General features: G+C 72.4%; 53 protein-coding genes (2 of these 53 cut by a window edge). 24 read left to right on the top strand and 29 right to left on the bottom strand.

What is annotated here, in order from left to right; translation table 11 throughout:
- A protein-coding gene (ppdK, locus tag IG64_RS10275; RefSeq protein ID WP_037854285.1) for a pyruvate, phosphate dikinase crosses the window boundary here: on the bottom strand, nt 1-1173 show its beginning. 1575 nt of this gene lie to the left of the window's left edge; only the first 1173 of its 2748 coding nucleotides appear in the window; its start codon is at nt 1171-1173; the stop codon falls past the left edge of the window.
- A gap of 738 nt (nt 1174-1911) precedes the next feature.
- The gene (dusB, locus tag IG64_RS10280; protein ID WP_037854286.1) at nt 1912-3054 is read right to left on the bottom strand and encodes a tRNA dihydrouridine synthase DusB; all 1143 of its coding nucleotides are present in this window, start codon (nt 3052-3054) and stop codon (nt 1912-1914) included.
- Between the two features lie 81 nt (nt 3055-3135).
- Here dusB and IG64_RS10285 point away from each other — a divergent pair, with 81 nt between their 5' ends.
- Complete coding sequence (locus IG64_RS10285; protein ID WP_037854287.1) at nt 3136-4581, top strand: MFS transporter; 1446 nt, start codon at nt 3136-3138, stop codon at nt 4579-4581.
- 28 nt (nt 4582-4609) lie between these two features.
- Here the strand turns inward: IG64_RS10285 and IG64_RS10290 are convergent, their stop codons facing one another.
- Nucleotides 4610-5683 (bottom strand): helix-turn-helix transcriptional regulator, encoded by a 1074-nt coding sequence (locus IG64_RS10290; RefSeq protein ID WP_234438463.1) that lies wholly within the window; start codon nt 5681-5683, stop codon nt 4610-4612.
- A 101-nt stretch (nt 5684-5784) separates the two neighbouring features.
- Between IG64_RS10290 and IG64_RS10295 the strand changes: the two genes are divergently transcribed.
- Both IG64_RS10295 and IG64_RS10300 read left to right on the top strand, forming a co-directional pair.
- Nucleotides 5785-7215, top strand: a complete 1431-nt coding sequence (locus IG64_RS10295) for an MFS transporter (protein ID WP_037854288.1) — start codon at nt 5785-5787, stop codon at nt 7213-7215.
- A gap of 236 nt (nt 7216-7451) precedes the next feature.
- Nucleotides 7452-7883 carry a hypothetical protein gene (locus IG64_RS10300; protein WP_037854289.1) on the top strand — a complete coding sequence of 144 codons (432 nt, stop codon included), beginning with the start codon at nt 7452-7454 and terminating at the stop codon, nt 7881-7883.
- Between the two features lie 33 nt (nt 7884-7916).
- Here IG64_RS10300 and IG64_RS10305 read toward each other — a convergent pair whose 3' ends face one another.
- On the bottom strand, nt 7917-8507 hold the full coding sequence (locus IG64_RS10305; protein WP_037854291.1) for a TetR/AcrR family transcriptional regulator: 591 nt from the start codon (nt 8505-8507) through the stop codon (nt 7917-7919).
- A 37-nt stretch (nt 8508-8544) separates the two neighbouring features.
- Complete coding sequence (locus IG64_RS10310) at nt 8545-9555, bottom strand: aldo/keto reductase (protein ID WP_037854292.1); 1011 nt, start codon at nt 9553-9555, stop codon at nt 8545-8547.
- Between the two features lie 263 nt (nt 9556-9818).
- Here IG64_RS10310 and IG64_RS10315 point away from each other — a divergent pair, with 263 nt between their 5' ends.
- A complete protein-coding gene (locus IG64_RS10315; protein ID WP_037854293.1) occupies nt 9819-10901 on the top strand; it encodes a chitinase in 1083 nt (360 codons plus the stop codon).
- 85 nt (nt 10902-10986) lie between these two features.
- On the opposite strand, the gene IG64_RS10320 is transcribed toward IG64_RS10315, so the two are convergent.
- A complete protein-coding gene (locus tag IG64_RS10320) occupies nt 10987-12369 on the bottom strand; it encodes a glycine--tRNA ligase (RefSeq protein WP_037854295.1) in 1383 nt (460 codons plus the stop codon).
- A 205-nt stretch (nt 12370-12574) separates the two neighbouring features.
- Between IG64_RS10320 and IG64_RS10325 the strand changes: the two genes are divergently transcribed.
- Genes IG64_RS10325 through IG64_RS10340 form a run of 4 tightly spaced genes read left to right on the top strand, consistent with a single transcriptional unit; the run spans nt 12575 to nt 15755 of the window.
- Nucleotides 12575-13531, top strand: a complete 957-nt coding sequence (locus IG64_RS10325; protein ID WP_037854297.1) for a metal ABC transporter substrate-binding protein — start codon at nt 12575-12577, stop codon at nt 13529-13531.
- A gap of 20 nt (nt 13532-13551) precedes the next feature.
- Nucleotides 13552-14367 (top strand): metal ABC transporter ATP-binding protein, encoded by an 816-nt coding sequence (locus IG64_RS10330; RefSeq protein ID WP_078883926.1) that lies wholly within the window; start codon nt 13552-13554, stop codon nt 14365-14367.
- Nucleotides 14367-15269 carry a metal ABC transporter permease gene (locus tag IG64_RS10335; protein ID WP_037854298.1) on the top strand — a complete coding sequence of 301 codons (903 nt, stop codon included), beginning with the start codon at nt 14367-14369 and terminating at the stop codon, nt 15267-15269. Before IG64_RS10330 ends, IG64_RS10335 begins: the two co-directional genes overlap by 1 nt.
- Nucleotides 15270-15329: 60 nt before the next feature.
- Nucleotides 15330-15755 carry a Fur family transcriptional regulator gene (locus IG64_RS10340; protein WP_037854300.1) on the top strand — a complete coding sequence of 142 codons (426 nt, stop codon included), beginning with the start codon at nt 15330-15332 and terminating at the stop codon, nt 15753-15755.
- A 92-nt stretch (nt 15756-15847) separates the two neighbouring features.
- Here the strand turns inward: IG64_RS10340 and IG64_RS10345 are convergent, their stop codons facing one another.
- The 5 genes from IG64_RS10345 to IG64_RS42085 all read right to left on the bottom strand — a co-directional run bounded on the left by IG64_RS10345 (nt 15848) and on the right by IG64_RS42085 (nt 19530).
- Complete coding sequence (locus IG64_RS10345; RefSeq protein WP_037854559.1) at nt 15848-17257, bottom strand: histidine-type phosphatase; 1410 nt, start codon at nt 17255-17257, stop codon at nt 15848-15850.
- 125 nt (nt 17258-17382) lie between these two features.
- Nucleotides 17383-18222 (bottom strand): isoprenyl transferase, encoded by an 840-nt coding sequence (locus IG64_RS10350; RefSeq protein WP_037854302.1) that lies wholly within the window; start codon nt 18220-18222, stop codon nt 17383-17385.
- Between the two features lie 37 nt (nt 18223-18259).
- Nucleotides 18260-19006: a DNA repair protein RecO gene (gene recO, locus IG64_RS10355; protein WP_037854304.1), complete on the bottom strand. Its 747-nt coding sequence runs from the start codon at nt 19004-19006 to the stop codon at nt 18260-18262.
- Nucleotides 19007-19048: 42 nt separating this feature from the next.
- On the bottom strand, nt 19049-19273 hold the full coding sequence (locus tag IG64_RS10360) for a hypothetical protein (protein ID WP_037854305.1): 225 nt from the start codon (nt 19271-19273) through the stop codon (nt 19049-19051).
- Nucleotides 19270-19530, bottom strand: coding sequence for a hypothetical protein (locus IG64_RS42085; protein ID WP_107474214.1), 261 nt, complete (start codon nt 19528-19530; stop codon nt 19270-19272). The genes IG64_RS10360 and IG64_RS42085 overlap by 4 nt, the downstream gene beginning before the upstream one ends.
- 100 nt (nt 19531-19630) lie before the next feature.
- Between IG64_RS42085 and IG64_RS10370 the strand changes: the two genes are divergently transcribed.
- From IG64_RS10370 to IG64_RS10380, 3 genes are all read left to right on the top strand, one after another.
- Nucleotides 19631-20464, top strand: coding sequence for a helix-turn-helix domain-containing protein (locus IG64_RS10370; RefSeq protein WP_037854561.1), 834 nt, complete (start codon nt 19631-19633; stop codon nt 20462-20464).
- On the top strand, nt 20446-20739 hold the full coding sequence (locus IG64_RS10375; protein WP_037854310.1) for a DUF397 domain-containing protein: 294 nt from the start codon (nt 20446-20448) through the stop codon (nt 20737-20739). The genes IG64_RS10370 and IG64_RS10375 overlap by 19 nt, the downstream gene beginning before the upstream one ends.
- A 224-nt stretch (nt 20740-20963) precedes the next feature.
- A complete protein-coding gene (locus tag IG64_RS10380) occupies nt 20964-22484 on the top strand; it encodes an alpha/beta hydrolase (RefSeq protein ID WP_037854563.1) in 1521 nt (506 codons plus the stop codon).
- 37 nt (nt 22485-22521) lie between these two features.
- On the opposite strand, the gene IG64_RS10385 is transcribed toward IG64_RS10380, so the two are convergent.
- The 6 genes from IG64_RS10385 to IG64_RS10410 all read right to left on the bottom strand — a co-directional run bounded on the left by IG64_RS10385 (nt 22522) and on the right by IG64_RS10410 (nt 29473).
- Nucleotides 22522-23796, bottom strand: a complete 1275-nt coding sequence (locus tag IG64_RS10385; protein ID WP_037854311.1) for a hypothetical protein — start codon at nt 23794-23796, stop codon at nt 22522-22524.
- 78 nt (nt 23797-23874) lie between these two features.
- Nucleotides 23875-24921: an SCO2521 family protein gene (locus IG64_RS10390; protein ID WP_051812607.1), complete on the bottom strand. Its 1047-nt coding sequence runs from the start codon at nt 24919-24921 to the stop codon at nt 23875-23877.
- Nucleotide 24922: 1 nt separating this feature from the next.
- A complete protein-coding gene (locus IG64_RS10395; protein WP_037854312.1) occupies nt 24923-25888 on the bottom strand; it encodes an SCO2522 family protein in 966 nt (321 codons plus the stop codon).
- Entirely contained in the window at nt 25885-26802 is a 918-nt protein-coding gene (locus IG64_RS10400) for an SCO2523 family variant P-loop protein (protein WP_037854314.1), read from the bottom strand. The genes IG64_RS10395 and IG64_RS10400 overlap by 4 nt, the downstream gene beginning before the upstream one ends.
- A gap of 3 nt (nt 26803-26805) precedes the next feature.
- Nucleotides 26806-28650 carry an SCO2524 family protein gene (locus IG64_RS10405; RefSeq protein WP_037854315.1) on the bottom strand — a complete coding sequence of 615 codons (1845 nt, stop codon included), beginning with the start codon at nt 28648-28650 and terminating at the stop codon, nt 26806-26808.
- A gap of 73 nt (nt 28651-28723) precedes the next feature.
- Nucleotides 28724-29473 (bottom strand): SCO2525 family SAM-dependent methyltransferase, encoded by a 750-nt coding sequence (locus IG64_RS10410; protein WP_234438464.1) that lies wholly within the window; start codon nt 29471-29473, stop codon nt 28724-28726.
- A gap of 320 nt (nt 29474-29793) precedes the next feature.
- Here IG64_RS10410 and IG64_RS10415 point away from each other — a divergent pair, with 320 nt between their 5' ends.
- The gene (locus IG64_RS10415) at nt 29794-30336 is read left to right on the top strand and encodes a GNAT family N-acetyltransferase (RefSeq protein WP_037854320.1); all 543 of its coding nucleotides are present in this window, start codon (nt 29794-29796) and stop codon (nt 30334-30336) included.
- Nucleotides 30337-30355: 19 nt separating this feature from the next.
- Here IG64_RS10415 and IG64_RS10420 read toward each other — a convergent pair whose 3' ends face one another.
- Entirely contained in the window at nt 30356-30832 is a 477-nt protein-coding gene (locus IG64_RS10420) for a protein-tyrosine phosphatase family protein (protein ID WP_037854322.1), read from the bottom strand.
- Nucleotides 30833-30923: 91 nt separating this feature from the next.
- Here IG64_RS10420 and IG64_RS10425 point away from each other — a divergent pair, with 91 nt between their 5' ends.
- A complete protein-coding gene (locus tag IG64_RS10425) occupies nt 30924-31862 on the top strand; it encodes a dihydrodipicolinate synthase family protein (RefSeq protein WP_037854323.1) in 939 nt (312 codons plus the stop codon).
- A gap of 62 nt (nt 31863-31924) precedes the next feature.
- Here IG64_RS10425 and IG64_RS10430 read toward each other — a convergent pair whose 3' ends face one another.
- Both IG64_RS10430 and leuA read right to left on the bottom strand, forming a co-directional pair.
- Nucleotides 31925-32623, bottom strand: coding sequence for a TerB family tellurite resistance protein (locus tag IG64_RS10430; protein ID WP_037854325.1), 699 nt, complete (start codon nt 32621-32623; stop codon nt 31925-31927).
- 183 nt (nt 32624-32806) lie between these two features.
- The gene (leuA, locus tag IG64_RS10435) at nt 32807-34528 is read right to left on the bottom strand and encodes a 2-isopropylmalate synthase (RefSeq protein WP_037854328.1); all 1722 of its coding nucleotides are present in this window, start codon (nt 34526-34528) and stop codon (nt 32807-32809) included.
- Between the two features lie 368 nt (nt 34529-34896).
- Between leuA and IG64_RS10440 the strand changes: the two genes are divergently transcribed.
- The 8 genes from IG64_RS10440 to IG64_RS10475 all read left to right on the top strand — a co-directional run bounded on the left by IG64_RS10440 (nt 34897) and on the right by IG64_RS10475 (nt 42642).
- On the top strand, nt 34897-35967 hold the full coding sequence (locus tag IG64_RS10440; protein ID WP_037854330.1) for a M4 family metallopeptidase: 1071 nt from the start codon (nt 34897-34899) through the stop codon (nt 35965-35967).
- 20 nt (nt 35968-35987) lie between these two features.
- Nucleotides 35988-36254: a protealysin inhibitor emfourin gene (locus IG64_RS10445; protein ID WP_037854332.1), complete on the top strand. Its 267-nt coding sequence runs from the start codon at nt 35988-35990 to the stop codon at nt 36252-36254.
- 160 nt (nt 36255-36414) lie between these two features.
- Entirely contained in the window at nt 36415-37755 is a 1341-nt protein-coding gene (locus tag IG64_RS10450; protein ID WP_078883920.1) for a GH1 family beta-glucosidase, read from the top strand.
- A gap of 293 nt (nt 37756-38048) precedes the next feature.
- On the top strand, nt 38049-39230 hold the full coding sequence (locus tag IG64_RS10455; RefSeq protein WP_051812645.1) for an MFS transporter: 1182 nt from the start codon (nt 38049-38051) through the stop codon (nt 39228-39230).
- 152 nt (nt 39231-39382) lie between these two features.
- Nucleotides 39383-40471: a PhoH family protein gene (locus IG64_RS10460; protein ID WP_051812609.1), complete on the top strand. Its 1089-nt coding sequence runs from the start codon at nt 39383-39385 to the stop codon at nt 40469-40471.
- A gap of 12 nt (nt 40472-40483) precedes the next feature.
- Nucleotides 40484-40981 carry an rRNA maturation RNase YbeY gene (gene ybeY / locus IG64_RS10465; RefSeq protein ID WP_037854335.1) on the top strand — a complete coding sequence of 166 codons (498 nt, stop codon included), beginning with the start codon at nt 40484-40486 and terminating at the stop codon, nt 40979-40981.
- A 6-nt stretch (nt 40982-40987) separates the two neighbouring features.
- Entirely contained in the window at nt 40988-42286 is a 1299-nt protein-coding gene (locus IG64_RS10470; RefSeq protein ID WP_037854336.1) for a hemolysin family protein, read from the top strand.
- Complete coding sequence (locus IG64_RS10475; RefSeq protein WP_037854337.1) at nt 42283-42642, top strand: MmcQ/YjbR family DNA-binding protein; 360 nt, start codon at nt 42283-42285, stop codon at nt 42640-42642. The genes IG64_RS10470 and IG64_RS10475 overlap by 4 nt, the downstream gene beginning before the upstream one ends.
- A 37-nt stretch (nt 42643-42679) precedes the next feature.
- Here the strand turns inward: IG64_RS10475 and IG64_RS10480 are convergent, their stop codons facing one another.
- Nucleotides 42680-44191: an MFS transporter gene (locus IG64_RS10480; RefSeq protein WP_037854339.1), complete on the bottom strand. Its 1512-nt coding sequence runs from the start codon at nt 44189-44191 to the stop codon at nt 42680-42682.
- A 148-nt stretch (nt 44192-44339) separates the two neighbouring features.
- On the opposite strand from IG64_RS10480, the gene IG64_RS10485 reads away from it, so the two are divergent.
- Both IG64_RS10485 and IG64_RS10490 read left to right on the top strand, forming a co-directional pair.
- Nucleotides 44340-45161 (top strand): helix-turn-helix transcriptional regulator, encoded by an 822-nt coding sequence (locus IG64_RS10485; RefSeq protein WP_420709908.1) that lies wholly within the window; start codon nt 44340-44342, stop codon nt 45159-45161.
- 103 nt (nt 45162-45264) lie between these two features.
- The gene (locus IG64_RS10490) at nt 45265-45627 is read left to right on the top strand and encodes a cytidine deaminase (RefSeq protein ID WP_037854342.1); all 363 of its coding nucleotides are present in this window, start codon (nt 45265-45267) and stop codon (nt 45625-45627) included.
- Between the two features lie 44 nt (nt 45628-45671).
- Here the strand turns inward: IG64_RS10490 and IG64_RS10495 are convergent, their stop codons facing one another.
- Nucleotides 45672-46010: a P-II family nitrogen regulator gene (locus IG64_RS10495; protein WP_037854343.1), complete on the bottom strand. Its 339-nt coding sequence runs from the start codon at nt 46008-46010 to the stop codon at nt 45672-45674.
- Nucleotides 46007-47320: an ammonium transporter gene (locus IG64_RS10500; RefSeq protein WP_051812648.1), complete on the bottom strand. Its 1314-nt coding sequence runs from the start codon at nt 47318-47320 to the stop codon at nt 46007-46009. Before IG64_RS10500 ends, IG64_RS10495 begins: the two co-directional genes overlap by 4 nt.
- Nucleotides 47321-47547: 227 nt before the next feature.
- Here IG64_RS10500 and era point away from each other — a divergent pair, with 227 nt between their 5' ends.
- Complete coding sequence (gene era, locus IG64_RS10505) at nt 47548-48501, top strand: GTPase Era (RefSeq protein ID WP_037854346.1); 954 nt, start codon at nt 47548-47550, stop codon at nt 48499-48501.
- A 132-nt stretch (nt 48502-48633) separates the two neighbouring features.
- Here the strand turns inward: era and IG64_RS10510 are convergent, their stop codons facing one another.
- The 6 genes from IG64_RS10510 to IG64_RS10535 form a co-directional block, all read right to left on the bottom strand.
- On the bottom strand, nt 48634-50757 hold the full coding sequence (locus IG64_RS10510) for a glycoside hydrolase family 31 protein (protein ID WP_234438465.1): 2124 nt from the start codon (nt 50755-50757) through the stop codon (nt 48634-48636).
- 143 nt (nt 50758-50900) lie between these two features.
- Entirely contained in the window at nt 50901-52181 is a 1281-nt protein-coding gene (locus tag IG64_RS10515; RefSeq protein WP_037854348.1) for a PfkB family carbohydrate kinase, read from the bottom strand.
- 187 nt (nt 52182-52368) lie between these two features.
- A complete protein-coding gene (locus tag IG64_RS10520; RefSeq protein WP_037854351.1) occupies nt 52369-53361 on the bottom strand; it encodes an adenosine deaminase in 993 nt (330 codons plus the stop codon).
- Nucleotides 53362-53381: 20 nt separating this feature from the next.
- Entirely contained in the window at nt 53382-54287 is a 906-nt protein-coding gene (locus IG64_RS10525) for a ribonuclease Z (RefSeq protein WP_037854353.1), read from the bottom strand.
- 6 nt (nt 54288-54293) lie between these two features.
- Nucleotides 54294-54647 carry a histidine triad nucleotide-binding protein gene (locus tag IG64_RS10530; protein WP_037854355.1) on the bottom strand — a complete coding sequence of 118 codons (354 nt, stop codon included), beginning with the start codon at nt 54645-54647 and terminating at the stop codon, nt 54294-54296.
- A 96-nt stretch (nt 54648-54743) separates the two neighbouring features.
- Nucleotides 54744-56247, bottom strand: the end of a protein-coding gene (locus IG64_RS10535; protein ID WP_051812611.1) for a S41 family peptidase. The gene runs 1715 nt beyond the window's last position; 1504 of the gene's 3219 nt are visible here — the last part of the coding sequence; its start codon lies off the right edge, out of view; the stop codon is at nt 54744-54746.

Here is a 56247-nt window from a genome sequence, read left to right on the forward strand (position 1 = left end):
CAGCTGGGCGAGCTGGGCGCCGGTGACGCGCTGCAGGGCCTCGGCCTCGTCGATGAGGCCCTGGTCGACGAGCTGGGTGGCGATGCGGAAGGCGGCACCGGCGGTGCGCTTGCCGACGCGGGTCTGGAGCATCCACAGCCGGCCGCGCTCGATGGTGAACTCGATGTCGCAGAGATCCTTGTAGTGGTTCTCCAGGGTCTCCATGATCTGCATGAGCTGGTCGTACGACTTCTTGTCGATCTGCTCCAGCTCGGCGAGCGGCACGGTGTTGCGGATGCCCGCGACCACGTCCTCGCCCTGCGCGTTCTGCAGGTAGTCGCCGTAGACGCCCTGGTGGCCGGAGGCGGGGTCGCGGGTGAAGGCGACGCCGGTGCCGGAGTCGGGGCCGAGGTTGCCGAAGACCATCGAGCAGACGTTGACGGCCGTGCCGAGGTCGTGCGGGATGCGCTCCTGGCGGCGGTAGAGCTTGGCGCGCTCGCCGTTCCAGGAGTCGAAGACCGCCTTGATGGCGAGGTCCATCTGCTCGCGCGGGTCCTGCGGGAAGTCCCGGCCGGCCTCGGTCTTGACGATCTTCTTGAACTTGGTGACGAGCTTCTTCAGGTCGGCCGCGTCCAGTTCGGTGTCGACCGCGACCTTCTTGGCCTCCTTGGCCTTCTCCAGCGCCTCCTCGAAGAGGTCGCCGTCGACGCCGAGGACGGTCTTGCCGAACATCTGGATGAGCCGGCGGTAGGAGTCCCACGCGAACCGCTCGTCGCCGGCCTGCGCGGCGAGACCCTGCACGGAGGCGTCGGACAGGCCGATGTTCAGGACGGTGTCCATCATGCCGGGCATGGAGAACTTCGCCCCGGAGCGGACGGAGACGAGCAGGGGGCTGTCGGGCTGGCCGAGCTTCTTGCCCATCCGCTGCTCCAGCGCGTCGAGGTGCGCACTCACCTCGTCACGCAGTGCCGCCGGTTCCTCGCCGCTGTCCAGGTAGACCTTGCAGGCCTCGGTGGTGATGGTGAAGCCCGGCGGGACGGGGAGGCCCAGGTTGGTCATCTCGGCGAGGTTGGCACCCTTGCCGCCGAGGAGGTCCTTGAGGTCCTTGTTGCCCTCGGTGAAGTCGTAGACGAACTTCACGCCCTCAACGCTCCCGCCCGGCGCGGGTACCTGGGGATCTTTGTTTTCCGACACGGGTCTCGACTCCTCGAGGACGCGGTGGCTGCCCTGACGGCGAGGAACATACCCAGATCGAAGGCTTGTGGGTACGTCCACTCGTGCGTCATGCGCCCGTAACCAGCGGTCCGCCAGCGGATCGAAAGTCAAGGCTTGGCAAGTCGTCAGGGCCGGATGTTTTCACTTCTTGAACGGTCCACTGCCCATGGACCCGTCATGCCGCTCATATGAGCGGCTACAGGCACGGGTGATTTCGATCGCTGAACGATCGAAGGGTGGCACTGAGTGCCACTCCTTGGAGAAGTGCAGACGCCGATAATCCGCTCATGTGAGCGCACCCCTTATCAAGGGTGGCGAGAATCACGCTGCCATACGCGCCCGGATTCCACCATGCGGACCTCCCGGACCACCCGTGCGGGCGGTCCCGGAGGAGGGGTCCGGCACGGCTCCCGGCGCCCCGTTCGCCGGGTTTGTGCCCCGCCGGCCCGGAAAGGCACCGGACGTCGGACCGTACGGATCCCCGGCGGCCTCGCTTCCCCTCTCCCGGGCAGCCCGCCGCTCCTCGCCCCCGCGCACGGAAGGACGCCGGGGTGCCCCGGGGCGGACGCACACACCGGCCGCCGAACGGGCGCCCGCGCGCCGCCGGCCGGGCGGACACCCGGCCGTGGGGCTCCCCCGGGCCCCGCCAGGCGGACACCTGGGCGCGCAGGACCACCCCGGGCCGCGCCACCCGGACACGCCCCCTCTCAGGGCGTCTCAGCCGCCCGACGTGTCCAGTTCCGCGTCCTCGCCGACGCCCGCGCAGTCGTACGGGTCCTTCAGCCAGCCGTCCGGGAGGACCACGCGGTTGTTGCCGGAGGTGCGGCCGCGGGGGCCGTCGGCGCCGGCGGGCCAGGGCTGGTCGAGGTCCAGTTCGTCCAGGCCGGCCCGCAGGTCGGCCAGGGAGGAGGTGATCGCCAGCCGCTTGCGCATCTCGGAACCGACCGCGAAGCCCTTCAGGTACCAGGCGACGTGCTTGCGGAAGTCGATGACGCCGCGTGACTCGTCGCCGATCCACTCGCCGAGCAGGGTGGCGTGCCGGACCATCACGTCGGCGACCTCGCGCAGGGCGGGCCGGGCGGCGAAGTCCGTACGGCCCTCGAAGGCGGCGACCAGGTCGGCGAAGAGCCACGGCCGGCCCAGGCAGCCGCGGCCCACGACCACGCCGTCGCAGCCGGTCTCGCGGACCATCCGCAGCGCGTCCTGGGCCGACCAGATGTCACCGTTGCCGAGCACGGGGATCTCCGGGACGTGCTCCTTGAGGCGGGCGATGGCCTCCCAGTCGGCGGTGCCGCCGTAGTGCTGGGCGGCGGTGCGGCCGTGCAGGGCGATGGAGGTGACGCCCTCCTCGACGGCGATCCGGCCGGCGTCGAGGTAGGTGAGGTGGTCGTCGTCGATGCCCTTGCGCATCTTCATGGTGACCGGCAGGTCGCCCGCGCCGCTGACCGCCTCGCGCAGGATGGAGCGCAGCAGGTTGCGCTTGTAGGGCAGGGCCGAGCCGCCGCCCTTGCGGGTCACCTTCGGGACCGGGCAGCCGAAGTTCAGGTCGATGTGGTCGGCGAGGTCCTCCTCGGCGATCATGCGGACCGCCTTGCCGACGGTCGCCGGATCGACGCCGTACAGCTGGATCGAGCGCGGCGTCTCGCTCGCGTCGAACCGGATCAGCTGCATGGTCTTCTCGTTGCGCTCGACCAGGGCCCGAGTGGTGATCATCTCGCTGACGAACAGGCCCTTGCCGCCGCTGAACTCCCTGCACAGCGTGCGGAAGGGCGCGTTGGTGATCCCGGCCATGGGGGCGAGGACCACGGGGGGCCGGACGGTGTGTGGGCCGATCTGGAGCGGGGACTCGGGCGTGGACATTCCCCCATTGTCCCGCACGGGCAGCGAACTTGTAACAGTCATTAGTTAACCGCACTATCGATATCGACTACGCTGGTGCACATGCCCGAGCTGAGTCACCGCCGGCGGCTGCTGGTGCTCGCCATCTGCTGCATGAGCCTGCTGATCGTGAGTCTGGACAACACCGTCCTGAACGTCGCCCTGCCCTCCATGCAGCGCGAGCTGCACGCCGGCACGTCCGGTCTGCAATGGACGATCGACGCCTACACCCTGGTGCTGGCCTCCCTGCTGATGCTGGCCGGCTCCACCGCCGACCGGATCGGCCGCAAGCGCGTCTTCATGACCGGCCTGGTCGTCTTCGGCATCGGCTCGCTGCTGTGCTCCCTGGCCCCGAACCTCGAACTGCTCGTCGTCTTCCGCATGGTGCAGGCCGTCGGCGGCTCGATGCTCAACCCGGTCGCCATGTCGATCATCACCAACACCTTCACCGACCCGCGCGAACGCGCCCGCGCCATCGGCGTGTGGGGCGCCGTGGTCGGCATATCCATGGCCGCCGGGCCGCTGGTCGGCGGGCTGCTGGTGGAGTCCGTCGGGTGGCGCTCGATCTTCTGGCTCAACCTGCCCGTCGGCCTCGCCGCGATCCTGCTCACCCTCCGCTTCGTCCCCGAGTCCCGCGCCCCCAGGGCCCGCCGCCCCGACCCGGTCGGCCAGGTGCTCGTCATCGCCCTGTTCGGCGCGCTGACGTACGCGATCATCGAGGCCCCGGACGCCGGCGCCACCCTGGTCCTGCCGTTCGCCGCCGTCGCGCTCGCCGCGCTGCTCGGCCTGCTGTGGTACGAGCCGCGCCGCACCGAACCCCTCATCGACCTGCGCTTCTTCCGCTCCGCCCCGTTCAGCGGGGCCACGGTCATCGCGGTCAGCGGCTTCGCGGCGCTCGGCGGCTTCCTGTTCCTGTCCACGCTCTACCTGCAGAACGTGCGCGGTCTGGACGCCCTGCACGCCGGACTGTGGATGCTGCCGATGGCGGCGCCCACGTTCCTGTGCGCCCCGCTGTCCGGGCGGCTGGTCGGCACCCGGGGGCCGCGGCTGCCGCTGCTGATCGCCGGCACCGCCATGACGGCGAGCGCCGTGCTGTTCGCGCTCTTCGAGGCCGAGACGTCGAACGCCACGCTGCTCGCCGGGTACGTCCTGTTCGGCATCGGCTTCGGCTTCGTCAACGCGCCCATCACCAACACCGCCGTGTCCGGCATGCCGCGCGCCCAGGCCGGGGTCGCCGCGGCCGTCGCCTCCACCAGCCGGCAGCTCGGCTCGACCCTCGGCGTGGCGGTGGTCGGCGCCCTGCTGGCGTCCGGGACCGGCTCGTCCTCCTACCGGGACACGTTCGTGTCGGCCGCCCGGCCCGGGTGGTGGGTGCTGGTGGTGTGCGGTGCGCTGGTGCTGGTGCTGGGCGCCCTCACCAGCGGCCGGTGGGCCCGGCGGACCGCCGAACGCACCGCCGACCGGCTCCAGGAGCACGAGGTACGGCAGGCGGCGGGCGTCGGCGCCTGACGGGAGCGCGGGACGTCCCGGGAGGCTCTCAGATGCGGGCTCCCACTTCGTCCGAGCCCTGAGCCTGCCGTTCCACCGCGATGGCGTGCAGCTTCTCCAGCCGCTCCCGGGACTCCTCGTCCGCCGGGACGTAGGTGACCATGCGCGGGCCCGCCTCCGGGCTGAGCCACAGGTCGGTCTGGTCGACGGTGAGGCGGCCGACGCGGGCGTTGCGGAACTCCTTGCGTTTGCCCGCCGGCGCGACCACCTCGTGCCGGTCCCAGGCCTCGCGGAAGTCGGGCGACTCACGCAGCCGCTTGAGCAGCGTCTTCCAGGCCGGGTCGGCGAGGTGGCCGGCCATCGCCGCCCGGAAGCGGGCCGCCATGATCCGGGTGGCCTCCTCCAGGTGCACGATCGACGAGCGCCACTGCGGGTTCGTGTACGCCAGGATCATGCAGTTGCGGTCCTCGGGCGGCACCGCTTCCAGGTCGCACAGGAGCAGGCCGTAGGTGCGGTTGTGGGCGAGGATGTCGTACCTGCTGTTCTGCAGGCAGGCCGGATAGGGCTCGATCTGTTCCAGGAGGGCGCGCAGGGCCGGGGTGACCGACGGGCAGGTGGTCGTCGGCGCCGGATCGGCGGCACCGGCGAGCCGGAAGAGGTGGGCGCGCTCGCTGGGGTCGAGCAGCAGGGTGCGGGCGAGGGCGTCCAGGACCTGCGCGGAGACCTGGATGTCGCGGGCCTGTTCGAGCCAGGTGTACCAGGTGACGCCGACCGCCGAGAGGTGGGCGACCTCCTCGCGGCGCAGGCCCGGGGTACGGCGCCGGGCACCGCGCGGCAGGCCGACCCGCTCGGGGGCGATGTGCTCGCGGCGGTGCCGCAGGAAGGCGGCCAGCTCGTGCCGCCGGATCTCGGAGGCCGCGGCCTCCCGGACCCGCCCGGGCTGCTCCTGCCCGGCGCCGGCCGGGCCACCGGGCGCCGCGCCGGCCCCCGGTGCCGCCGGGACGCGCGCCGCCTCCCGTACGGCCGCAGCCCGCGGTGCCGCCGCCGTGCTCGCCGGGGCCGTACTCACCGCGGGCTCCGCCGTCGCCGTCCGTGCCGCCGTCTCCTGGGCCATGGTGGTCATGCCTCCAGCCTGCCGCCGCGCCGACCCTGTTTCCAGGTACTCCGGCTACCAGGATAAGGACACTCTGGTACCTGCCTCGCTCCGGTCGCAGGCTCGGATGCGTGACCACCCGAACCATCTCCTCCCGCACCGTCCGCACGGCCGCCGCGCCCCCGGCGCTGGGCGGCCCCGGACTGTTCACGGTGCTGCTGGGCGCGGCACTCCCCCTCATCGACTTCTTCATCGTCAACGTCGCCCTGCCCACGATGGGCGAGGACCTCCACGCGAGCGAGGCCGTCCTCGAACTCGTCGTGGCCGGTTACGGGGTGGCCTACGCCGTGCTGCTCGTCCTCGGCGGCCGGCTCGGCGACCTCTTCGGCCGGCGCCGGCTCTTCCTGGGCGGCATGGCGGCCTTCGGCCTGACCTCGCTGGCCTGCGGCCTCGCGCCGGACGCCTGGTCCCTGGTCGGGGCGCGGGTGGCGCAGGGCGCGGCGGCGGCGGCGATGCTGCCGCAGGTGCTCGCCACCATCCAGGCGGCGACCGAGGGCCGCCGCCGGGCCAGGGCGATGGGCCTGTACGGCGCGACGGCCGGCCTGTCCATGGTGGCCGGGCAGATCCTCGGCGGCGTCCTGGTCGCGGCCGACCTGTGGGGCACCGGCTGGCGTTCGGTGTTCCTGGTGAACGTGCCCGTCGCCCTCGTCGGCCTGGTGCTGGCCGTCAGGGCCGTCCCGGAGACCCGCTCGCAGCACCCGGAGCCGGTCGACGGCCCCGGCACGGTCCTGCTGGCGGCGTCCCTGCTGACGCTGCTGGTACCGCTCACCGAGGGCCGCGCGGCCCACTGGCCGCTGTGGACGTGGCTGTCGCTGGCCGCCTTCCCGCTGGTGGCCGGCGGGTTCTACGCCGTCGAGCGGCGCGCGGACCGGCTGGGCCGGACGCCGCTGGTGCCGCCGAGCCTGTTCCGGCTGCTGTCCCTGCGCCGCGGCCTCGCGCTCATCGTGCCGTTCTCCGTCGGGTTCAGCGGCTTCATGTTCGTCATCGCGGTGGCGCTGCAGCAGGGCGCCGGCCTCGGCCCGGTCCCGGCGGGGCTGACGCTCGCGCCCATGGCCGTCGCCTTCTTCCTCGTCTCGCTGGCCGGGCCCCGGCTGGTCGCCCGGTACGGCACGCGGGTGGTGACGGCGGGCGCGGTCGTGCAGCTGGCGGGTGTGGGCCTGCTGGCACTGACCGTCCGGGAGTCCTGGCCGCAGGTGGGCTTCACGGAACTGCTGCCGGGCGCGGCGGTCGCCGGTGCGGGACAGGCGATGCAGCTGCCCGTCATCTTCCGGATCATCCTCTCCGAGGTGCCGGCCGCACGGGCGGGCGTCGGCAGCGGCGTCATGGTCACCGCCCAGCAGTCGTCGCTGGCGCTGGGCGTGGCCACCCTGGGCACGCTGTTCCTGTCCCTGGTTCCCGGCCTCGGCATGCGGGACGCCCTGGTGACCACCCTGCTCGTCCAGCTGGCCGGGATCGTCCTGACGGGCCTGCTGAGCCTGTGGCTGCCGCGCACGATCGGCTGACGGCACCCCGAGCCGTCACGCTGTGCGACCGAGTGGGCAAAGGTAAGAAACAAGTGAACCGACCGACGGGCCTGACCTGGCACTTTGCGCCAAACCTGCTTTTTTCCCGACGAGTTCCGAACCTCCTCGACTCGCCGCGCGGACGAACTCGGGCAAACCTGGAGGAGCGCGAGCAGCCCCCCGCGGGGCGGCCACCGCGCAGCAGGGGGAAATCCGTCGACCAACGGGAGACCACCATGCCTGTCACCACCAGTCGTCGCTGGGTCCGTACGCTCGCCGCGGGCGCCCTGTCCGCCGCCCTCGTGTCGGCCGGATCGGCCGCCGCCCTGGCCGCGGACAACGCGCCGCCCGCCAAGCCGAGCCCGACCCACAGCATGATGCCGATGACCAAGGGGTCGATCACGGTCAAGGCCAACCACACCTCGGTCAAAGCCGGCCAGAGCGTGACGCTCGCCGGTCACACCAAGGACGAGAAGACCGGCACCAAGCTGGTCCTCCAGCACCTGCACAACGGCAAGTGGACCACGCTGCACACCACGACCACGGTCAAGAAGGGCGGCGTCTTCTCGCTGAACCACAAGTTCACCGCCAAGGGCACCGAGCACCTGCGGGTGGCGACGTCGGACGGCAAGACGCACTCCTCGACGGTGTCCGTCAAGGTGCACTGACGCCCGGCCCCGGGCCGCGCCCAGCGGCCTCGTTCAGGGCCGCAGACCGCGCAGCAGCAGGTCCAGGACCGTGTCGAACTCCTCCTGGACGCCCGGCCGCTTCCACTCCCCCGCGTAACACGGGTCGTGGAAGCGGCCGGTGGCGTGGAAGAGGGCACGGGCCGTGGCCGCCGGGTCGGCGGCCACGAGGACCCCCGCGGCCACTCCCGCCTCGACGATGCCGGTCAACTGGGCGGTCAGCTCGGCGATGTGCTGCTCGACCGCCGCGACGTTCTCCTCGGCCAGCACCGAGTACGTGGCGAACATCTCGGGGTCGTCGCCCGCCTTGCTGCGCTTGGCGTCGAACAGCGCCTGGAACCAGGCACGCAGCCGCTGCGCCGCATCGCGCCCGTCCTCGGCCGCGACCTCGTGCAGGACGTCGTGGGTCCGGTCCAGCCACCGCTTGGTCACCGCTTCACGCAGCGCCGCCTTGGTGCGGAAGTGCCGGTAGACACTGCCGTGGCTGACCCCGAGCGCGCGGGCCACGTCCACCACGGTGGCCTTCGCCGGTCCGTGGCGGCGCAGCACTTCCTCGGTCGCGGCCATGATGCGCTCGGCGGTCAGGGTCTCAGCAGCGGGTGACATGCCTAGACCGTACCCAAACGCCTGTCCGGCGCGGCGGTCAGTGCTCGCTGTCCAGGTGCGCCATCTGCGCCTCGGGGTAGCGCGCGCCGGCCGCCGCGTCCGCCGGTACGGCCTCCTCGATCGCCGCCAGGTCGGCCGCGTCCAGCGTGACGTCGAGCGCGCCCAGGGCCTCGGTGAGGCGCTCGCGGCTGCGGGCGCCGATCAGCGGCACGATGTCCTCGCCGCGCGAGAGCACCCAGGCGATGGCGGTCTGCGCCACCGTGACGCCCTTGCCGTCGGCGATCTTCCGCAGTGCCTCGACGAGGTCCAGGTTGTGCTGGAGATTGTCGCCCTGGAAGCGGGGCGAGACGGCGCGGAAGTCGGTCGGGGCGAGCTGCCGGTCACGGGTGAAGTGCCCGGAGATCAGTCCGCGCGACAGGACGCCGTAGGCGGTGACGGCGATGCCCAGCTCGCGGGTGGTGGGCAGGATGGCGGCCTCGATGCCGCGCGAGATCAGCGAGTACTCGATCTGGAGGTCGCAGATCGGCGCCGTCGCGGCGGCGCGGCGGATGGTGTCGGCACCCGCCTCGCTGAGGCCGATGTGGCGGACGTGGCCCTTCTCGACCAGCTCCGCGATGGCGCCGACGGTCTCCTCGATCGGCACGTCGGGGTCGACGCGGGCGATCCGGTAGACGTCGATGTGGTCGACGCCGAGGCGCTGGAGCGAGTAGGCGGCGAAGTTCTTCACGGCGGCGGGGCGGCCGTCGTAGCCGCTCCAGTTGCCGTCGGGGTCGCGCAGGGCGCCGAACTTCACGCTGGTCAGGGCCTGCTCGCGCAGGGCGGCGGGGGCGGTGCGCAGGGCTTCACCGAGCAGCATCTCGTTGTGGCCCATGGCGTAGAAGTCGCCGGTGTCGAAGAGGGTGACGCCCGCTTCGAGGGCGGCGTGCACGGTGGCGATCGACTCGGCCCGGTCCGCCTCGCCGTACAGCGCGGACATGCCCATGCAGCCGAGACCGAGGGCGGAGACCTGGGGGCCGGTGGTTCCGAGGGAGCGGGTGTTCATCGTCATGGCTCCACCTTGGCATGACAGATGACAGATTTCAATATCTGTCATTCCATACTTGCCATTTCTTGCGCGCACCCGTCATCGGTCCAGACCTCTTGACGAAAGGTCTGGACCATAGGACTGTCATGTCTGCGACACCCGCACGCCACCCCCCACCCGCGCGCCGTCTCGCCGCACCCGCACCCGCACCACCCCGCCGCACCCACCTCCGCGCCACCTCACCCACCCCGCCCGCCACCTCACCGCACCCCACCGGGAGGCCGCACATGATCCGCCGGATCCGCCGGATACCCCGCCTGCTCACCGCCGCGCTGGCCACCGCCTGCCTCGCGCCGCTCGCCCTGTCCCTGTCGTCCTCCGCCGCCTCGGCCGCCCCCGCCACGGCGGACGCCGCCACCTGCGCCGTGAAGTCCCGGCCCGCGGGCAAGGTGCTCCAGGGCTACTGGGAGAACTGGGACGGCTCCTCCAACGGCGTCCACCCGCCCTTCGGCTGGACCCCGGTCACCGACTCCCGGATCGCGGCGCACGGCTACAACGTGCTCAACGCGGCCTTCCCGGTGATCCTGTCCGACGGGACGGCGCTGTGGGAGGACGGCATGGACTCGGGCGTGAAGGTCGCCACGCCCGAGGAGATGTGCGCGGCCAAGGCGTCCGGGCAGACCATCCTGCTCTCCATCGGCGGCGCGGCGGCCGGCATCGACCTGAACTCGCAGGCGGTGGCGGACCGGTTCGTCGCGACGATCGTGCCGATCCTGCAGAAGTACAACTTCGACGGCATCGACATCGACATCGAGACCGGCCTGACCGGCAGCGGGAACATCAGCCGGCTCTCCGCATCGCAGGCCAACCTCATCCGCATCATCGACGGCATCCTGGCCCGGATGCCGTCGAACTTCGGGCTGACCATGGCACCGGAGACCGCCTACGTCACCGGCGGCAGCATCGTCTACGGCTCGATCTGGGGCGCCTACCTGCCCGTCATCAAGAAGTACGCCGACAACGGCCGCCTGTGGTGGCTGAACATGCAGTACTACAACGGCAGCATGTACGGCTGCTCCGGCGACTCCTACTCGGCCGGAACGGTGCAGGGCTTCACCGCCCAGACCGACTGCCTGAACAAGGGCCTGGTGGTCCAGGGCACCACGGTCAGGGTCCCCTACGACAAGCAGGTGCCCGGCCTGCCCGCCCAGCCGGGCGCGGGCGGCGGCTACATGTCCCCGTCCCTGGTCTCCCAGGCCTGGAAGCACTACGGCAACGGCCTCAAGGGGCTGATGACCTGGTCGCTCAACTGGGACGGCTCGAAGAACTGGACCTTCGGCGACAACGTCAAGGCACTCCAGGGCCGTTGAGCCCACCGGGCACGCGAAACGCCGTACGGCCGCCGGTGATCCGGCGGCCGTACGGCGTTTCGGCGCGCTCCCGCGAGGGGCCTGCTCAGCAGCCGATCAGGCGGGCGGCCAGGTAGCCCTCGATCTGGTCCAGGGAGACGCGCTCCTGCTTCATGGAGTCGCGCTCGCGGACGGTGACCGCGTTGTCGTCCAGGGTGTCGAAGTCGACGGTGACGCAGTACGGCGTGCCGATCTCGTCCTGGCGGCGGTAGCGGCGGCCGATGGCACCGGCGTCGTCGAACTCGATGTTCCAGTGCTGACGCAGCGCCTGGGCCAGCCCCTTGGCCTTCGGGGACAGCTCCGGGTTGCGGGACAGCGGCAGCACCGCGGCCTTCACCGGTGCCAGGCGGTGGTCCAGGCGCAGCACCGTGCGCTTCTCCATCTTGCCCTTGGCGTTGGGCGCCTCGTCCTCGACGTAGGCGTCGAGCAGGAACGCCAGCATCGCGCGGCCGACACCGGCCGCGGGCTCGATGACGTACGGCGTCCAGCGCTCGCCGGCCTCCTGGTCGTAGTAGGCGAGGTCCTGGCCGGAGGCCTTGGCGTGGGCGCCGAGGTCGTAGTCGGTGCGGTTGGCGACACCCTCCAGCTCGCCCCACTCGTTGCCGCCGAACTGGAAGCGGTACTCGATGTCGGCGGTGCGCTTGGAGTAGTGGGAGAGCTTCTCCTTGGGGTGCTCGTACCAGCGCATGTTCTCTTCACGCAGGCCCAGGCCGGTGTACCAGTTCCAGCGCTGCTCCATCCAGTACTCGTGCCACTTCTCGTCCTCGCCCGGCTTGACGAAGAACTCCATCTCCATCTGCTCGAACTCGCGGGTGCGGAAGATGAAGTTGCCCGGCGTGATCTCGTTGCGGAACGACTTGCCCATCTGGGCGATGCCGAACGGCGGCTTGCGGCGCGAGGTGGTCTGCACCTGGGCGAAGTTGGTGAAGATGCCCTGGGCGGTCTCCGGGCGCAGGTAGGCGACGGAGCCGGTGTCCTGGGTGGGGCCGAGGTGGGTGGAGAGCAGGCCGGAGAACTGCTTGGGCTCGGTGAACTGGCCCTTGTTGCCGCAGTTGGGGCAGTTGACGTCGGCCAGGCCGTTCTCCGGGAGGCGGTGGTGCTTGGCCTCGTAGGCCTCCTCCAGGTGGTCCGCGCGGAACCGCTTGTGACAGGCGGTGCACTCGGTCAGCGGGTCCGTGAAGGTGGCGACGTGGCCGGAGGCGACCCACACCTCGGTGGCCAGGATCACGGACGAGTCGATACCGACCACGTCCTCGCGCGACGTCACCATGTAGCGCCACCACTGGCGCTTGAGGTTCTCCTTCAGCTCGACGCCCAGCGGCCCGTAGTCCCAGGCGGCGCGCTGGCCGCCGTAGATCTCACTGCAGGGGAATACGAAGCCACGGCGCTTGCTCAGGCTGACGATGGTGTCGATCTTGTCGGCGGCCACGGTGCTCTCTTCATTACGACGACGGGCGACGAAGCGACGGCTGCGCTTCGACGAAGCGAGACGCTTCAGAGCGAATGCTTCAGGGTACCGGCGCAGGCTCCCCCTCAATCAAATCGGTGCCGGACAGCGGCCCGGTCCGGGCCGTCCGGGGCCCCTGACAAGGGGTTGTTGACAACGGTTTCCATTTTTGTTGAAAATGACTGTCATGAACGCACGACGTCACCTCATACCCGGGACCGCTCTCGCCGCGTCCTGCGCCCTCGGCCTCGGCGCCCTGACCGCCTGCTCCTCCGCCGACGCGGCCGGCGGCAGCGGGAAGTACGACGTCGTCGCGTCCTTCTATCCGATGGCCTTCCTCGCCGAGCGCATCGGCGGCGGTCACGTCCACGTCACCAGCCTCACCCAGCCCGGCCAGGAGCCGCACGACCTGGAGATCAGCGCCAAGCAGACCGCCCAGCTCCGGGAGTCCGACGCCGTCCTCTACCTCAAGGGGCTCCAGCCCTCCGTCGACGAGGCCGTCGCCCAGTCCGGGGTGAAGACGAAGGTCGACGCCGCCTCCCTGACCACCCTGGAGGAGCACGGCAACGAGGTCGGCGGGCACGCCGCCGCGCACGACACCCACGAGGGCGAGGAGTCCGGCGGCAAGGACCCGCACATCTGGCTCGACCCGGTCCGCTACGCACAGGTCGCCCAGGGCGTCGGCAAGGCCCTGGAGAAGGGCGACCCGGACCACGCGGCCGACTACCGCAAGAACACCGCGGCCCTGGTCAAGCAGCTCGGCGAGCTGAACACCCGCTTCGAGAACGGCCTCGCGCACACCACCTCGAAGGTCTTCCTCACCACCCACGCCGCCTTCGGCTACCTCGCCGAGCGCTACGGCCTGACCGAGGAGGCCGTCAACGGCCTCGACCCGGAGTCCGAGCCCAGCGCCGCCCGGGTCAGGGACCTGGAGAAGACGGCGAAGGCCGACGGCGTCACCACGGTCTTCTACGAGACGCTCGTCAGCGACAAGACCGCCCGGACCATCGCCGCGGACGCGGGCCTGAAGACCGACATCCTGGACCCGCTCGAAGGCATCACCGAGAAGTCCCGGGGCACCGACTACTTCTCGGTCCAGGAGGCCAACCTCAAGGCGCTCCAGCAGGCGCTGGGCGCCAAGTGACCGACACCGGGGAGCAGACCATGGGCGAACCCGTCATAGCCATGCGCCAGGTGCGCGCCGACCTCGGCGCCCGCCCCGTGCTGCGCGGCATCGACCTCACCGTGCACCGGGGCGAGGTGGTCGCGCTGCTCGGCGCCAACGGCTCCGGCAAGTCGACGGCCGTACGCAGCCTCATCGGCCAGGTGCCGGTCAGCGGCGGCGAGATCGAGCTGTTCGGCACGCCCCGGCGCCGCTTCGGCGACTGGGCGCGCGTCGGCTACGTGCCGCAGCGCACCACCGCCGCCGGCGGCGTCCCGGCGACCGTCACCGAGATCGTCTCCTCCGGGCGGCTCTCCCGCACCCGCTTCGGCGTCTTCCGCACCGCCGACCGCGAGGCCGTGCGCCGCGCCCTGGACCTGGTCGGCATGGCGGACCGCGCCAAGGATCCGGTGGACGCCCTCTCCGGCGGCCAGCACCAGCGGGTGCTGATCGCCCGCGCGCTCGCCGCCGCCCCCGAACTGCTGATCATGGACGAGCCGATGGCGGGTGTCGACCTGGCCAGCCAGGAGGTGCTGGCGCGGACCCTGCGGGAGCAGGTCACCGCCGGGACCACGGTGCTGCTGGTGCTGCACGAGCTGGGCCCGCTGGAGCCGCTGATCGACCGGGCGGTCGTGCTGCGCGACGGCTGCGTCGTGCACGACGGCCCGCCCCCGAAGGCGGTCGGCGAGCACGCCCTGCCCGGCCACGACCAGCCGTCGCCCGCCACCGCCCTTGCCGGGGGTGCTTCGCACCACTGCCTCGATCCCCACGACGCCGGTTCCGGCGCCGCTTCGATCCGTACAGGACTGCTGAGCTGATGGACTTCCTGAACTACGCCTTCATGCAGCGGGCGCTGCTGGCCGCCGTGCTCGTCGGCATCACCGCGCCCGCCGTGGGCATCTACCTGGTCCAGCGCCGCCAGGCGCTGATGGGCGACGGCATCGGGCACGTGGCGATGACCGGCGTCGGCCTCGGCTTCCTGCTCTCCGCCTCCCCGGTGTGGATGGCGACGGCCGTCTCCGTGCTCGGCGCGGTCCTCATGGAGCTGATCCGCTGGTACGGCCGCACCCGCGGCGACATCGCCCTCGCGATGCTCTTCTACGGCGGCATGGCGGGCGGTGTCATGTTCATCAACCTCGCCCCGGGCGGCTCCAACGCCAACCTGACCTCGTACCTCTTCGGCTCGCTCTCCACCGTCTCGCAGTCCGACGTCGTGGCGATCTGCCTGCTGGCGGCCTTCGTCGTCCTGGTCACGCTGGGCCTGCGCCGCCAGTTGTTCGCGGTCAGCCAGGACGAGGAGTTCGCCCGGGTGACCGGCCTGCCGGTGCGCGCCCTGAACCTGCTGACGGCCGTCACGGCGGCGGTCACGGTGACGGTCGCGATGCGCGTGGTCGGACTGCTGCTCGTCTCCGCGCTCATGGTGGTCCCGGTGGCCGCCGCCCAGCAGCTCACCCGCAGCTTCGCCGCGACCTTCGCCGTCGCCGTCGCCATCGGCGTGAGCGTGACGATCGGCGGCACGGTCACCTCCTACTACCAGGACGTGCCCCCCGGTGCGACGATCGTCCTGCTGACCATCGCCGCGTTCATCGCCCTCACCGCGCTCGCCGCACCGCTGGCCCGGCGCCGCGCCCGGGCGCTCGCCGCGGCCCGGTCCGCGGCCGGCCCCGCGGAGTGCGCGATCCCGGCCGCCCGGGGCGCCGCCGGGGAGGTCGGCGTCTGACCGGGCTCCGCCCGGACTGGCACAATGGCCCCGGCAGGCGCAGACGTGAGGAGGCATCCGGTGACGACCGCAGGACCGCCCGTGAAGGGCCGCGCCACCCGGCAGCGCGCCGCCGTCGCGGCAGCCCTCGACGAGGTCGACGAGTTCCGCAGCGCGCAGGAACTCCACGACATGCTCAAGCACAAGGGCGACTCGGTGGGCCTGACCACCGTCTACCGCACCCTGCAGTCCCTCGCCGACGCCGGCGAGGTCGACGTACTGCGCACCTCCGACGGTGAGTCCGTCTACCGCCGCTGCTCGTCCGGCGAGCACCACCACCACCTCGTCTGCCGCGTCTGCGGCAAAGCGGTCGAGGTGGAGGGCCCCGCCGTGGAGAAGTGGGCGGAGGCCATCGCGGCGGAGCACGGCTTCGTCAACGTCGCCCACACGGTGGAGATCTTCGGCACCTGCGCGGAGTGCGCGGCGACCGAGTCCCGGCCGCAGTGACGAGGACATGGTGACGGGAGGGGCCCGCGGCCGTGGCCGCGGGCCCCTCCCGTCCCGGTGAGTCCGTGTCGCGTCCGCCCGGGCGTCCCCTCTCAGCGCCGTCCGAAGCAGCGCTCCAGCTCGTCCAGGTCGTAGAAGGCACTGCCCTTGCCGATCGGCCGGCAGCCGGCCTTGAACGCGGTCTCCTTCTCGTTGTAGAGCATGCGCACCAGGTAGCGGTCGCCCTTGGCGAAGACGTCCCACTGGATGTTCGTGCCCAGCGGTGACACGTCCGCGCCGCGCCAGGGGTTGTCCTTGTAGGTGTACGGGCGCTGCGGCGACACGGGCTTCGTACTGCCCGGCAGCCCCATCAGCGCGGCCAGCGGGATGATCTCCTCGGCGTGCGTGAACCGCAGTTCGGCGCCCTTGTCGTTGGTGCCCTCGCGCTTGGTCTCGACCTGCTCGAAGAAGTCGTCCAGCAGGACGCCGGCCATCTTGTAGGTGATGTCGCTGCCGGCGAACCCGGGGCCCTTCTCGTAGAAGTCCTCCGCGTCCCCGAGGTAGCCGAACCAGTCGGCGTCCTTCGCGGAGAGGTAGCGGTCCATGTGCCAGCCCTCGCCCCGGGGGCTCTCCTCGCGCATGGCGGGGGCGATGGCGTACAGGTTGTAGACGGCGGTGGCCACGTCGACGGCGCTGCCCAGCGAGGCGAACTCGCCGTTCTCGATCCGCCGCACGAACGGCTCCCGGAACAGCCGGCGCAGCACGTCGCGGGCGTGCGCGTGGGTGGCGGGCTGGTCGGTGAGGCTCTTGAGGGTGGCCGCGAGCCGCTGGTCGTTCTCGATGTAGTCGCGGTACGCGGCGCCACCGGCCGCCTTGTGGAAGTAGAGCAGGTCCTTGTCGGTGCGGACGGGACCGATCAGCGGCTTCAGCTCCGGGTCGGCGTCGGCGAGGCCGCCGGCGAACCGCTCGCCGCTGGCCACCGCCCGCCCCTGCCCCGAGCTGACCAGGTCGATCTTCTCGCCCTTGCCGGCGATCTTCGCGAACAGCTCCGGCATCCGCTGCCGGAGCCGCACCGCCGTGTCCCGCATCTCCTGCTCGCCGCGCCCGCTGAGGTTGCCGTAGCCGACCTTGTCCATGGCGGCCAGCAGGGCGCGCACCACGGGCCCGAACTCCGCGCCCCGGTCCGTGAGCTGCCCCTCGGCGGCGGCCTTCTCCCACAGGGCGAGGACGAGGTCGCCGTCCTCGCTGTCGCTGGCCGCGCGCGAGCCGTGCCGGGAGACGTCCTCGGTGAAGACGGGCGTGAACCCGGCGGGCGGCTTCTGGTAGGTGCGGGGGTTCTGCCGCGGGGCGTACGGCGCCTTGGTGCCGTAGCTGTCGCGGTCGTGACCGCTGTGGCCGTGGCTGCCGTGGAGGGCGCGGCCGTGGGCGTCGCGGTGCGCGGGCCGGTCGGCGGCCGTGGCCTGCGCGGGCAGGACGGCGACGAGGGCGGTGCACAGGACGAGGACGGGGGTGACACGCTTCATGACGCGCATCGTGGGTGATCCCCGTGAACCCCCGGTGACCGGCAGGTGTCCATGGCCGCCGGGTACCCCCGCTCCCCTGGCGCCCCCGTCCCGCGGCTCCCCCGTCTCTACGGGATCCGTCCGCCCTACGGCGTGTCCTGCCTGCCCTCCATGGCGAGCAGTTCCTCGTTGGGGATGGCCCCGCCGAAGCGGCGGTCGCGGGAGGCGAACTCCACGCAGGCCCGCCACAGGTCACGGCGGTCGAAGTCGGGCCACAGCACGTCCTGGAAGACCATCTCGGCGTACGCGCTCTGCCACAGCAGGTAGTTGGAGGTGCGCTGCTCGCCGCTGGGCCGCAGGAACAGGTCCACGTCCGGCATGTCCGGGTAGTACAGGTACCTCTGGATGGTCTTCTCGGTGACCTTGGCCGGGTCGAGGCGGCCGGCCGCCACGTCCTGGGCCATCGCCTTCGCCGCGTCCGCCAGCTCCGCCCGGCCGCCGTAGTTCATGCAGAAGTACAGCGTGATCAGGTCGTTGTCCTTGGTCTGCTCCTGGGCGACCTGCAACTCCTTGGCGACCGACTTCCACAGCCGGGGCATCCGGCCCACCCAGCGCACCCGGACGCCGAGCCCGTCGAGCTGGTCGCGGGACTTGCGGATGAAGTCCCGGTTGAAGTTCATCAGGAAGCGCACCTCGTCGGGCGAGCGCTTCCAGTTCTCGGTGGAGAAGGCGTAGAGCGAGATGTTGCGCACGCCGATCTCGATCCCGCCCTGGAGCACGTCGAGGACGCGCTCGGCGCCGACCTTGTGCCCCTCGGTGCGGGGCAGCCCGCGCTGCTTGGCCCAGCGGCCGTTGCCGTCCATGACGATCGCCACGTGCTCCGGGACCAGCTCGCCCGGCAGCTTCGGCGCACGCGCGCCGGACGGATGCGGCTCGGGCGCGTCGTACTCGCGGCGCCGGCCTCCCAGGAACCCGCGTACGGCCATGTGCTCCTCGTCTCCCTCTGGTCCCTCTTGCTTGCTTCTACTTCTCGACGTACCTGAGCGAGCGCAGGCCGCGCTCCAGGTGCCAGTGCAGATAGGCGGACACCAGCCCGCTGCCCTCGCGCACGTACCGCGGCTCGCAGGCGTCGGCGGTCGTCCAGTCCCCCGTCAGCAGCGCGCCCAGCAGCGCGAGCGTCTGCGGCGAGGGTACGACACTGCCCGGCACCCGGCAGTCGACGCAGACCGAGCCGCCGGAGGCCACCGAGAAGAACCGGTTGGGCCCCGGCATCCCGCACTTCGCGCAGTCGCCGAAGCTGGGCGCGTAGCCGTTGACGGCCAGCGAGCGCAGCAGGAACGCGTCGAGGACGAGGTGCGGGGCATGCTCGCCGCGGGCGAGGGTGCGCAGCCCGCCGACCAGCAGCAGGTACTGCTGGACGGCCGGTTCGCCCTCGTGGTCCGTGAACCGCTCGGCCGTCTCCAGCATGGCCGTCCCGGCCGTGTACCGGGCGTAGTCGGTCACGATCCCGCCGCCGTACGGAGCGATGGTCTCGCTCTGCGTGCACAGCGGCAGCCCGCGCCCGACCAGCTCGCTGCCCCGCGCGAAGAACTGCACGTCCACGTGCGAGAAGGGCTCCAGCCGGGCCCCGAACTTGGACTTCGTCCGCCGCACCCCGCGGGCCACGGCACGTACCCGGCCGTGACCCCGCGTGAGCAGTGTGATGATCCGGTCCGCCTCACCCAGCTTCTGGGTGCGCAGCACGATGCCGTCGTCGCGGAACAGACTCATGCGCCCATTGTCGCGCACGGCGGGAGCGGCCCCGCCCCGCCTTCAGGGCACCTCCCCCCGGCTGCGGGCGTTCGCGTACGCCGTCGCCGCGCTGAGCCGCTCGGCCGGGGTGGCCGCCCGCACCAGCTCCGGCGGGCAGTCCCACTCCCGGCCGCCGCCGAGGGGCCGTAACTGGACGTACGGCCCCTCGTGGCCCATGACCACGCCGATCCGCCCGGTGCCGGTGTCGAGGGCGTAAGTCCCGACCGGCGGACACGGGCCGCTCACCGCAGGACCGCGGCGAGCCGTGCGGCCGTCTCCACGGAGCAGCGGCCCAGCTCCACCAGCGGGCAGGGCGCCTCGCGGGCGAGCCCGGCCGGGTCGAGCCCGAGCGAGGGCAGGGTGATTCCGGCTTTTCCGAGAGCGGTACGCAATTCAACGATTGTTTCCTCCGCTTCCTGAACACAGACCGCCGAGTGAGCCGAGTGTTGCCGTGGTGCCACTGTGTGCTTCCTCCCTTTCTCTTTCTCCGGGATTTCCGTCATGCCGGAGTTTTACGCTTCGTGTCTCCACAGTGACGTTCCGCGTCTACACTCGGAAGGGTTTCGGGCCCTACAAGAAGAGGGCTGCACAAGGGGGTTGGCGATGGCCAACGGTTCACGCCAGGCGGTCTGGGAGTTCTTCGGCACGGAGCTGAAGCGGCGCCGGGAGAACACGGGGATGACGCAGGTGGAGCTGGGTGCGAAGGTCTTCGTCTCGGGCGGCTACATCGGTCAGTTCGAACAGGCGATCAGAAAACCGCAGTTGGACGTGGCCCGGCGGATCGACGAGGTACTGCAAACCGACGGTTTTTTCGAACGCCTCTGGCGCAAACTCATCAAAGAGCAGCGATTCGCCGAGTACTTCGCGCACGCGGCGGAACTGGAACGGTTGGCGACCAGTATCAGCGAGTGGGCTCCGGCTGTTGTCCCCGGCCTTCTCCAGACGCCGGCGTACGCTCGCGCGATCTACCTGTCGAGCAATCCGCTCTCGACGGATGAATGGATCGACGAGATGGTCAGTCTTCGCATGGACCGCGCACGGATCCTCAAGGATGCAGCGCGACCGGTGTACTGGGTGCTGCTGCACGAGACGGTGCTCCGCGTGCCCGTGGGCACCCCTGCGGTGATGGCTCAGCAACTGGAGTCCGTGGCGCGGGCACTGCGTGCTCGTACGGTACTGGCGCAGGTGCTGCCGTTTTCGGCGGGGGCGCACCCTCAGATGGGTAAAGCCATGAAGCTCATGGAGTTCGAGGACGCCCCGCCGACCGTCTATACAGAGGGCGTGCTGTCGGGCAATCTGCTGGACGAACCGGCAGTAGTGAAGCGGGTTCGCACGGATTACGATCTTCTCAGGGCCGCGGCTCTGCCACCGGAGGCGTCCCTGGCCATGATCGAAGCGGCGGCGGAGGACTACAGACGATGCGCGGGTACGACCTGACCAACGCCCTCTGGCGCAAGAGCACCTACAGCGGCGGCAGCGGCGGCGAGGACTGTGTCGAGGTCGCTTACGACTTCCCCGGCGCCGCCCGCTGGCGCACGAGCACGTACAGCAACGGCCAAGGCGGCGACTGCCTCGAAGTGGCCGACGGAGTCCCCGGCATCGTCCCCGTCCGGGACAGCAAGGTCCCGGACGGCCCCGTGCTGGTCGTGCGGGCGCCGGCCTGGGCCCGCTTCGTCGGGGACGTGGTGCGCCCCGGCGCGGGCGGTGTCTGATCGGGCAGCGTGCTGCTGGAGACCGACAGCAGCGCGGGCGCGGTCTCGCGGGGCGGTGGCGGCACCGCCCCATGGTGCACGGCACCGGCAACCGGCCGGAAGCAGGTCACCGGCCAACTCCGTGAAGAGGGCGCTCCCCAGGGATCACTGAGGGGGTAAACCCCCGGGCAGGAAAGCCAGTTGGCCGGATGGGTCGGGACGCGCCGGTCCGCGAGGCTCCTCTCATGACGACACAGCGCACGGACACCACCACCCGCACCCGCAGCCGCCGCAGAGCCGCCCTCGTCGGGGCCTGCGCGGTTCTCCTCGGGGCCGCCGCGCCCGTGACGGCGTCGGCCGCCGCCGCTGCCCCGCCCCGGCAGGACCCCCTCGCCTGGACGACGTGCGCGGGCACCGGTCTCGACCCGCGCCAGCAGTGCGCGGCCCTGGACGTCCCCATGGACTACGCCGACCCGCACGGCCCGAGCATCTCGATCGCCCTCTCCCGCATCCCGAGCGAGAAGCCGTCCGCACGGCGCGGGACGCTGCTGCTGATCCCGGGCGGACCCGGCGGGTCCAGCCTCGGCGATCCCTCGGGCAAGGGGCGGAAGCTCCCCGAGGAGGTACGCGAGAAGTACGACCTGGTCGGCTTCGCGCCGCGCGGCCTGGCGCCCTCCACGGCCGTGGACTGCGGACTCGACCACGGCGACCTGGCCACCTCCCGACTGCGCCCGTGGCCGGCCGCCGACGGCTCGATCGCGGGGAACCTGACCGACGCGCGGCGCATGGCGCAGGCCTGCGCGAAGAACGGCGGGGAGCTGATCCGGCACCTCGGCACGGTGAACGAGGCCCGCGACATCGACCGCGTCCGGGCGGCGCTCGGCGAGGACGAGCTGTCCGCGTGGGGCGTGTCGTACGGGACGTACGTGGGAGCCGTCTACAACCAGCTCTTCCCGCGGCGCGTCGACCGCATGGTGCTGGACAGCAACGACAACCCGGACCCGGCCCTGGTCAACCGCGCCTGGCTGGGCGCGCACGAGCAGGGCGTGGAGGACACCTTCCCCGACTTCGCGGCCTGGGCCTCCAGGCCCGGCAACCCGGACCGGCTGGCCGAGCGGGCCGCGGACGTACGGCCGCTGTTCCTGCGGCTCGCCGCCCGCCTGGACCGCACCCCGATCCCGTGGCCCGGCGCCAACCCCGAGGAGCTGAACGGGAACGTGCTGCGCCAGACCATGCTGGACACCTTCTACTCCCCGTCCAGGTACCCGGACCTGGCCAGGCTGATGCTGGCCGCGCAGCGGGGCACCGTACCGCCCGCACCGCAGGGCCCGCCGGAGGCGGTGCTCCAGAACGTCGCGGCCGTGGGCGCCGGGACCCTGTGCAACGACGTCGCCTGGCCGCGGTCGGCGGCGGCGTACGAGAAGGACGTGGCGGACAGCCGTGCCGCGTACCCGCTCACGGCGGGCATGCCGCGCAACGCGATGCTGTGCGCCGCCTGGCCCTACCCGCCCCGGCAGGCCCCGGTGCGGATCACCGGCCACGGCCCGTCCAACGTGCTGCTCGTCCAGAACGAACGCGATGTCGCCACCCCGCTCAGCGGTGCCCTGAAGCTCCGCTCGGCACTGGGCCGGCGCGCGGTCATGGTCACCGTGAACTCCACGGGCCACGACGCCTACCTGGCCAACGGCAACGCCTGCGGCGACGAGACGGTCTCCCGCTTCCTGACCACCGGCCTGCGCCCGGCGGCGGACGTGTACTGCCGCTGAGGGAAGGGGCCGGGCGGGGCCGCCGGGGCCGCCCCGCTCAGCCCTGCTCGGTCCCGTCGACCATCCAGGTGCCGTCCTCCTCGTCGTCGACGCGGACCTCCAGCTCCCGCACGCCCATGCCCGCCTCCCACAGTTCCGTGAAGCGCTTCATACGGTCCTGGACGTGGTCGTGGCGGGCGATGAGGCGGGTGCGGACGTTGACGTCCCGCAGGTCCTGGTCGATCTCGAAGGACGCCTCCCCGTCGTAGACGATGAAGTCGTTGGTGGTGCCGCGCTGGAGGTGCGGCGGCAGCTCGGGCAGCACCGACACGCGCACCTCGATGCCCAGCACCTCCTGTTCCTCGCACAGCCGCAGCAGCCGGTCGTCGAGTTCGCGGGCGCTCGCCAGCAGGAACACCCTGCGAACGGTCACGCCCCGCTCGTGCACCGCCTCCTTCTGCGCCTGGAGGTAGCGGCTGGCGGGCTCGCTGTTCCAGAACTCGCGGTCCACGGACGTGCTGGTGGCGCAGATGGTCTCCTCGGCGGCGCGGGTGAGGGACAGCATCCAGTCGTGGTTCTCACCGGGGCACTCGGCGCTCAGGTTGGTGAGGTCGGTCATGTGGCCGACGACCCGGCTCATCTCCAGGCGGACGAACGTGTAGAGGATCGACGGACCGGGGGCCAGCACCTCGGCGAAGCTCTTGGCCAGTTCGGGCACCCCGTCGACCTGGATCCGGGCCGGCTGGAGATAGGGCTCGCCGACGGACCGCTCCACCTCGGTGAACCGGCTCTCCACCAGCTGCCTCATGTCGTCGGTGTGGCGGGTGAGACCGGTGTCCAGCCGGTCGTCATGGCGGCGCAGGCCGTCCCGCACGGCGGCGGCGGTCTCCGTCAGCAGGGTCTCCGTCCGCCTGGCGTGCGTGTCCAGGCGCCTGGCGTACTCCTCCGTCCGCCGGTCCGGGCCGAGGACCTGCTGGACGAGGACCACGGCGGCGGCGCACAGGGCGGCGGCCCCGGCCTGCCGGGACAGCGCGGTGTGCGGGGCCAGCAGCGCGGTGACGGACCAGGCGAGGGCGCCGGTGACCACACCGGCCGCGATCCGGCGTACCCACCGGGACGGGGCCGGACGCCCCGCCCGCCCCGGTCCGGCGGCCAGGGCGGAGCGGATCCTGCCCGCGGTGCCGGACGCGGGCCGCTCGCCGCGCGGGCCGGCCGCGGCGGGCACGCCCGGTCCGCCGGCCGCGGCGGCGGGGATCGCGGGTCCCGGTGCGGCGGCCGTACCGCCGGGTGCGCCCGCCGTGCTCTCGGGCTGAGGTGACTGTGCCGTGCTCATCTCGCTTCTCCCCCCGTTGGGATACGCGTCGGATCGGGATGCGGGGATGTGCGGTGGAGGACCTGCCGGAGCGTCCGGTCAGGGAACCGGCTCCACCTCCCGGTGCAGCGAGGGGATCGCGTGCAGGGTGAGCTGGTCGCGGATGCGCTGCACCTGCGCCTGCCACTGGCGGGTGAAGCCGGGCCGGTCCTCCAGCACGTCCCACAGCGGGGCCAGCTCCCGCGCCACCCGGGCCCGTGGCATCCACAGGTGCAGCAGATGGTCGACGGCGGGCCGCAGCGCCCTGACGACGGTGGGACGGTCCCCGGCTCCCGGCCGGGCCCGGGCGGGCGGGGTCCGTGCTCCCAGGCTGATGCCGTCCAGCAGGCGCACCAGGGTGGTCAGCAGCCAGTCGTGCAGGGCCAGGTCGTCGCAGAGCCCGGCGATGTCGGCGGCGGGCGTGCCCTCGGGCACCCGCAGCCGTACGGTGCGCAGTTCGTCCTCCGCGAGGGTGAACCGCTCGATGGACGCTCCGGCGTCCCCGTCGGCGGGCAGCGCCGCCCAGCGCAGCCGGGTGGGGCGGGAGCGCAGCGGCGGGCACTGGTCGAGCAGGGGGTGGCGCAGCAGCCGGGTGAGCAGCCCGCCGGCGACGAGGCCGACGTCGAGGTCGCCGTGGCGTCCGCCGTCGAGCACACCCTCGGCGACCGCCTCGTGCGGCAGCTTCCCGAACGGCTCCAGCAGACCGGGCCGCACCAGGTACTGCCCCCAGGGGCGCCGCTGATCGGGTCCGTCGGCGGCGAGGCGGAAATAGGCGGAGGTCTGCAGGACGCGGCCCTCGGTGAGCGCGGCCCGCGCCGCGACCGTGCCGACGGCCCGTACCCGTGCGCCGTTGACACTGGGCAGCGGGCAGTCGACGCCGGTGAGGGTCTCCGGGGAACGCGCGTAGAGATTGGGGCGCTCGGAGAGCAGGACGCGTTCGTCGGCCCGCAGGGCGAGGAGCCGGGCGGCGGACCGGATGTCGAGGGCCTGCCCGGCGGGCAGCAGGCAGGTACGGGTCTCGCCGCAGGCCAGCACGGCGGGCGGCGCGGTCCCCGCCGGACCGGCGGCCGCCCCGTCGCGGCCCCTGGCTGCGGACGCGTCGGCCATGTCACGGCCCCGCGTAGAACACGTAGGAGACACGGTCGGCCACCGAGTCCGGGACGGTCACCTTCTCGCGGGCGGACCGCTCGGTGACCTGCTCCAGCGCCCCGCGGTCCACCTCGGTCTGGTCGAGGATCACCCGGACGGCGTGTTCGACGGGCAGGAACCGGCTGGGCAGCACCGAGCAGGTGCGGTACGCGGCGAACGGGTCGGCGCGGGCGTTCAGGCGCAGCAGCGGGGGCAGGTCGTCCCAGTCGTCGGGTAAGTGCGCGGGGGTCTCCGGGTGCGGGAGGAAGAGAGGCTGCCCCTCGGTGCGCAGCAGTCCGAGGCGGCCGAGCTGCCACACCGCGGCGAGGAACGGGCAGGACCAGGTGCGCCGCCCGTCGGCGTCCTCGCTCCACAGCTCCACGTCGAGGAAGACGGAGTGGCGGCGGGCCGCCGTCTGCCTGGGCGGCTCCCAGACGGCGGCGCTCTTCATCGCCTGCGGGGCGCGGGCGACGGGACTGCGCTCGCCGTTGGCCAGCCAGCCGGTCTGCGCGGCCGGCGGCCGGCCGCCGTAGCTGCCGGGCGGGGGCTCCTCCACGAGCCGGCCGGTCACCGCCTCGGCGACGGGCACCTTGCCGGTGACGGCGCAGCCGGACTCGCGGGCCAGGTAGTCCACGGCCAGTCCGGCCCGCTCGGCCTCGGCCAGCAGCAGGGGGACCAGTTCGGCGGGGCTGGAGAACCGCGTGAAGTAGTCGTCGATCAGGAAGCAGGTGCTGATGCGGGGGCGCCGGCCGCCGGTGCGGACCGCGGCGGCGGCGCGGGCCGCCTCTGCCCAGGGCCGCACCTGGGCGAAGTGCTCCCGCAGCCGCTGCGGGCCTGCCTCGAAGTCCTCCATGTAGAGGTGGCCCAGCTCCAGTGACAGGTGGGACAGCGGCACCGCCTGGGTGCGCGGCTGGGCCGCGGTCTCACGGAACACGGCCTCCGTCACAGCTGCCCCCAGTACGTGTCGTCCGTCAGGCGCCGGGCCAGCTCCTCCAGCGCCTCCAGGGTCTCCTTGTTCGCGATCTGGGTGGAGAGGACGTCCTCTTCGGTGATGAGCTGTTCGCGCCACTGGAGGATGGGTTCCAGAGGCACGATGCCGAGGACGACACTGTCGCCGATGCGGTGCTCGGCGGCGAGCCGGCGCAGTGCCTCGTCGCAGGCCTGCATCCACGCGGCCTGGGCGGGCGAGCCGTGCGACCACAGCGGCGACTCCGGGTCGGGCACGGCGGCCCGTACGAACCGGATCGCCGCCCGCAGGGTCTGCTCGTCGTGGCCGCGTTCCACACCGCCCTTGATGATGCCGTGTTCCTTGTGGACCAGCCCGGACGCGGCGATGACGTGCTGCCGGGTCCAGCGGTGGAAGACGAGCCAGCGGTGGGGGACGTTGCGCATCCGCGGGTGGGCGGTGGCCGCCAGGACCATGTCGACGGCGTAGCTGCGGCCCGCGCTGAGGTCCACCACGATCAGGTCGAACTCGGTGTTCAGCCGCAGCAGCAGGTCGATGCACCGCTCCAGGGCCTCCTCGCCGGTGGCGAACTCGCCGCCGCCCGCGTCGCCGGGGAGGAGGACCAGCCGGCCCGACTGGTTGGGACGGGCCCGCAGCAGGGGGTGTTCGGTCTGCCGCCAGACGTCGATCCGGGCCGGCTCGGTGATCTCGCCCTCCAGGTAGGAGTGCAGGCCGCGTTCCTCGGTGCCGCGCACCGCGGAGGGGACGTCGAAGACGGCGGCGGCCGTCGGCGAGCCGAAGTCGAAGTCCACGTAGGCCACGTGGTCGCCGGTGAGGGCCCGCTGGTAGGCCAGGTTGGCGCTGGTGACCGAGCGGCCCGTGCCTCCTTTGTCGGAGGCGGCGAAGACGAGCACGGCTCACACCTCCTGCGCTGCGGCGCCCCTGGCCTGGGCCAGGGTGTCGAGTTCCTGGAGGACGGGCAGCGCCAGCGCGAAGGCGGTGGCGGGCCGGTCGTCGAGCAGGCTGCGGGCGTGTTCCAGGCGGCTCTCGATGCTCCGCATCGTGCGGCCCCGGCCGCCGTCGGAACCGGCGGACGCCTCCAGTTGCTCCTTGCCGAACAGGTGGGTGGCCTCGCTGAGCAGTTCCCTGGCCAGCTGGGCCAGTTCAGGACTGCGGATGGGCTCCTGCTCGTAGAGGTTGCGGGCGGCCACCAGGCACTCGGTGAGGCGTTCGGTGATGCTCCAGGACAGGCGGGGGGCCGCGCCGCGGGCGTCGGGGTAGACGTTGCGTACGTCGTCCCAGAGATCGGCGCCGGTGCCCTCTTCGATCCGCCGGTTCCACAGGTGCTCGAAGGTCTGCTCGGCCAGCCGCAGCAGACGGTCCTGCGCGTCGATGTTCCGGGAGAGTTCGGCGAGCTGGACGATGCGTTTGAGGAGCTGCGCCGAGAAGTCGGTCATCCGCCACAGCAGGAGGCTGCCGGAGCGTTCCGAGCCGGCCAGCGGCATGGTGACGCCGGGGTTGTGCAGGGCGATGGTGGGGTCGTTCCGGGTCATCCGGCTGGTGACCCGGCCGCGGTCGGCCAGGCGCTCCATGATGGCGACCGTGCGGGTCAGGTCGTCGTCGGTGGCCTTCCGGCGGACCAGGTCGTGGACGAGGATGGCGGCGACGGTCAGCGAGAAGTACTCGGACTCCAGCCGCAGGCCGGTGGTCTGCCAGGGCAGGTCCTCCAGGGGCCAGCGGTCGGCGCCGAACCGGGCGACGGCGGACCAGTACTGCTGGCTCAGTTCCCAGCGCAGGCGCAGTGCCTCGGAGAGTTTCTGCTGGTCGGCGTCGAGCAGACCGAGGGTGAGGGTGCGCTCGGAGAACAGGTCCTGGATGCCGTCGAGGGCGACGACGGTGAAGTAGACGTAGGGCAGCCGGTCGGCGATGCCGTCGGGCTGGCCGGGGACCTGGACGTCCAGGTCGGTGACGCGCGGCGCGTCCCGCACCACGCCCCACGCCCAGCCGCATTCGAAGAGCTGGCTCTCGTCGCGGATGCTCTCGTCGACCTGGATGCCCCGGGTGAGGCTTTCGATGATCGTGGCGCGCAGCGGGCGCAGGCGGCGGGAGAACTGCTGGAGGACGGCCCGGTCGGACTGCCGGTTCTGCCCGATGACCTGGATCAGGCGCTTGCCCTGTTCGGACTCGGCGTCGAAGACGTTGACCGTGAAGGAGCGCAGGAGGCTGATCATCGCGGAGGTCAGCCGGGCGTTCGTGGCCTCGCGCAGTTCCTCGACGGCCCGGCGGACCTCGGGGCGGGTCGTGGTGGCCTCGTAGACCTTGAGGAAGCCGAGGGTGGCCAGGCACAGCGTGACGGACATGGAGTAGGAGTCCACCACGCCCAACTGGGCCTGGGCGTGGGTGATCTCGCCGGCCGGGTCGGACGGTTTGAAGTAGTGGCCGCCGGAGAAGGCGGGGCTGTCGTCGGGGCCGGTGTGGGTGCGCATGAACTGGGTGAGCGCGGTGATCAGGTTGAGCGGGATCTCCAGCCGGCTGCCGATCCCCTCCAGGGCGCGCAGGACGTCCCGCTCGGTGGTGTCGGGCTGGTCGAGCCGGAAGGCGGGCACCTCGGTGGCGGGGTACAGCAGGCACAGCAGGCGCTCGGCGTCCGCGACGCTGCTCAGCCCGTCGGTGTCCCCCGGGACGAGCTTGCCGTCCTCGAACGAATGACGGGCCGTGGCCCGCCAGATGTCCAGCAGATGCTGCCGTGGCTTGATCTGCATCCCCGCACCCCTCGTACAGATCCCGTTGCCGTGCGCCTGTGCCCGTTTCTGTGCTCAGACATGGTCCCCGTTCCTATGGAGCGGCAATCTCCCCTTTGCGCCGTCCCAGGGCGAGGATCATCCCCTCGTGTCCCGGCCGCACCACGTGGTGCAGATCGTGGATCTCCAGCTCGGCGGCGAACGGCTCCAGGCTCTCCCGGGCCCGGGCCTCGTTGACCCGGTAGGCCGGGTAACGGTGGTCACCGACCTGGTAGCCGACCGACTCCTTCATGAACGCCACGGCGAACGGGGCCCGGTCGCCGAGCGCGTTCATGAAGCACCGCACGCCCCGCTGGAACTCCTCGGGGCACTCGGACATCGAGTCGGCGACGAAGAACATCGTCCCGATGTCCCAGCGCCGCCGTCCGTCGAGGTCGAACAGGTTGGCACGCTCCACCCGGACGATCTCGCTGACCCGGCCGCGCGGTTCGACGTCCCGGTAGGCCGGCGCCTCGCGGAGCACGTCCCAGAAGGCGTCCCATTCGCTGCCGAAGCCCTCCGGAGCGATCTGCCGCTTCAGGTACTCGATGTTCGGCGGGGCGTACTCGAGCAGGAGGACCTTCTCGCACCAGGGCAGCATGGACAGGGCGGGGTACAGGTTCGCACCGGCGCCGACGTCCACGCCCCGCGCCGAGCCGGGGGCGGACCCCGCGAAGCAGCGGCCGAAGTAGTCGCGCAGCAGCCGCACGATCTGCAGATCGGCTTCGAGCGGGGTGCGGTAGTTGTTGTCGACGTACGCCTCTGGATCGAAGTACGACCACGGGGCGTCAGCGTTGCGATCCATAGTCACCCTGCCGCGTTCCATTCGTTTGCGAGCCGATCCATGTGCGCGAGCCTCGTGGACACCGGCAGATGAGCGGCGGACGTCATTCCCCGCACGGTAGGCCGGAAACACGTCGGTCCCCCCGTGCAGGCCGCACCCGGTGCACCCCGGCGCACGTCAGCACAGCCGGGCGCACACCCTAACTCGCCCTTGCAGAAAGGAACTTGGAGACCCCACTGTGTCAGAACGAGCAGCCGGCCGCCACACCGGAGCCTCAGCCCTTCGAGTGAGCGGACCGGCTCCGTCGGGTTGACGTCCGCAGGTCCTGACTGGGGGGTGGCATGACCGCCGAACCGCTGGAACGTTTCTTTGACCGCCACGAGCAGCTCACCGCACCCGTGCCCCACCCGGGCCCCCTCCTCCTGCGCACCGCGCACGAGGAGGACCTGCCCGAACTGCAGCGGCTGGACGAGGAGGTCTTCCAGGAGGTCGCCTACCCCGGTTTCCTGCTGCGGCAGCTCTACGACATGTACGCGGAGCACCTCCTCGTCCTCGACGACGGCACCGGCCGGCTGCGCGGCTACGTACTGGCCGCCACCACGGCACTCGACCGCGACAGCTGGATCCTCGGCCTGTGCGTCACCCACGACCGGCGCCGCCACGGACTGGGACGGGAACTGATGGAGGCGGTCCTGGACCGGCTGCGCCGCACCGGCATCCAGCGGGTCCGGCTCACCGTCGAGCCCTCCAACCGCGCCGCGATCCTCCTCTACCGCTCCCTGGGCTTCCGCCCCGAGGAGCCCGACGCGGGCCTGCGCCCCGACTACTTCGGGCCCGGCATGGACCGCCAGGTGCTGCGCCTGGAGCTCACCCCCGGCACCTGAGCGCCGACGGGCCGGCGGCTCAGCCCGGCTGCGGCGCGAACCCCCGCACGTACCGCGCCTGCCAAGGCGTCTCCACCGCGTGCCGGTCGTAGTGCTCCCGCACGTAGGCGACCGCTTCCCCGGGCGGGACGCCGTCCAGAACGGCCAGGCAGGACAGGGCCGTGCCCGTGCGGCCGCGGCCGCCCGCGCAGGCGAACTCCACCCGGTCGGTGGCCGTGCGCCGCAGGGCCCGCGCGAACTGTTCGCGGGCCGCTTCGCGGTCCGCCGGCAGGCGGAAGTCGGGCCAGCGCAGCCAGTGCGACTCCCAGGGGAACTCCGGTGGCGGCTTGCCCAGGAGGTAGACGCCGTACGTCGGAGCGGGCGCCGCCGGGTCGAGCGGCCGGCTGAGGCCCCTGCCCCGCACCAGCCGGCCGGACGGGAGGCGGAGGACACCCGGGGCGTCTTCGTCCCAGCCGGGTCCGGACTGCTCACGCGTGGGCCCGGTCTGCTCGCTCATGGGCGTGGCGCCCCCTTCCTGCGTGTCCCGGTGCGGCGCGGCGACTATACAAGGCAGGTGTCGTCGCCCACCGCCGTTCCCGGGAGTCCGTATGACCTTCCCCGCGCCGCTGACCGGTGTCGTGCCGCCCGTGTGCACCCCGCTGACCCCGCAGCGGGAGGTGGACGTGGACTCGCTGCTGCGGCTGGTCGACCATCTGGTGGCGGGCGGGGTGCACGGGCTGTTCGTGCTCGGCTCGACCTCCGAGGCGGCGTTCCTGACGGACCGGCAGCGCCGGCAGGTGGTGGAGGCCGTCGTCGGGCACGTGGGCGGGGCGCTGCCGGTGCTGGCCGGGGCGATCGACATGAGCACCGCCCGGGTGCTCGACCACGTCGCCGCCGTCGCCGCGGCGGGCGCGCAGGCCGTCGTCGTCACCGCGCCCTTCTACGCCCGCGCCGCCCACCCGGCGGAGATCGCCCGCCACTACCGCCGCATCGCCGCCGCGAGCCCGGTCCCGGTGCTCGCCTACGACATCCCCGTCTCCGTGCCCGCCCGGCTGCCCGCCGGGCTGGTCCTGGAACTGGCCGCCGAGGGGGTGCTCGCCGGGCTGAAGGACTCCAGCGGGGAGCTGGGCGGTTTCCGTGAGGTGGTGACCGGGGTGCGGGAAGGGTCCGGCACGGCCGGGTTCAGCGTGCTGACCGGGTCCGAGCAACTGGTCGACGCGGCCCTCGCGCTGGGCGCCGACGGCGCGGTGCCGGGGCTCGCCAACGTCGACCCGCACGGCTTCGTCCGCCTCTACCGGCTGGCGCGCGCCGGTGACTGGGAGGGCGCGCGGACCGAGCAGGAGCGGCTGTGCGCGCTGTTCGGGCTGACCCGCGCCGGGGATCCGGCCCGGATGGGTCCGGGTTCCTCCGCGCTCGGCGCGTTCAAGGCGGCCCTGCACCTGCGCGGTGTCATCGACTGTCCGGTCACCGCCGAGCCGCAGATCCCGCTGACGGCGCCGGAGGTGGCCGCGGTGCGCGAGCACCTCGCCGCGGCAGGGCTGCTGTAGCGGGCCGCGGGCGGGACCGGTGAGGGCGGGCGCCCGCGGGCAGGGCGCCCGCCCTCACCGGCTCACGAGGGTGTCCTGGCCGCCGCCAGCAGGCGGGTCACGTCGTCCGTGGGGATGGTCAGGGCCGCGCCGACGGTGGTGAGGACGTCGCGTTCGGCGGGGATGTAGGGGCCGTCGGCCAGGGCGACGCGGGCGGCCTGGAGCAGGATCGCCTCGCGGCCGGCCGGGGCGAGGTGCGGGGCCAGCGGGTCGAGGGCCTCGTGCAGCTCTATGGTCAGGCCGGGGGCGCACGGCTGGTCCTCGTACACCCGGCCGGTGTCCGCGGCCAGCGCCTCGACGAGGGCGGCGAGCTGCTCCTCGGTGCAGTCGGCGAACCCGGCGGCGCGGACACCGGACGCGGCCGTCTCCAGGGCCGTACGGGAGGAGGTGCCGCCCGCGGAGAGGACCGCGAGGGCGACGGTGTGCACGGCGTCGCGCAGCATCGCGGAGAAGCGGGAGGTGGTCGGGTGGTCCAGGGCCTCGGTGCCGAAGCGGCCGGTGCAGGCCGCGCACTCCACGACCGGGGCGGCGGTGCCGCGGGGCAGCAGCGGCACCCCGAGGACGGTGAAGCGGCGCCGGCCGCTCAGCCGCTGGTAGTTGCGGTCGCCGCCGCAGCCGGGGCAGAAGAACTCGCCGTCGCCCACGGGTGCCCAGGCGGTCCGGGTGCCCAGAATGCGGGCAAGCCTGGCGGCACGGCCGTTTCGTCCCCGTACTGGCAGCACGTCGCACCTCCGTAACCACGCGGCAACATCGCCGCGTGGGCGTGATGTTAGCCACATCGGTGAGGCTGAGTCAGTACCCCGGACGAGACCTTTCCGTGACCTGGCCGGTAAACGACGGCCACGACGACGGGCCCCGGCCGCCTGTTCAGGCGGCCGGGGCCCGGAAAGCGCCGGTCAGGGTGATCAGCGGGCCGCGCGGTTGACGGCCGAGACGACCGCCTTCAGCGACGCACGTGTCGTGTTCGCATCGATCCCGATCCCCCACAGGACCTTGTCCTCGATCGCGCATTCGATGTAGGAGGCGGCCTGCGCGGAGGCGCCCTCGCTCATCGTGTGCTCCTGGTAGTCCAGCAGGCGCACGTCGACGCCGATGGCCTGCAGGGCGTCGAAGAACGCGGAGATCGGGCCGTTGCCGGAGCCGGTCAGGACCGTGTCCTCGCCGTCGACGGTGGCCTCGACGGTGAGGGTGTCCACGCCGTCGGTGTCGGTGGTCGACTGGCCCGTCCTGACCTGGATGCGGCCCCAGGGGTTGTCCGGGTTGGGCAGGTACTCGTCCTGGAAGGCCGCCCAGATCTCGCCCGGTGTGACCTCGCCGCCCTCGGCGTCCGTCTTCGCCTGGATGATCTTCGAGAACTCGATCTGCATCCGGCGCGGCAGGTCCAGCTTGTGGTCGTTCTTGAGGACGTAGGCGATGCCGCCCTTGCCGGACTGCGAGTTGACGCGGATGACGGCCTCGTAGGAGCGGCCGACGTCCTTCGGGTCGATCGGCAGGTACGGCACCGCCCACTCGATGTCGTCGACCGTGACGCCCTTGGCCTTCGCGTCGGCCTCCATGGCGTCGAAGCCCTTCTTGATGGCGTCCTGGTGGGAGCCGGAGAAGGAGGTGTAGACCAGGTCGCCCACGTACGGGTGGCGCGGGTGGACCTCCATCTGGTTGCAGTACTCCCACGTGCGGCGGATCTCGTCGATGTCGGAGAAGTCGATCTGCGGGTCGACGCCCTGCGAGAACAGGTTCATGCCCAGGGTGACCAGGTCGACGTTGCCGGTGCGCTCGCCCTGCCCGAACAGGCAGCCCTCGACGCGGTCGGCGCCGGCCATGACCGCCAGCTCGGCCGCCGCCACCGCCGTGCCGCGGTCGTTGTGCGGGTGGACGGACAGGCAGACGTACTCGCGGCGGGAGAGGTTGCGGTGCATCCACTCGAAGCGGTCCGCGTGCGTGGACGGCGCCGAACGCTCCACCGTGGCGGGCAGGTTGAGGATGATCTCGCGGCCCGGACCCGGCTGGTAGACGTCCATGACCGCCTCGCAGACCTCCAGCGCGAAGTCCAGCTCGGTGTCGGTGAAGATCTCGGGGCTGTACTGGTAGCCGAACTCGGTCTCCGGGCCCAGCAGCTTCTCGGCGTACTCCATCACCAGGCGGGTGCCGTCGACGGCGATCTGCTTGATGTCGTCCCTGGAGCCGCGGAAGACGACCCGGCGGAAGACCGGCGCGGTGGCGTTGTACAGGTGGACGGTGGCCCGCCTGGCGCCCTTGAGCGACTCCACGGTCCGCTCGATCAGGTCCTCGCGGGCCTGGGTCAGTACGGAGATCGTGACGTCGTCGGGGATCGCGCCCTCCTCCTCGATGATGGAGCGCACGAAGTCGTAGTCGGTCTGGCCGGAGGCCGGGAAGCCGACCTCGATCTCCTTGTAGCCCATCTTGACCAGCAGGTCGAACATGGCGCGCTTGCGGGCGGGCGACATCGGGTCGATCAGCGCCTGGTTGCCGTCACGCAGGTCGGTGGAGAGCCAGCGGGGGGCGGCGGTGATCCGCTTCTCGGGCCAGGTGCGGTCGGGGATGTCGACCTGCTCGTACTGGCCGTACTTGTGGACCGGCATGGAACTGGACTGCTGGCGGTTGACCATGGTGGCGGGTGCTCCTCGGGGTTTCCGCGGTGGCGCGGGTGCCGGAAAGACGGCCGACGGCGCAACGCCAGACTCCGCGGGGAGGGGGTCGGCCTACGACTACAGGCCCTCGCCGCGGCAGCTAAGGAGAAGCAGCCCGAAACGCATGGTGCTGTGCAGCCTAGCCGAGCCGCGCCGGACGCGCGGGCCCGGTCCAGTATGCGAAACGCGGAGCCGGAAAAGGGGCGAAGGGGGCAAAGAGTGCGCCAGGTCACTCCACGCAGCCACCCTTACCCTTCGCGACCGCGACACGAACCCCTTGCCCCGATATTTCACCAATCAAGGTTGCAGGTAGTGACTTTGGCGTCACGCAGTGCGATGGTCGACCTATGACGACCCACGGGGGCTCCGAGCCCGTCTTCTGCACCATCGTGCCGCCGCACGTCCTGGACCGCCTCGCGCGGAACGAGGACCCCGCCCTGTCCGGTCCGGCCCGCCGCAGCCTGCAGCGCGACGCCATGGAGCGCACCCGCAGGCGGCTGACCACCGTCGTCGGCGCGCCCGCCGTCGCCCCGCCCGCCGGCAAGCAGGCCGAGCAGCCGCACCGCACGATCTACGACGCCCGCCACGGCACCGACCTGCCCGGCACCAAGGTCCGCAGCGAGGGCCAGCAGCCCGGCAAGGACGCCACGGTCAACCGCGCCTACTCCGGCCTCGGCGCCACCTTCGAGCTGTACCTGAAGGCGTACGGCCGCGACTCCATCGACGGCAGCGGCCTCCCGCTGGACGCGTCCGTGCACTACGACGAGAAGTACAACAACGCCTTCTGGAACGGCGAGCAGATGGTGTTCGGCGACGGGGACGGCGAGGTCTTCCTCGACTTCACCATCCCGGTCGACGTCATCGGCCACGAGCTGACCCACGGCGTCACCCAGCACACCGCCAACCTCGCCTACTTCGGCCAGTCCGGCGCGCTCAACGAGTCGGTCTCCGACGTCTTCGGCTCGCTGATCAAGCAGTACACGCTCGGCCAGAGCGCGGGCGAGGCCGACTGGCTGATCGGCGCCGGACTGCTCGCCCCGCGCGTCACCGGCACCGCGCTGCGCTCCATGAAGGCTCCCGGCACCGCCTACGACGACGACGTGCTCGGCAAGGACCCGCAGCCCGCCACCATGGACGGCTACGTGCACACCGGCAGCGACAACGGCGGCGTGCACATCAACTCCGGCATCCCCAACCACGCCTTCTACCTGGTCGCCACCGCGATCGGCGGCCACGCCTGGGAGAAGGCCGGGCAGATCTGGTACGACGTGCTGACCGGCGGCAAGCTCAAGGAGGACGCGGACTTCGCGGACTTCGCCACCCTCACCGTCCAGGCCGCCCGGGAGCGGTACGGCGCGGGCGACGCGCTCCAGGCCGTGCAGAAGGCCTGGGAACAGGTGAAGGTGCGGACACGCTGATTCCGTACTAGACACGTCCCATGCGTATTCAGGTACGGCGCACGGGCGGGTTCGCGGGCATCGAGCGGCGGGCCGAGGTGGACACCTCGGGGCGGCCCGATGCCCCCGAGTGGCACGCCCTGGCCGAGAAGGCACTCGCCTCCGGGCGGGACACGCCGCCCGCCGGGGTTCCCGACGGCTTCCACTACGAGATCACCGTCGACGGCCGGACGGTCCACACCGCCGACCCCCGGCTGAGTGAGGACGAGCGCGCACTGATCTCCAGGGTGCTCAAGGAGGGCGCCTAGGGCGCGTGCCGGTGGACCTTCCCGGTCGCAGCACCGGCCGAGGACCCCGGCGAAGGGGGCGTGAGGAAGGGCGCGCGGCCGGGGGCGCGTGCACTGACCTCAACCACCTTCGCGTGCACGGCCGTTGACTTCCGTTACCGCCGGTACGGATGATCCGCGCATGGCGACTGACACAGGCACCACAGGCACTTCAGCCGGGGCGCTCCCCCGGTTCCCGGACGGCTTCCTGTGGGGCGTGTCCACCTCGGCGCACCAGATCGAGGGCGCGGCGGACGCACGGGAGGCGTCCGTGTGGGACACGTTCACCGCCGAGCCCGGCCGGATCAAGGACGGCTCCACGGCGGCGGTGGCCTGCGACCACGTCCACCGCCACGCCGAGGACGTCGCCCTGCTGGCCGGGCTCGGCGTGGACGCCTACCGCTTCTCCGTCTCCTGGCCCCGGGTGAACTCCCCCGGCGGCCTCGACTTCTACGACCGGCTCGTCGACGACCTGTGCGCGGCCGGGGTGCGCCCGGTGCCCACCCTCTTCCACTGGGACCTGCCGGCCCGCCTCGACTGGCTCCGGCGGGACACGGCCGCGGAGTTCGCGCAGTACGTGTCGGTGGTGGCGGAGCGGCTGGGCGACCGCGTCACGAAGTGGATCACCCTCAACGAGCCCGCCGAGCACACCCTGCTGGGCCACGCGCTGGGCGTGCACGCTCCCGGCAGGCGGCTCCTGTTCGACGCGCTGCCCGTCGCCCACCACCAGCTCCTCGCCCACGGCCTCGCCGTCCAGGCGCTGCGCGCGGCCGGGGCCACGGACATCGGCATCGCCAACTCCCACGGACCCACCTGGCCCGCCTCGGGGGAAGCGGCGGACGTGGAGGCGGCCGGCCTCTACGACATGCTGCTCAACCGCCTGTTCGCCGAACCGCTGCTGCTGGGCCGCTACCCGGAGGGCGTCGGCGAGCTGATGCCGGGCTCCCCGGAGGACGTCGAGGCCGACCTCGGCGTGATCGCCCAGCCGCTGGACTGGTACGGGATCAACTACTACGCGCCGGCCCGGGTGGGCGCACCGCAGGGCACCGACGCGGAGTTCGGCGGGATCACGCTCCCCGCCGAACTGCCCTTCGCGGTGCGGCAGATCGAGGGGCGCCCCCTCACCGACTTCGGGTGGCCCGTCGTCCCCGAGGGCCTGACGGAACTGCTGACCGGCTTCCGCTCCCGTTACGGCGACCGCCTCCCGCCGGTCGTCATCACCGAGAACGGCTGCTCCTACGACGGACTGGACGACCAGGACCGCATCGCCTACCTCGACGGCCACCTGCGCGCCCTGCACCGCGCGATCACGGCGGGCGTGGACGTGCGCGGCTACTTCGTCTGGTCCCTGCTGGACAACTGGGAGTGGGCCGAGGGCTACGCCCGCCGCTTCGGTCTGGTCCACGTCGACCACGAGACCCGGCGGCGCACCCCCAAGGCGTCGTACGCCTGGTTCCGGGACGTGCTCCGGGCCCAGAGATGACCCGGCCCGAGCGCCCCGCGAAGTCGCCGGGTCCGGCCGCACCCGGGGGTCCGGCCGGACGTGGCGGGCCGGGACGCCCCGCCGGTCCGGGGCGCCCCGGCGAACCGGACGCACCCGCCGGGCCCGGCGGGCCCGGCGGGCCCGGCGGGCACGGGGGGCCGGACGCGTTCGCCCGGCGGGGCGGTGCCGGCGGGAAGGCGGCCCCGGGCCGCACGGGCGGGTTCCGCGGGAAGGGGCGGCCGTCCGGACGGGGCACGCCCCGCGGGAAGGACGCGGACGCCGGTGGCCAGGGCGTGCCTGCCGGGGCGGGCCCGCCCGCCGGGCCGGGGGCGGGCGGCGGGCCGGGGGGGCTCGCCTCCCAGGCGAAGGACTTCGCCCCCGGCACCGGCATGTCCAAGGAGACCCTGCTGGCCTGGGTGACCGGCGCGGGCGCGGTGGTGTCGCTGGTGGCGAACCCGCTCTTCGGCGCCCTGTCGGACCGCACGACGGCCCGCACGGGCCGGCGCAGCCCCTGGATCGTGGCCGGGGCCGCGGGCGGCGCGCTGTCGCTGCTGCTGCTCGGGGGCGCGGGCTCGGTCGCGGTCATGACGGCCGGCTGGTGCCTGGTGCAGCTGACGCTGAACGCGGCCTTCGCCGCGGTGACGGCGGCGGTGCCGGACCGGGTGCCGCGCGCGCAGCGCGGCTCGGTCGGGGGCTCGCTGGGCGCGGCGCAGATCCTCGGCGTGGTGGGCGGGACGGGCCTGGCGACGGTGGCGGGAGGCACCGGCGCCGGGTACGCGGCGTGCGCGGTGTTCACGTCGGCGGGCGTCCTGCCGTACGTCCTCCTCCACCGGGACCTGCGACTGGCCCCGGCGGACCGGCCGCCCTGGTCCTGGCGCGGTTTCCTGGGCGGTTTCCTGCTCAGCCCGCGCCGCCACCCCGAGCTCGCCTGGGCCTGGCTGACCCGCTTCCTGATCAACCTCAGCAACTCCCTCGTCCTGCTCTACCTCCTCTACTACCTGCGCGACCGGGTCCGGTACGCCGACCCCGAGCGGGGCGTGCTCGTCCTGACGGCGGTGAACGGGCTGACCCTGCTGGCCACTGTGGTGGCAGGCGGGGTGTGGTCGGACCGGGCAGGCCGCCGCAAGCCCTTCGTGCTCTGGTCCGGCGTCCTGATGGCGGTGGCCACGGCCGCCCTGTCCGCCTGGCAGACCTGGCCGGGCGCGATCGTCGCGGCGGCCGTCCTCGGCGTCGGCTTCGGCGTCTTCACCTCGGTCGACTTCGCGCTGATGACCGACGTCCTGCCCACGGCCCTGGACCGCGGCAAGGACCTCGGCGTGATCAACGTCGCCAACGCCCTCCCCCAGGTCGCGGCCCCGGCGCTGGCGGCGCCGATCGTGACGTACCTCGGCGGCTACCGCGTGCTCTACCTGACCGCGGCGGTGATCGGGCTGGCCGGGGCGGTGCTGGTGGGCCGGATCCGGGGCGTGGACTGAGGGGCCGCCGCCGCGCCGGGGCCGTCCGGGGCGGGGCGGCACCGAAAAGCCCTACGGCGTTGTCACCGCGCCGTCGTACCCTGGGAAGCGCGAGGCCGCCCTCAGCTGTGCGGCCGTGACGAGGAGGAACAGCAGGCGTCGAGCGCCGGCCCATGACTCAGACACCCGCAGCCAACACCCCCGCGCAGGGGCAGGCGAGAGCACAGTTCACCGTCCCCGCCCAGCACCCCATGGTGACTGTGCTGGGTTCCGGCGACTCCCTTCTGCGCGTGATCGAGAAGGCCTTCCCGGGGGCCGACATCCATGTCCGGGGCAACGAGATCAGCGCGGTCGGCGCCACGTCGGACGTCGCCCTGATACAGCGCGTGTTCGACGAGATGATGCTGGTGCTCCGCACCGGGCAGCCGATGACGGAGGACGCAGTGGAACGCTCGATCGCCATGCTCAAGGCGAGCGAGAACGGGGAGAGCGACGGCCAGGAGACCCCGGCCGAGGTGCTGACGCAGAACATCCTGTCCTCGCGCGGCCGCACCATCCGCCCCAAGACGCTCAACCAGAAGCGGTACGTCGACGCGATCGACAAGCACACGGTCGTCTTCGGCATCGGGCCCGCCGGTACCGGCAAGACGTACCTGGCCATGGCCAAGGCGGTGCAGGCCCTGCAGTCCAAGCAGGTCAACCGCATCATCCTGACCCGCCCCGCGGTCGAGGCCGGCGAGCGCCTCGGCTTCCTGCCGGGCACGCTCTACGAGAAGATCGACCCCTACCTGCGCCCGCTGTACGACGCCCTGCACGACATGCTCGACCCGGACTCGATCCCCCGGCTGATGGCCGCGGGGACGATCGAGGTGGCGCCGCTGGCGTACATGCGCGGCAGGACCCTGAACGACGCGTTCATCATCCTGGACGAGGCGCAGAACACCAGCCCCGAGCAGATGAAGATGTTCCTCACCCGGCTCGGCTTCGACTCGAAGATCGTCATCACGGGTGACGTCACCCAGGTGGACCTGCCCAGCGGCACGAAATCCGGTCTGCGGCAGGTGCAGGAGATCCTGGAGGGCGTCGAGGACGTCCACTTCTCCCGGCTCTCCTCGCAGGACGTCGTACGGCACAAGCTGGTGGGCCGTATCGTCGACGCGTACGAGAAGTACGACAGCCAGCACGGCACCGAGAACGGCGGCGTGCCCAAGGGCGGCCGAGCCAGGGCCGCCGGTCACGGGCACGGGCACAAGGGGAAGTAGACCAGCACGACCATGTCGATCGACGTCAACAACGAGTCCGGAACCGAGGTCGACGAGCAGGCGATCCTCGACATCGCCCGCTACGCGCTCGCGCGGATGCGCATCCACCCGCTCTCCGAGCTCTCGGTGATCGTCGTGGACGCCGACGCCATGGAGCAGCTGCACATCCAGTGGATGGACCTGCCGGGGCCGACGGATGTCATGTCCTTCCCGATGGACGAACTGCGTCCGCCGGGCAAGGACGACGACGAGCCCCCGCAGGGCCTGCTCGGTGACATCGTGCTGTGCCCGGAGGTCGCCGCCAAGCAGGGCGCCGAGGCCGAGACGCGGCACTCCATGGACGAGGAGCTGCAGCTGCTCACCGTCCACGGCGTGCTGCACCTGCTCGGCTACGACCACGAGGAGCCGGACGAGAAGGCCGAGATGTTCGGTCTCCAGGCGGCGATCGTGGACGGCTGGCGTGCCGAGCGGGGCCTTCAGGGCCCGTCCCCGGCGCCGACGGTGTCGTAACCGCCGATGAGTCCACAGATCGTCGTCGGCGCGGTCGCCCTGGTCGTCGTCGCCTGGCTCGCCGCCTGCGCGGAGGCGGGCCTCGCGCGTGTCTCCAGCTTCCGTGCCGAGGAGGCCGTGAAGTCCGGCCGCCGGGGCGGCGCCAAGCTGGCCCAGGTCGCCGCCGATCCGACCCGCTACCTGAACGTGGCCCTGCTGGTCCGTGTCGCCTGCGAGATGGCGGCGGCCTCGCTGGTCACCTACGCCTGCCTGGAGGCGTTCTCCGGCACCGGCGAGGCGCTGGTGGTCGCGATGGCGGTCATGGTCCTCGTGTCCTACGTCGCCGTCGGGGTGTCCCCGCGCACCATCGGCCGCCAGCACCCGCTGAACACGGCGACCGTTGCGGCGTACGTGCTGGTGCCGCTCGCGCGGATCATGGGCCCGATCCCGTCGCTGCTGATCCTCATCGGCAACGCGCTCACCCCCGGCAAGGGGTTCAGGCGCGGCCCGTTCGCCTCGGAGGCCGAGCTGCGGGCGCTGGTGGACCTGGCCGAGCAGGAGTCGCTGATCGAGGACGAGGAGCGCCGGATGGTGCACTCTGTCTTCGAACTCGGGGACACCCTGGTGCGGGAGGTCATGGTGCCGCGCACCGACCTCGTCGTGATCGAGCGGTACAAGACCATCCGCCAGGCCCTCACGCTCGCGCTGCGCTCCGGTTTCTCGCGGATCCCGGTCACGGGCGAGAGCGAGGACGACGTCGTCGGCATCGTGTACCTGAAGGACCTGGTGCGCCGCACGCACATCAGCCGGGACGCGGAGAACGACCTGGTGTCCACCGCGATGCGCCCGGCCGTCTTCGTGCCGGACACCAAGAACGCCGGTGACCTGCTGCGCGAGATGCAGAAGGAGCGCAACCACGTCGCCGTCGTCATCGACGAGTACGGCGGCACGGCCGGGATCGTCACCATCGAGGACATCCTGGAGGAGATCGTCGGCGAGATCACCGACGAGTACGACCGTGAGCTGCCGCCGGTGGAGGACCTGGGCGCGGGCCGCCACCGGGTCACCGCCCGCCTCGACATCACCGACCTGGGCGAGCTGTACGGCCTGGAGGAGTACGACGACGAGGACGTGGAGACGGTCGGCGGGCTGCTCGCCAAGGCGCTCGGCCGGGTCCCGATCGCCGGGGCGTCGGCGGTCGTGGACCTGCCCGACGGGCGGGCGCTGCGGCTGACCGCGGAGTCCGCCGCGGGCCGCCGGAACAAGATCGTGACGGTGCTGGCGGAGCCGGTGGAGCCGCCCGAGGACGCGGAGAAGCCCGAGTGACGCCCCAGGAGCTGCGCGCCCTGTGCCTGTCGTTCAACGCGGCCGTGGAGGACTTCCCCTTCAACCCGGAGACCTCCGTCTTCAAGGTTCGGGGCAAGCTGTTCGCGCTGACGGCGCTGGACGCGCGGCCCCTGACCGTCAACCTCAAGTGCGACCCCGAGGACGCGGTGCGGCTGCGCGGCGAGCACCCGGGGCTGATCGTCCCCGGCTGGCACATGAACAAGCGGCACTGGAACACGGTCACGGCCGACGGCGAACTCCCGGACCGGCTGGTCCGGGAGCTGGTCGAGGACTCGTACGACCTGGTGGTGGCCGGGCTGCCGCGTGCGGAGCGGCTCCGCCTCGACCGCCCCTGAGACCTGCGGGGCGGTCGAGGCGGAGCCGCGCGGCCGCTCAGGCCGCCGGGCTCCCCGCGGCCTTCCGGCCGCGCAGGCCGAGTCCGACCAGCACCGCCGCCACCAGCACGATCGCCGCGTCCAGGGCGAGCACCGTGTGGACACCGGCGAGCAGGTCGCCGGAGGTGGTGGCCAGCACGCCCAGCAGGGGGATGCCGACGGTGATGCCGACCTGCTGGGTGGAGGTGACCAGGCCGGTGGCCAGGCCCTGCTCCTCGTCGGGGACGCCCGAGGTGACGGTCAGGCCGTAGGAGACGATCGCGCCCAGGTGGCACATGCTGGCCAGCGAGACGGCGGCCGTGGCCAGCCACACCGACCAGGACCCGGTGCCCAGTCCGAGCAGCGCGGCGATCAGCGCGCCCTGCCCGGCCAGCGAGCCGGCCAGCGTGCGGCGGGCGCCGAAGCGGCCGATGACCTTTGCGGCGTACGAACCGGCGACCACCGACAGCACACCCTGCACCCCGAAGACCATGCCGGTCTCGAAGGCCGACAGGCCCAGGATCTCCTGGAGGTACAAAGTCAGGACGAAGACGACCGTCGACATCATCGAGAAGGTGACCAGGCCGCCCACGTTGCCCCAGGCCACCGTGCGGCGGCGCAGCATGGGCAGCGAGACCAGCGGGGCGGCCGAACGGGACTCCACGATCACGAACGCGGTCAGCAGGGCGAGGCCCGCGATCAGCGTCACCAGGACGTCGGCGCGGCCGAAGCCGTGGTCGGCGGCGGTGGACAGGGCGTAGATCAGCGCGAGCAGGCCGGTGGTGACGGTGACCGCTCCGGGTACGTCCAGGCGCGGACGGTCGGGGGTGCGGGACTCGGGCAGCAGGCCGGGGGCCAGCGGCAGCACGATCAGCGCGAACACGGTGAGCAGCGCCATAGTGGAGCGCCAGCCGAACGCGTCGGTGAGGACGCCGCCGGCGACCATGCCGACGGTGAAGCCCAGCGACAGCAGGGTGCCGGAGATGCCGAGGGCGCGGTCGCGGGCCGGCCCCTCGGGGAAGGTGGTGGTCAGCAGGGACATGCCGGTCGGCACGATCGCCGCCGCCCCCAGTCCCTGCAGCGCCCGTCCGGCCAGGAAGGACGCCGGGTCCCAGGCGAGGGTGGCCAGCAGCGAGGAGGCGCCGAACACGGCCAGCCCGGTCAGGAACAGCCTGCGCCGGCCGAACAGGTCGCCGGCCCGGCCGAACAGCAGCAGGAAGCCGCCCGAGGGGAGCGCGAACGCGGTGACCGCCCACTGGAGCGCGGACCGGCTCATGCCGAGGTCGGCGCCCAGGTCCGGCAGGGCCACGTTCAGGACGGAGAAGTCCAGGGCGACCATGAACTGGGCCGCGCACAGGACGAAGAGGACCAGCTTGTCACGCGTCGACAGCCGGGGGGCGCCGGGCGCCGTCCCGTCGGGCCCGGGGGCGGCGGGAGCGGGGGACGCGGGAGCGGGGGACGCGGTGGTGGACGGGGTGGTCGTGGGTGAAGGGGCCGCGGACGAGGTGTCCGTGGTGGTGTCGATCGCCATGGGCAAGAGCTTGGTGCGGCCGGAATACCCGTGGGGAGTCGCCACTTATGGTGGTGGTGGCACCACCAGACAGCACGAGGGGGATCGGTACGTGCCCGACACGGACGTGTTCAAGAGTCAGCGGCGGCGTGAGCTGCGCGAGTTCCTGATGAGCAGGCGGGCGAGGGTGACACCGGCCGAGGCGGGGCTGCCGGACGGCGGCGCCCGGCGGCGCACGCCCGGGCTGCGGCGCGAGGAGGTCGCGGTGCTCGCCGGGGTGGGCGCCTCCTGGTACCAGTGGCTGGAGCAGGGCCGGGACATCTCCGTCTCCCCGCAGGTCCTGGACGCGGTGGCGCGGGTGCTGCGGCTGAGCAACGCCGAGCGCCGGCACCTGTACCTGCTCGCCGGTCTGAACCCGCCCGCGCCCGAAGTGGCCCCCGGGAAGCGGGACATGTGCGACGGACTGCGCCGGCTGATCGACACCTGGATGCCGTACCCGGCGCACATCATGGACCTGTACTACAACTGCGTGATGTACAACGACGCCGCCGCGGTGGTGCTGGGGATGCGCCCGGACATCACGCAGAACTGCCTCGTCGACTTCTTCACCGACCCGCTCTACCGCTCCCGTTCGCAGAGCTGGGAGCGCAACGCGCGCACCGTCGTCGCCCAGTTCCGCGCCGCGTGCGCCGCCCGTCCCGGTGACGAGGGGTACCAGGCGGTCCTGGACCGGGTCTCGCGGGCCAGCGAGGAGTTCACGGCGCTGTGGGAGGAACGGGACATCGAGGAGCCGGGGCAGGTCCGCAAGGAACTGGAGCATCCGCTGGTGGGTCTGCTGTGCGTGGAGTCGACGGCGATGAAGGTACCGGCCCGGCCGGACCTGACGGTGGTGCTGCACACCCCGCTGGAGGAGGCGAACACGGCGTCGAAACTGGAGTGGCTGGCCTCCCCGGAAGGGCGGCGCGGGGCGATGTACCCGGTGGCGGGGTGAGGTGTCCGGTGGGGCGCCAGGGGCCCCGTGGCGGGCTGGGCCGTACGGCCGCCGGTGCGGCTCCGGGTACCTGGGCGCCGGTGCGGCTCCGTATGCTCGGATCATGACCGAGAGCAACGCGCTTGACGCCGAGGACCGCAAGATCGTCACCCTGGCCCGTTCGGTACGGGCCCGCAACGGTGTGCCGGAGGGCGCGGCGGTACGGGACGAGACGGGCCGGACCTACGCCGCCGGTTCGGTGCACCTCGCCTCGCTGAAGCTGAGCGCCCTGCAGACGGCGGTGGCGATGGCGGTGGCGTCCGGGGCGACGTCGCTGGAGGCGGCGGCCGTGGTCAGCGAGGCGGAGGGGCTGGCACCCGAGGACCTGTCCGCGGTGGGCGACCTGGGCGGGGCCGGGACGCCGGTGCTGCTGGCGGGCCCCGACGGCACCGTGCGCCTGACCCGGCCCGCGGGCCCCGCCGAGTAGGCCGCCGAGCTGCCGGGCGGGCCGCGCGCGGGCCCGGCGAAGGCTCAGAGCGCGTCCGGGCCGCGTTCGCCGGTCCGGACGCGCACGACCGTCTCTACGGGGACGGCCCACACCTTGCCGTCGCCGATCTTCCCGGTCCGCGCGGCGCGGACCACGGCGTCGACGACCGCTTCCGCGTCGGCGTCCTCGACGACCACCTCGATACGGACCTTCGGCACGAGGTCGACGCGGTACTCGGCGCCCCGGTACACCTCCGTGTGGCCGCGCTGACGGCCGTAGCCGCTCGCCTCGGTCACGGTCAGCCCGTGCACGCCCATCTCCTGGAGCGCGGTCTTGACCTCGTCGAGGCGGTACGGCTTGACGATCGCGGTGATGAGCTTCATGCCTGGTGGCCGGCCTTCCGGGCGAAGGAGGGGACGGGGGACGCGCCGACGGGGGCGCCGTGCCCGAGGACCCCGTGATCGTAGGCCGTCTCGGCGTGCACCGTGAGGTCGAGACCCGTGTGCTCCTGCTCCTCGCTCGCCCGCAGGCCGAGGACCTTGTCGAGGAGCTTGCCCAGGCCGTACGTCATCGCGAAGGCGTACGCCGCCACGGCCGCCACCGCCAGCGCCTGCCTGCCCAGCGGGGCGAGCCCGCCGCCGTACAGGAGCCCGTCCGTGCCGCCGGTCATCGCCCTGCGCGCGAACAGGCCGATGAGCAGGGTGCCGACGACGCCGCCGACCAGGTGGACGCCGACGACGTCCAGGGAGTCGTCGTAGTTCAGCCTGAACTTCCAGCTCACCGCGTACGAGCACAGACAGCCCGCGGCGAGGCCGACGGCCAGGGCGCCGGGCAGGGAGACCGTGCCGCAGGACGGGGTGATCGCGACCAGGCCCGCGACCGCGCCCGAGGCGGCGCCCAGGGTGGTGGGGTGCCCGTCGCGCTTGTTCTCCACCAGCAGCCAGCCGAGCAGGCCGGTGCAGCCGGCGGCGAGGGTGTTGAGGAAGACGGCCGCCGCCAGGCCGTTGGCGCCCATCGCGGACCCCGCGTTGAACCCGAACCAGCCGAACCAGAGCAGACCGGCGCCCAGCATCACCATGGGCAGGTTGTGCGGGCGCATCGCGTCCTTCTTGAAGCCCAGGCGCGGGCCGAGGACGAGGCAGAGCGCCAGACCGGAGGCGCCGGAGGTGATCTCGACGGGCAGGCCCCCGGCGAAGTCGAGCGCGCCGAGACCCTGCCCGATCCAGCCGCCCGGACCCCACACCCAGTGCGTGACCGGAACGTATACGAGCAGCGTCCACACCGGCACCAGGACCAGCCAGGCACCGAACTTCGTACGGTCGGCGACCGCACCGCTGATCAGCGCGGCCGTGATGATCGCGAAGGTGAGCTGGAAGGTGGCGAACAGGAGCGTGGGGACGGTGCCGCGGACGTCGGCCGGGCCGATGTCCGCGAGGCCGGCCTCGCGCAGACCGCCGATCAGGCCGCCGGCCGTGTCGCCGCCGAAGGCGAGGGAGTAGCCGCAGACCAGCCACACCACGGTGACCAGGGCGATCGACACGAAGCTCATCATCAGCATGTTCAGCACACTCTTGGTGCGCACCATGCCGCCGTAGAAGAGGGCGAGGCCCGGGGTCATGAGGAGGACCAGGGCGGTGGCGGCCAGCAGCCAGGCGGTGTCGCCGGTGTCGATGCGGGGGGCGGCCAGGTTCACGGTGGTCACTGCGGTCACGGCGTCTCCAACGCGGGCGGGGGCTCGTCAGAGGGTCACCGCTGTGCGTTTCCGGTCGCGTACGGGTGTGTTTCCGTGACGTTTCGTATGACGTCGCCGCTGGTGCGGGGATTGCGGCCGGCTCGCGCCGGGGCCGCGGTGGGGCGGGGCGGGGACGGCCGGGGGCCGGGCGTGCGGCGGGGCGTCGTGGATCAGGGACAATGGGCGCCATGAGCGTTCGTACCCAGTCATCCGAGCAGTCCGCCGAGGCTGCACACCGGGCCGGCTTCGCCTGTTTCGTGGGCCGCCCCAACGCGGGCAAGTCCACCCTCACGAACGCTCTGGTCGGGCAGAAGGTGGCGATCACCTCCAACCGGCCGCAGACGACCCGGCACACCGTGCGCGGCATCGTGCACCGGCCGGACGCGCAGCTGATCCTGGTGGACACGCCCGGTCTGCACAAGCCGCGGACGCTGCTGGGCGAGCGGCTGAACGACGTGGTGCGGGCGACGTGGGCCGAGGTCGACGTGATCGGCTTCTGCCTGCCGGCCGACCAGAAGATCGGGCCCGGTGACCGGTTCATCGCCAAGGAGCTGGCGGGGATCAAGAGGACGCCGAAGGTCGCGATCGTCACGAAGACGGACCTGGTGGACTCCAAGGCGCTCGCCGAGCAGCTGATCGCGATCGACCAGCTCGGCAAGGAGCTGGGGATCGAGTGGGCCGAGATCGTGCCGGTGTCGGCGACCGGCGGAAATCAGGTCGAGCTGCTCGCCGATCTGCTGATCCCGCTGCTGCCGGAGGGGCCCGCGCTGTATCCCGAGGGGGATCTGACCGACGAGCCCGAGCAGGTGATGGTGGCCGAGCTGATCCGCGAGGCGGCGCTGGAGGGGGTGCGGGACGAACTGCCGCACTCCATCGCCGTGGTCGTCGAGGAGATGCTGCCGCGCGAGGACCGGCCGGCGGACAAGCCGCTGCTGGACATCCACGCGAACGTGTTCATCGAGCGGCCCAGCCAGAAGGGCATCATCATCGGGCCGAAGGGCAAGCGGCTGAAAGAGGTCGGGATCAAGTCCCGCAAGCAGATCGAGGCGCTGCTGGGGACGCCGGTCTTCCTCGACCTGCACGTGAAGGTGGCGAAGGACTGGCAGCGGGACCCGAAGCAGCTGCGGCGACTGGGGTTCTGAGAGCCGCTTCGTCCACCTGCCCGCCCGGCACCGTGGGCTGGAGAACCCCCGCCCCGGGGCTCCGCCCCCGCCCCCGCGCGAACGGGCCGGCCGTCCCCGCAGGGAGCGGCCGGCCCCTCGCGGGCGTGCGGGTCAGCGCAGGGCCCGCAGGGCCTTTTCCGCTCCCTTCGCGCCGAGTTTCACGAAGACCGGGGCCGTGCCCAGCGGGGTGGCGTAGGACGTCAGGGTGCGGTTGCCGTGGACGGTCCTGGCGTGGGCCACGTCGTACCAGGTGCCCGGGGGCAGGTGGACCGTACGGGTGGGGGCGTCGGTGAGCTGGGGGGCCGCCAGGACCGCCGGGCCCAGCATCCACTCGTCGGTGATCGTGTACGCGGCCTTGTCCTTCGGGAAGTCGAAGAACAGGGGGCGCATGATCGGGTCGCCGGTGCGCAGGGTGGCCTGGACCTGGTCCCAGATGTAGGGGGCGAGGCGGCCGTGCCGGGCGATCGCGGCCCGGTAGAGGTCGATGGTCTCCTGGTCGTAGACCACCTTCTTGCCGGTGGTGGGGTCGTTCGTGTCGACGGGCGACGTGGACGCGTACATCAGGGGCATGAGGGACGCCGACTGCGCCCAGCGGACCAGGACCTGCTTGCTGGGGGCCGGCTGGCCGAGGGAGCCGCCGATCATGTCGGTGGTGACGAAGGGGTAGCCGATGGTGGAGATGGCCAGGTTCTGGCTGACGGAGGCCCGCAGGGAGTTCCAGCCGGTGCCCTTGTCCTCCTGCCGGGTGACGAATCCGGCCCGGTGGGCGGTGCTGTCCCAGTGGACGCGGATGCCGACGCCCTGGAGGTCGTACTCGTCGGCGAGCTGGGCGCCGAGCCGCTGGTAGTCGGTGGGCTTGTAGCCCTCGTGGGGGGCGCACTTCTCGTCGATGAAGCGGGTGTCGAACTTCAGGCCGTCGATGCCGTAGGTGCTCATGAGGGACTTCAGGCGGCCCTCGTACCAGGCCTTGGCGTCCGGATCGGCGAGGTCGACGATGCCCGCCGTGCCGTTCCACCAGGTGACCGTGCAGGGCTTGCCGGGGTCGGCGGCGGACTTGAGCAGGTAGCCGTGGTCGGCGGCGTACCGGTACTGGTCGGAGTCGAGGTTGATCCACAGGGTGACCCAGAGGCCGAAGTCGAAGCCGAGGTCGTGGATCTTCTGCGACATGGCCTTCGGGTCCGGGTAGGCCTTCGCGTCGAAGGTCATGTTCCCGTAGTTCGACTCCCACTTGTCGTCGAGCTGGAGCGTGTGGCCCTTGACGCCGTTGTCGTGCAGGTCCTGCGCGTAGTCGAGGAGTTTCGCCTGGTCGACGTGGGTGTAGAACTGCGCCCAGGAGTTCCAGACGGGCTCGGCGTACTGCCGGTAGCCGGCGTCGCTCTTCGCCGGCTTGCCGACGATGCCGATGTAGTCGCGGTAGACGTCCAGCGGCGTGGACTCGACGAAGACGGTCGCCTTGTACGGTTCGGCGGACTCGATGTCGAAGCGGCCGAGGCCGTCCTTGCCCTGGTTGACGGCGACGTCCATGACGTGGCCGGTGTCCACGCGCAGTCCGGTGGCGCGCGAGGTGTACCAGAAGGGGTCGACCATGTAGTACGACGCCGGGCCGAAGGCCGAGTGGACCACCTGGCCGCTGTCGAGGGGCCAGGGCTGGTCGGTGCCGGGGCCGCCCGCCGGGGTCTGGGCCTCGCCGTGGCCGTACCAGTGGCCGGCGGAGGAGAGGTCGTAGGCGATGCCGAGGCGGTCGGGTGCGGCCTGGCCGGTGACCTGCCAGTCGAGCTGGTAGCGGTCGGCGGCGGGGGTGATCCGGGCCTGGACCGTGGCGCCGGGTGCCGTCGTCGCCGCGGTGAGGGTGAGGGTGCCGCCGTGCCAGGTCCAGTGGGTCACGCGGGTGGCGTGCTGCCAGGCGCCGGCGGTGCGGAAGCGCAGGGCGCCCGTGCCGGCGGGGGCCGTGGCCAGGACGGTCTGTCCCGAGCGGCGGGTGGTGAGGGAGAGTTGACCGGTCGTCACCTGGAGGCGGTAGCCGGGGGCGGTGCGGCTGCGCGGGACGGTCAGGTCCACCTCGCCCGGGGACGTGGTGAGGCGGGGCGCGGGCGTGCCGGGGGCGGCGGGGGCGGCCTGGGCCCGGTCCTGCGCGGTGAGTCCGACGGGGAGGGCCAGGCTCAGGGCGAGGGCGGCGAGGAGCACCCTGGGCCGGCGCGAGGGTTTGCGTGACGGTGTGCCTGCTGGTCTGCGCACGACGCATGTCCTTCGACGGAGGGTCAGGAGGGAGCCATGGGTCAGGAAGTGCGGTACTCGTGCAAAATCATGCTTGATCCTGCCGATAATTGAGCAGCAAACGTCATCTGTCTGTCAATGGCGTCTGCCCTCGCCCGGCAACGTCACGCGGACCGGCCGAAGCCGATGGTGGGCACGGCCCGGCGCCGGGGCCACGGCTCGACGCACGCCTGGGGCAGCAGCCGTTCCAGGAAGGCGTACCGCCGCAGGGCCGCCGGGTCCTGGCCGGGCACCGACTGGACCCGGCGCCACCAGGCCGCGATCTCCGACCAGCCCGGCGCCGACAGGGAGCCGCCGAACTCCTGCACCGACAGCGCGGCGGTGAGCCCGGCGAAGGCGAGCCGGTCGGCCAGCGGCCAGCCCGCCAGGGTGCCGGTGACGAACCCGGCGACGAAGACGTCACCCGCTCCCGTGGGGTCCAGGGCCTCGACCGCGATGGCGGGCACCTCGGCGCTCTCCCCCGTGCGCCGGTCCACCGCGTAGGCGCCCTCCGCCCCGAGGGTGACCACCGCGACCGGCACGAAGGCGGTCAGCGCGTGCGCGGCGGTGCGCGGGCAGTCGGTGCGCGTGTAGCGCATCGCCTCCTCGGCGTTGGGCAGGAACGCCTCGCAGTGCTCCAGGTCGGCGAGGCCTGCCAGGTCCCAGGCACCGGTGTCGTCCCAGCCGACGTCCCCGAAGACGCGGGTGCCGTTGCGGGCGGCCTCCGCGATCCAGGGCTCGGGCCTGCCGGGGGTCAGGGAGGCGACCGCGGCCCGTGCGGGCGGCAGCCGGAGGGGGCCGCCGTCCTGGATCAGCACGTCCTCCGGCGGGGGTTCGTGGCCGTGCGAGACCATCGTGCGCTCGCCCTCGTACGCCATGGAGACGGTGACCGGGGAGTGCCAGCCGGGGACCGTGCGCGACGGCGAGAGGTCGATGCCCTCGCCCTGTTCCAGCGCGTCCCAGCAGTACTCCCCGTAGTGGTCGTCGCCGAAGGCCGCCGCGAGGGAGGTGCGCAGGCCGAGCCGGGCCAGGGCGGTCGCCATGTTGGCCACACCGCCCGGGCTCGACCCCATCCCGCGCGCCCAGGACTCCGTCCCGCGCACCGGGGCGGAGTCGAGGCCGGTGAAGATGATGTCGAGGAAGACCGTTCCCGTGAGGTAGACGTCCCAGGGCGGGTCGTCCACCGTGCGCAGCGCGGCCAGCGGGTCGACCTGGGGCGCGGCGGGGGCGTGGGCCGCCCCGACGACGTACTCCCGGTCCCGCGGGTACTCGCGGTCCTCGGGGGACTCCTGCGCCCCGGGGCACCCCTGCTGCTCCGGGTGCCTCTGCTGCCGCCGGCGCTGCGGGCGCTCCCGGCTCTCCTGCTGTTCCGGTCCTTCTCCGGCGGGCGTGCTGGACGCGGTCACGGTGCGCTCCCCTGGCATGGTGCGGATCAGGCCAGTGTGCACCACCGCGACCAGCGCGCGCGGGCCGTCACGCCGGGCGCGGCGGGACCATGGGAAGTCCGGCCGCCCTGCCCGGCGAGCCCGCCCAGGCCCTGTCGTCGAAGTCCCGCCTGCCCTGCGGGCGGCGACGGGAACGTGACGGCGGGACCTACGGGAACTCGTACGCCTCGACCTCGGCGAGGTAGCGCTGCCGGCGCTCCTCGTCGTGCTCCAGGAAGGAGGCGAGGAAGGAGTTGCGGGCCAGTTCGCGCAGCCGGTCCTCGCTCAGGCCGAGGGTGCGGTGCACGGCGTCGAAGTTGTCGCCGGCGTAGCCGCCGAAGTAGGCCGGGTCGTCGGAGTTCACCGTGCACACGAGGCCCGCGTCCAGCATGGCGGGCAGCGGGTGGTCGGCGAGGGTGTCGACGGTGCGCAGCCGGACGTTGGACAGCGGGCACAGCGTCAGCGGGATCCGGTCGCGCACGAGGCGTTCGACCAGCGCGGCGTCCTCCATGCAGCGCAGGCCGTGGTCGACGCGCTCGACGCCGAGCGCGTCCAGGGCCTCGGTGATGTACTGCGGCGGCCCCTCCTCCCCCGCGTGCGCCACGCGCCGCAGCCCGAGGGCGGCGGCGGCCTCGTAGACCTCGCGGAACTTCGCCGGCGGATGCCCGATCTCGGCCGAGTCGAGCCCGATGCCGACGATCCGGTCGAGGTACGGCCTGGCCGCGTCCAGCGTGGCCAGGGCCGACTCGGCGGACTCGTCGCGCAGGAAGCACAGGATCAGCTGGGTGGAGACGCCGTGCCGCTGCACGCTGCGGCCGAGCGACCGCCACAGCCCCTCGACGACGGTGCCCATCTCCACGCCGCGCGCCAGGTGGGCCTGCGGGTCGAAGAAGATCTCCGCGTGCCGCACGCCCTGCGCGGCGGCGCGCGCGAGGTAGGCGTCGGCGAGGTCCGCGAAGTCCTGCTCGGTGCGCAGGACGGCCATCAGCTCGTAGTAGAGGTTCAGGAAGGACTGGAGGTCCGCGAACCGGTAGGCCTCGCGGAGGGCGTCGGTGTCCTCGTACGGCAGCTTCACGCCGTTGCGCGCGGCCAGCTCGAAGGCCAGCTCGGGCTCCAGGGTGCCTTCGATATGGAGGTGCAGTTCAGCTTTGGGCAGGGGCATCAGAGAATCGTACGGCTCTTTCACCGACGTTTCGGAACCGGCACCCGGAGCAGGTCGTGGGCCACGGTCAGCTCGCCCTCGAACCCGGCCGCGCGTGCCTGCCGTTCGAACGCGTCGGGTTCGGTGTAGCGCTGGCTGAAGTGGGTGAGCACGAGGTGGCGTACGCCCGCGTCCCGGGCCACCCGGGCGGCCTGGGCGGCGGTCAGGTGGCCGTGCTCGACGGCGAGCGGTTCGTCCTCGTCGAGGAAGGTCGACTCGATGACCAGCAGGTCGCAGCCCTCGGCGAGCGCGTGCACGCCCTCGCACAGCCGGGTGTCCATGACGAACGCGAACCGCTGCCCGCGCCGCACCTCGCTCACCGCCTCCAGGGGCACCCCGCCGAGCAAGCCCTCGCGCTGGATCCGGCCCACGTCGGGTCCCTTGATCCCGTGCGCGGCGAGCCGGCCGGGCAGCATCCGGCGCCCGTCGGGTTCGACGAGCCGGTAGCCGAAGGACTCCACCGGGTGGGAGAGCCTGCGGGCTTCCAGGGTGTAGGCCGGTGTCGCCGCGAGGACGCCGTCGGCGTCGACCGGGGCCTCGGTGAGGGCGACCGTCTCGCGGTAGGCGGTGGCGTACCGCAGGCGGTCGAAGAAACGCCTGCCCGAGCGCGGGTAGTGCGCGGTGACCTCGTGCGGGACCCGGTCGAGGTTGATCCGCTGGATGACTCCGGCCAGGCCCAGGCTGTGGTCGCCGTGGAAGTGGGTGACGCAGATCCGGTTCAGGTCGTGGGCGGCGACGCCGGCACGCAGCATCTGCCGCTGGGTGCCCTCGCCGGGGTCGAACAGGATGCCCTCGCCGTCCCAGCGCAGCAGGTAGCCGTTGTGGTTGCGGTGCCGGGTCGGTACCTGGCTGGCCGTGCCGAGGACGACGAGTTCACGGACGGACACGGCTCACTACCCGGGGGGCCACTGCAGGCCGCGGCCGCCCAGGACGTGCGCGTGGGCGTGCCAGACGGTCTGGCCGGCGCCGGAGCCGGTGTTGAAGACGGTGCGGTAGCTCTCCAGCTTCTCGTCGTCGGCGACGGCCTGCGTCTCGCGCAGCACGTCGGCGGCGAGCTGCGGGGCGCCCGCGGCGAGGGCGGCGGCGTCCTTGTAGTGCGCCTTGGGGATCACCAGGATGTGGGTGGGCGCCTGGGGGTTGATGTCACGGAAGGCGACGGTCGTGTCCGTCTCGCGGACGACGGTCGCGGGGACGTGACCCGCGACGATCTTGCAGAACAGGCAGTCGTCCTGGGGTTCCCCTGCCATGCGCGTGCGCTCCTTCGGGCCGGTGAGCTGGTACGGGGCATCGTAGTCGGTCGGCCGCGGGCCGGTGGGCGGCCGGCCCGCGGTCCGGACGGGGCGTCAGGCGGGCAGGTCCGGCGCCGTCTTGGCGGGGCTGGATTCCAGTGCCTCCAGGGCCAGCCTGATCGCCTCGTCCAGTTGCGGGTCGCGGCCCGCCGCGTGGTCCTGGGGCCGCTGGACGACCTCGACGTCCGGGTCCACGCCGTGGTTCTCCACGCCCCAGCCGTAGCCCTCCAGCCAGAACGCGTACTTGGGCTGGGTGATCAGGGTGCCGTCGACCAGGCGGTAGCGGCTGTCGATGCCGATGACGCCGCCCCAGGTGCGGGTGCCGACGACCGGTCCGATGCCCAGCGCCTTGATCGCCGCGTTGACGATGTCGCCGTCGGAGCCGGAGAACTCGTTGGCCACGGCGACGACCGGACCGCGCGGCGCGTCCCGCGGGTAGCTCTCCGGCCGCATGCCGCGCGGCAGGTCCCAGCCGACGATGCGCCGGGCCAGTTTCTCCACGACGAGCTGGGAGGTGTGCCCGCCGCGGTTCTCCCGCACGTCCACGACCAGGCCCTCGCGCGCCACCTCGACGCGCAGGTCGCGGTGGATCTGCGCCCAGCCGGGCGCCTGCATGTCGGGGACGTGCAGGTAGCCCAGCCGGCCGCCGGACTTCTCGTGGACGTAGGCGCGGCGGTCGGTGACCCAGGCGTGGTAGCGCAGCGGTTCCTCGTCGGCGAGGGGCACCACGACGGCGTGCCGCGCCTCCCCGCCGCCGGCGGGCGAGATCGTCAGCTCGACGGGCTTGCCGGCCGTGCCGACCAGCAGCGGGCCGGGGCCGGTCACCGGGTCGACCGGCCGGCCGGCGACCGCGGTGACGGCGTCCCCGGCGCGGACCGCGACGCCGGGCGCGGCGAGCGGGCTGCGCGCGTGCGGGTCGGACGTCTCCGAGGGCAGGATCCGGTCGATGCGCCAGCTCCCGTCCTCGTGCCGGGAGACGTCCGCGCCGAGCAGGCCCTGGCGGGCGCCGTCGCCGAAGGCGCCGAACGGGGTGACGTAGGCGTGCGAGGTGCCGAGTTCGCCGTGCACCTCCCAGAGCAGGTCCACGAGGTCGTCGTGGGTGGCGACGCGGTCCAGGACGGGCCGGTAGCGGTCGAGGACGCCGTCCCAGTCGACGCCGTTCATGTCGGACCGCCAGAAGTGGTCCCGCATGATGCGGCCGGTCTCCTCGTACATCTGCCGCCACTCGGCGGCCGGGTCGACCGTCTGGCGCACCCGGCCCAGGTCGACGGTGATGTTGGAGTCGCTGTCCTCGTCGCCGGAGGCGCGCCGGTCGCTGGGGACGACCCTGAGTTTGCCGTCGGACCACAGCAGGACGCGCTTGCCGTCGCCGCTGACCTCGAAGTGGTCGGCGTCGGCGGCGAGGTGCTCGATGCGCTGCTGGGCGAGGTCGTAGCGTTCCAGCTCGGTCTTCGGGTCCGGATCCTCGGGGGTGGCGCGGGAGGCGCCGAGCACGCCGGTCACCGGGTGCCGCAGCCACAGCACGCCGTCGCGGGCGGCGCGCAGGTTGGAGTAGCGG

This window comes from Streptomyces sp. NRRL S-340, from assembly GCF_000720185.1.
Lineage (GTDB): Bacteria > Actinomycetota > Actinomycetes > Streptomycetales > Streptomycetaceae > Streptomyces.

Bases quoted from the DNA above. Each gene is read 5' to 3' on its own strand.
- IG64_RS10350 (WP_037854302.1), bottom strand. From the start codon at position 18,222: ATGGCCGTACGCGGGTTCCTGGGAGGCCGGCGCCGCGAGTACGACGCG.
- leuA (WP_037854328.1), bottom strand. From the start codon at position 34,528: ATGGTCAACCGCCAGCAGTCCAGTTCCATGCCGGTCCACAAGTACGGC.
- IG64_RS10470 (WP_037854336.1), top strand. From the start codon at position 40,988: ATGAGTCCACAGATCGTCGTCGGCGCGGTCGCCCTGGTCGTCGTCGCC.
- IG64_RS10385 (WP_037854311.1), bottom strand. From the start codon at position 23,796: ATGAGCACGGCACAGTCACCTCAGCCCGAGAGCACGGCGGGCGCACCC.
- IG64_RS10495 (WP_037854343.1), bottom strand. From the start codon at position 46,010: ATGAAGCTCATCACCGCGATCGTCAAGCCGTACCGCCTCGACGAGGTC.
- ybeY (WP_037854335.1), top strand. From the start codon at position 40,484: ATGTCGATCGACGTCAACAACGAGTCCGGAACCGAGGTCGACGAGCAG.
- IG64_RS10380 (WP_037854563.1), top strand. From the start codon at position 20,964: ATGACGACACAGCGCACGGACACCACCACCCGCACCCGCAGCCGCCGC.
- IG64_RS10285 (WP_037854287.1), top strand. From the start codon at position 3,136: ATGCCCGAGCTGAGTCACCGCCGGCGGCTGCTGGTGCTCGCCATCTGC.
- IG64_RS10345 (WP_037854559.1), bottom strand. From the start codon at position 17,257: ATGAAGCGTGTCACCCCCGTCCTCGTCCTGTGCACCGCCCTCGTCGCC.
- IG64_RS10310 (WP_037854292.1), bottom strand. From the start codon at position 9,555: ATGACGATGAACACCCGCTCCCTCGGAACCACCGGCCCCCAGGTCTCC.
- IG64_RS10370 (WP_037854561.1), top strand. From the start codon at position 19,631: ATGGCCAACGGTTCACGCCAGGCGGTCTGGGAGTTCTTCGGCACGGAG.
- IG64_RS10390 (WP_051812607.1), bottom strand. From the start codon at position 24,921: ATGGCCGACGCGTCCGCAGCCAGGGGCCGCGACGGGGCGGCCGCCGGT.
- dusB (WP_037854286.1), bottom strand. From the start codon at position 3,054: ATGTCCACGCCCGAGTCCCCGCTCCAGATCGGCCCACACACCGTCCGG.
- IG64_RS42085 (WP_107474214.1), bottom strand. From the start codon at position 19,530: ATGACGGAAATCCCGGAGAAAGAGAAAGGGAGGAAGCACACAGTGGCA.
- IG64_RS10530 (WP_037854355.1), bottom strand. From the start codon at position 54,647: ATGGCAGGGGAACCCCAGGACGACTGCCTGTTCTGCAAGATCGTCGCG.
- IG64_RS10335 (WP_037854298.1), top strand. From the start codon at position 14,367: ATGGACTTCCTGAACTACGCCTTCATGCAGCGGGCGCTGCTGGCCGCC.
- recO (WP_037854304.1), bottom strand. From the start codon at position 19,006: ATGAGTCTGTTCCGCGACGACGGCATCGTGCTGCGCACCCAGAAGCTG.
- IG64_RS10440 (WP_037854330.1), top strand. From the start codon at position 34,897: ATGACGACCCACGGGGGCTCCGAGCCCGTCTTCTGCACCATCGTGCCG.
- era (WP_037854346.1), top strand. From the start codon at position 47,548: ATGAGCGTTCGTACCCAGTCATCCGAGCAGTCCGCCGAGGCTGCACAC.
- IG64_RS10375 (WP_037854310.1), top strand. From the start codon at position 20,446: ATGCGCGGGTACGACCTGACCAACGCCCTCTGGCGCAAGAGCACCTAC.
- IG64_RS10450 (WP_078883920.1), top strand. From the start codon at position 36,415: ATGGCGACTGACACAGGCACCACAGGCACTTCAGCCGGGGCGCTCCCC.
- IG64_RS10520 (WP_037854351.1), bottom strand. From the start codon at position 53,361: ATGCCCCTGCCCAAAGCTGAACTGCACCTCCATATCGAAGGCACCCTG.
- IG64_RS10485 (WP_420709908.1), top strand. From the start codon at position 44,340: ATGAGCAGGCGGGCGAGGGTGACACCGGCCGAGGCGGGGCTGCCGGAC.
- IG64_RS10315 (WP_037854293.1), top strand. From the start codon at position 9,819: ATGATCCGCCGGATCCGCCGGATACCCCGCCTGCTCACCGCCGCGCTG.
- IG64_RS10415 (WP_037854320.1), top strand. From the start codon at position 29,794: ATGACCGCCGAACCGCTGGAACGTTTCTTTGACCGCCACGAGCAGCTC.
- IG64_RS10480 (WP_037854339.1), bottom strand. From the start codon at position 44,191: ATGGCGATCGACACCACCACGGACACCTCGTCCGCGGCCCCTTCACCC.
- IG64_RS10405 (WP_037854315.1), bottom strand. From the start codon at position 28,650: ATGCAGATCAAGCCACGGCAGCATCTGCTGGACATCTGGCGGGCCACG.
- IG64_RS10460 (WP_051812609.1), top strand. From the start codon at position 39,383: ATGACTCAGACACCCGCAGCCAACACCCCCGCGCAGGGGCAGGCGAGA.
- IG64_RS10290 (WP_234438463.1), bottom strand. From the start codon at position 5,683: ATGACCACCATGGCCCAGGAGACGGCGGCACGGACGGCGACGGCGGAG.
- IG64_RS10445 (WP_037854332.1), top strand. From the start codon at position 35,988: ATGCGTATTCAGGTACGGCGCACGGGCGGGTTCGCGGGCATCGAGCGG.
- IG64_RS10325 (WP_037854297.1), top strand. From the start codon at position 12,575: ATGAACGCACGACGTCACCTCATACCCGGGACCGCTCTCGCCGCGTCC.
- IG64_RS10305 (WP_037854291.1), bottom strand. From the start codon at position 8,507: ATGTCACCCGCTGCTGAGACCCTGACCGCCGAGCGCATCATGGCCGCG.
- IG64_RS10420 (WP_037854322.1), bottom strand. From the start codon at position 30,832: ATGAGCGAGCAGACCGGGCCCACGCGTGAGCAGTCCGGACCCGGCTGG.
- IG64_RS10300 (WP_037854289.1), top strand. From the start codon at position 7,452: ATGCCTGTCACCACCAGTCGTCGCTGGGTCCGTACGCTCGCCGCGGGC.
- IG64_RS10425 (WP_037854323.1), top strand. From the start codon at position 30,924: ATGACCTTCCCCGCGCCGCTGACCGGTGTCGTGCCGCCCGTGTGCACC.
- IG64_RS10410 (WP_234438464.1), bottom strand. From the start codon at position 29,473: ATGGATCGCAACGCTGACGCCCCGTGGTCGTACTTCGATCCAGAGGCG.
- IG64_RS10490 (WP_037854342.1), top strand. From the start codon at position 45,265: ATGACCGAGAGCAACGCGCTTGACGCCGAGGACCGCAAGATCGTCACC.
- IG64_RS10330 (WP_078883926.1), top strand. From the start codon at position 13,552: ATGGGCGAACCCGTCATAGCCATGCGCCAGGTGCGCGCCGACCTCGGC.